Raw genomic sequence first — 55719 nt, forward strand, 5'->3', positions numbered from 1 at the left:
ACATCAAACACTTCCTGCGCCTGAGTCGGCAAGTGCAGCGGCTCAACGCCAGGCTGCAGCAGCGTCATGCCGTGTTCGGAGCGGGTAACCAGCAGCGCCGACAGCTCGAAATCCGCCACCAGCTTCATGCCGCGTTCCACCAGTTCCGCCTCATCCTTACAGTGGCCCACCACCGCTTCGAACTCGGACAGGTTCGGCGTCAGCAGCGTCGCGCCGCGATAGCGCTCGAAATCGGAGCCTTTCGGATCGATCAGCACCGGCACCTTGGCGGCGCGCGCCAGCTGGATCATGCCCTGCACCTGGCTGAGCGCCCCCTTGGCGTAATCGGACAGCACCAGCGCGCCGATCTGCGGCAACGCCTGCTGAATGCGCTCCAGCATCGGCTGCGGATCGACGTTGGAGAAGCCTTCTTCGAAGTCGAGACGGATCAGCTGCTGGTTGCGCGACAGCACGCGCAGCTTGGTGATGGTCGGATGGGTCGGCACCGAGACGAAGTCGCAGCGCACGTTGACTTCATTCAGTTTGGCGCTCAGCGCCCGCGCCGCATCGTCGATGCCGGTCAGACCCACCAGGCGGGAAGTGGCGCCCAGCGAAGCGATGTTCATCGCCACGTTAGCCGCGCCGCCGGGACGCTCTTCGATGGTATCGACCTTGACCACCGGCACCGGGGCTTCCGGTGAAATGCGGCTGGTCGGCCCATACCAATAGCGATCCAACATGACGTCACCGACCACCAGCACACCGGCGCGGCGAAAATCAGGCAGCGTAACTTTCATCCGATAACTCCAAAAAAGAACAAAATTTTAGTGGCGCAGATATTACCACAGACCGCCGGAATACCCGCAAAAAGGTATCAATCCAGCCATTTGGCCCAGCTGGCGCGCACCTGCTCGCGCTCGGCGGCAAACAGCTCGCTGTCGACCTTGCCGGAATGCTCCTGCAGCGCCAGGTGGTGGATCTCGTCGCGCATGGTGACATAAGCCTGGGTCAGCGCGCGCGCCTCCTCTTCCGGCATGATGTCGTAATTGGCCATCAGCTCGAAGATGCGCACATTGTCCGACCAACGCGTCAGGCGCGGTTCACCCGGCGCATAGCGTAAGACCAGATATTGGGCGATAAATTCGATGTCGGTAATGCCGCCCTCATCAGCTTTGATATCAAACAGATCGCGCTGCTTGTTGCCGAGATGGTTGCGCATCTTTTCGCGCATCTCGCGCACTTCGCGCTTCAGGGTCTCCGGATCGCGCGTTTTGCACAGGATCTCGCGCCGGATCGCGTCGAACTGCTGATGCAGCGCCGGGTCGCCATGCACGATACGCGCGCGCACCAGGGCCTGATGTTCCCAGGTCCAGGCTTCATTTTGCTGGTAGTCGGCGAACGCCTCGACGGTGCTGACCAGCATCCCCGCGGCGCCGGAAGGCCGCAGCCGCGCGTCCACCTCATACAGAATGCCGGAAGAGGTGCGGGTGCTGAACAGATGCATCACCCGCTGCGCCAGCCGCAGGTAGAACTGGCGGCCGTCGATGCAGCGATCGCCGTCGGTCATCACCTCCGGCGGGCAATCCAGCAGGAACACCAGATCGAGGTCGGAACTGTAACCCAGCTCCCAACCGCCCAGTTTGCCGTAGCCGATCACCGCAAAGCCGCGCCCCTCACGCTCCTGCAAATGGGTGGGCTGGCCGTAGCGCGCCACCATGTCGATCCAGGCCTGCTGCACCACCGCGTCGATGATCGCCTCAGCCAGATAAGTCAGGTGATCGCTCACTTTCATCACCGGCAGCGCGCCGGCGATATCCGCAGCGGCGATGCGCAGCTGCTGCGCCTGTTTGAACTGACGCAGCGCCTCCAGCTTTTGCTCTTCGTCGTCTTCCGGCACCCGCAGCAGATACTGCCGCAGCTCGCTGCGGTAGGCGTCCAGCGCCACAGGCTGATACAGCGTGGCCGGATCCAGCAGTTCGTCCAGCAACAGCGGGTAACGCGACAGCTGGTTGGCGACCATCGGCGACGCGGCGCACAGGCGGATCAGATGACTGAGCGCCGCGTGGTACTCCACCAGCAGCTCGAGGTAGGTGGTGCGAGTGACGATGCTGAGCAGCAGCTGCGCCAGCCGCACCAGCGCGGTCGGCGCGTCCTGACGCGGGCACACCTCCGCCAGCAGGCGCGGCATCAGCTGATCGAGCACGTCGCGGCCGCGCGGGCCGATGGTGCGTTTGTCGACGTCGTGGCGGAAATCGGCGATGGTGCGCAGCATCTGTCGACGCGCCTCTTCGTCGAGGTGCGGCGTCAGCGGCGCCAGCTCGTTCTCCTCCAGCGCGTCCTGCCACAGGCTGTGGTAGTGCTGGTAGTCGGGATCTTCACCGACATCCGGGCTATCGTCGCCGATCAGGTCGTCGAACACCGCGCGCACCGCCTGCATGTGCGCGTCCAGCGCCGCCATCAGCGCCGGCCAATCCGCCAATCCCATGCCGTAGGCCAACCGCGCCTGATCGAGCGCCTCCTGCGGCAGCGTCTGGGTTTGCTGATCGCCGATCGCCTGCAACAGGTTCTCCAGCCGCCGCAGGAACAGGTAGGCGGCGCTCAGCGCCCGCACCTGCTCGGCCTCCAACAGCCCCAGCTCGCCCACTGCCTGCAGCGTCGGCAGCAGCGAACGCCCCTGCAGCGCCGGCTCGCGGCCGCCGCGGATCAGCTGGAATACCTGAGTGATGAATTCGATTTCTCGAATGCCGCCGGCGCCCAGCTTGATGTTGTCCTTCAGACCGCGCCGCCGCACTTCACGGGCGATCATGCCCTTCATGTTGCGCAAAGATTGGATGACGCTGAAATCGATGTAGCGGCGGAACACGAACGGCCGCAGGGTTTTGCGCAGCTCCTGGCTATAGGCGTCTTCCGCCCCGCCCATCAGGCGCGCCTTCACCATCGCATAGCGCTCCCAATCGCGCCCCTGCTCCTGATAATAATCTTCCAGCGCCGCGAAGCTCATCACCAACGGGCCGCTGTCGCCGAACGGCCGCAGCCGCATGTCCACGCGATAGACGAAGCCGTCGATGGTTTGCTGATCCAGCGCCTTGATCAACCGCTGGCCTAGGCGGGTGAAGAACTGGGCATTGTCCAGCTCGCGCCGTCCGCCCTGGGTCTGGCCGTTCTCCGGGTAGGCGAAGATCAGATCGATATCCGACGAGAAATTCAACTCGCCGCCGCCCAACTTGCCCATGCCGAGGATCAACAGCGGCTGCGGCTCGCCTGCGGCGTTGCACGGCGTGCCCCATTCGCGGCAGCAGGTTTGGTACAGCCAGTCGCGCGCGCTGACGATCAGCGTTTCCGCCAGTCCGCTCAGCTGCAGCAGCGTTTCTTCGGTCGAACACAGCCCCTGAGCCTGCGCCCAGGCGATGCGCACCAGCGTTTCACGGCGAAACAGACGCAGCGTGCGCATCAGCTGCGCCTCCTCGCGGACCTCTTCCAGCTCGTCCTGCAGCCAGGCGGCATAGTGTTGCCACTCGCCGGGCGCCGGCGGCTGTTCGCGCAGCGTCGCCAGCCAGGCAGGCTGAGCGAGCAGCGCGTCGCTGACGAAATCGCTCGACGCCAGCACCCACTGTTCCTGCTCGCTAAAGGCGCAGTCCGCGCCGTGAACTTCCTGAAAACGCTGCACAATCTGCTGTGCCTGAGACTGTAACGCGGCTGAAAGTGGCGACATAGTGTATGACCCGTTCTGCGGCCCACGGCTGGCGGGCCGGCTTGATTAACGAAGCGCGCCGTTTAACCAGAATGGCGCATGCGATAAGGCCTGTTTGCGGCTGGCTTCATACCAGCCCTGACGGCGCTCGCTCAGCGCCGCCTGCAGCTCGCGCCAGGCCTCAATATAAGGCCCGGTCTGCTCGTCGGGATAAGCGCCCGACAGCAGGACCAGCGCCGAAATCTGACGCGTCAGGCGCGGCAATTGTTCCTGATATTCATCTTCGTTCAGCGTACGGCTGAAGGCCTCTTTCAGCTCTGCGCCGCTGCGCCCCAGCATGATGTCGCTGAAGCGTTTGAAAGAACCATCCAGCTTGGCCTGTGCTTTGGCGTCGATAAACGGTCGCCAGGCGCCGCTCACCAGCCATGATGTGAGCGCCAACTTACATTGCAGGTAGACCGCGCTGTAGCACAGGGTCTCTGGTTGCGCGGTTTTGTCCGCCAACAGCGGTTCGAGCTCGGTCAGGCGGGCGCGCATATCGGCGCTGGCCTTGCGCGGCACCAGGCCGCCGAAGATCACCAGCGCCTGGCGGATCGTTCCGACCGCCTCAATCACCGAAGCGCGCGCCTGCGCGTCGCCGCGCAGCCACAGCTCTTCATGGTACTGCCAGTGGCTGAGCGCCAGCTCGAAGGCGGCGATCATCCCCTGCTCTACGGTCGCCTTCGCCGCCGGCTTCAGCACCCGCAGCGGACGCACCTCACGCGGCGGATTGCCCTGCGCCAGGTGGTAACCGCGCGCCGCCTTGCTCAGGCTGCCCTGACGCAGCCCGTCGTGCGCCGCCAGCTCACCGGCCAACGCCAGCAGATCGGCGGTATTGCCTTTCAGCAACTCCAGTTCTATCTCACTCAGGGCTTCGCTGAGATCACCGGCGCGCACCTCACCCTGATCCAAGCCAATCTCTATCTCGCTTTGGCCGTAAGTAACCACCCACTTCTCACGCACGAAATCAGTACGGAACAGCGGTTGCAACGCCTGCTGCAGCGCCGCGATATCGCAATCCTGCGGCCAGATGTCGGCAGGGAACTGCGCCAACGCCAGCTGCGGCTCGGCGATAGCGACATTGTATTCCGGGCGCTGGTGCAGGCCGCCCACCACTTTACCGGCGGTTTTGATGGTCATCTCAAAGCGATCGTCGAAACCGCGAATGCGCAGCCCCATGTCGTGACGGCGCAGGAAGTTGTCGGCCGTTTCGAAGTAAATGTTGGTCAGCTTTTGCGGCGCGGAATGCTGATGCGGCCAGGCGGCGAGCCAGTGTGGCAGAGCGGCCACCGCTTGCGGCGCGGCGATGAATTTCAGTTCAATTTCAACGGTCATAATTCTTTAACACCAATAAGTTACGCATTCGCGTCGGTTTCAGCGCGGCGCGCTCGGCCCACCGTATGCTGCCCACTGACGCACAGTTGTCATTATCTTACCGCGATTCCCGGCGCCTTAACCCTGCTAACTGTAGAAAAAACCTGTTACGTTATAAAACGCTGCGCAACTCACAGAATCAGCCACAGTAAGATAGTTCTCATTCCGGTTTTGGCGTTGCGTCGTCAGACTGAACCCTCTACTATCGTTCCATAAATTCACCCAGAAACGATGAACTAATGCAGAAATTACGCCTGATTTTCCTTGCCGCGCTGAGCTTCAGCATCACTTGGGCCGCACATGCCGAAGATAAACGCTATATCTCCGATGAGTTAAGCACTTACGTCCATAGCGGCCCAGGTAATCAGTACCGTATTGTCGGCACTCTGAACGCCGGTGAAGAAGTGACCTTGCTGAGCGTCAACGACAGCACCAATTACGGCCAGATCCGCGATCCGAAAGGCCGCACCACCTGGATCCCGCTCGATCAGCTCAGCCAGACGCCAAGCCTGCGCACCCGCGTGCCGGAGCTGGAACAGCAGGTGAAAACCCTGACCGACAAACTGGCCAACATCGATAACACCTGGAACCAGCGTACCTCGGAAATGCAGGAAAAAGTCGCGGGCAGCGACAGCACCATCAGCAGCCTGCAGAAGGAAAACCAGGATCTGAAAAACCAGCTGGTGGTCGCGCAGAAGAAGGTCAACGCCGTTAACCTGCAGCTCGACGACAAGCAGCGCACCATTATCCTGCAGTGGTTCATGTACGGCGGCGGCGTTGCCGGCGTCGGTTTGCTGTTGGGCCTGCTGTTGCCGCACCTGATCCCGCGTCGCAAGAACAACAATCGCTGGATGAACTGATTTCAGTATCGTTCAGTTTGAGTATGGGCGCCTGCGGGCGCCTTTTTCATTGGCGCCGACATCCCGCGGCCAATTCATGTAATCTGATAGACAGGGCCTTACACGATATTCAGGAGTCAACAGTGCAGATTTATCTGGTCGGCGGTGCCGTTCGCGACAGCCTGCTCAACATTCCGGTGGTCGATCATGATTGGGTGGTGGTGGGCGCCACGCCGGCGGAGTTGCTGGCGTTGGGCTACCAGCAGGTCGGCAAAGATTTTCCGGTGTTCCTCAATCCCGATACCCACGAGGAGTATGCGCTGGCGCGCACCGAGCGCAAATCCGGCCAGGGGTACACCGGTTTTACCTGCTATGCCGCGCCGGACGTGACGCTGGAAGACGATCTGCTGCGGCGCGATCTGACCATCAACGCCATCGCCCGTTCCGCCGAAGGGGAACTGATTGACCCTTACGGCGGCGTGGCCGATCTGCAGGCGCGCGTGCTGCGCCACGTTTCCGACGCGTTCGGCGAAGATCCGCTGCGCGTGCTGCGCGTGGCGCGATTCAATGCTCGCTTCGCTCATCTGGGTTTTCGCATCGCCGACGAAACGCTGGCCCTGATGCGCCGGATGGCGCACAGCGGTGAACTGGCCGCGCTGACCGCCGAACGCGTCTGGAAAGAAACTGAAAAAGCGCTGCAAAGCCAGAGCCCGCAGGTCTATTTTCAGGTGCTGCGCGACTGCGATGCGCTGGCGGTGCTGTTCCCGGAAATCGACGCGCTGTTCGGCGTACCGGCCCCCGCCAAGTGGCACCCGGAGATCGACACCGGCGTACACACGCTGATGGCGCTGGCGATGGCCGCCCGCCTCACGCCGGAGGTGGACGTGCGCTTCGCCACGCTGTGCCACGATCTTGGCAAAGGGTTGACGCCGAAAGCGTTCTGGCCGCATCACCACGGCCACGGCCCGGCGGGCGTACGGCTGGTCGAGGCGCTGTGCCAGCGGCTGCGGGTGCCCAACCCGGTGCGCGATCTGAGCAAGCTGGTGGCCGAGTACCATGATTTGATCCACACCGTGAACAAGCTGCGGCCGGAGACCCTGCTGAAGCTGTTCGACGCCATCGACGTCTGGCGCAAGCCCCAAAGGCTGGAGCAGATGATCCTGACCAGCGAAGCGGACGCGCGCGGCCGCACCGGCTTTGAGGAGAATCCTTATCCGCAGGGCGACTATCTGCGCCAGGCGTATCAGGTGGCGAACGCGGTATCGATTAAAGAGGTGGTAGCCAGCGGGCTGCAGGGCACCGCGATCCGCGATGAGCTCAAACGCCGTCGCCAGCAGGCGCTGGCCGACTGGAAGCTCAACCAAACCATCCTCAACGATCAGGCATAAAAAAACCCCGCAGAGCGGGGTTTTTTACTTGCCATCGTGCTTACAGGAATACCATGTAAACCACGGCCGCCACGATAAAGCGGTAGATGGCGAACGGCACGAACGAGATGCGTTTGATCAGCGACAGGAAGGTCTTGATCGCAATCAGCGCCACCACGAAGGCAGTAACGAAACCGACGGCGAACATCGGCAGATCGCTCCAGGTCAAGAAGTGCAGGCTCTTGTACAGATCCAGACCGCTGGCGCCAATCATCATCGGCACCGCCAGGATGAAGGAGAACTCGGACGCCGCATAACGGTTTACGCCCACCAGCATACCGCCGGCGATAGTGGAACCCGAACGGGAGAAACCCGGCCACAGCGCCAGGCACTGGAAGCAGCCAATCATGAACGCCTGGCGGTAGGTGATGTCATCCAGCCCTTCCGCTCTCGGTTTCTTCGGCTTCAGCCATTCCGCCGCCAGCAACAGCAGGCCGCCGACGACCAACGCGTACATCACGTTTTTCGGCGCGAACAGCGATTTAATTACATCGTGGAATACCAGACCCAGCACCACCGCCGGGATCATCGCCAGCAGGATATGCCCCAGCTTCAGTTGGCCGCTGGTTTTGCCCTCGTGCTCCACTGGCTTGCCGCCGAAATGGATGCCGATCAGGCCGAACAACCGGCGCCAGAACATCACCACCACGGCCAGGATCGACCCCAGTTGGATGATGACTTCAAAGGTTTTGGCTTTGTCGCCGGTAAAACCCAGCCACTCGCCAACGATAATCATATGCCCGGTGGAAGACACCGGCAGAAATTCGGTTAACCCTTCGACAACCCCAAGAACAAACGCAATAAACAGTGAATGCATGTCAGCCATGTGCTTCGCTCACCCCATAAAATAACGGCCATCACATAAAAAAGCGGCAGTGCTTAAAAGACAATGCCGCTAAAACAATTCTCAGGATTAAGACCAGTTTAACGGTCTTTCGTTGCAAGCAGATGACATAAAATCATGCGGGACGAGTGCCGCGCTCAATGATCACGCCGACCCGATTGGCATGTGCTACAGCGCCCGGTTTGCTGACCTTAATACGGACCCACGGGGAATTGAAGCGCTGAAGCAAAATTTCGGATATTTCCTCCGCCACGCGCTCCACCAGCGCGAAGCGGTTCGACTCAACATGCTGGATCACGGCGTCGCTGACATCGGCATAGCTCAGACAGTCATTTACATCGTCGCTGGCGGCGGCCGGCCGGTTATCCCAGCCCATTTCGATATCGAACACCAGCTTCTGACGAATGCCCTGTTCCCACTCATAAACGCCAATGGTGGTAATTACGGTAAGCTCTTCAATAAATACGATATCCATCACGTCATTCTCTGTTTTTGGCCTTGCCGGATACCACTTCCAGCGGAATGTGCGTATTATCCATAGATGTTGCGAGTAAAACGACCATTATTAAACGGAACCGCGTTATGAGTGCTACCGCGCTTGGCATGATTATCTTCGCGTATCTGTGCGGCTCGATTTCCAGCGCGATCCTGGTTTGCCGGATCGCCAGGCTGCCGGATCCGCGTGAACATGGCTCAGGAAACCCCGGGGCGACCAACGTCCTGCGCATCGGCGGCCGGCTGGCGGCGGCGGCGGTGCTGGTGTTCGATATTCTGAAAGGGATGCTGCCGGTCTGGCTGGCCTACAAACTCGATGTGCCGCCGCTGTATCTCGGCCTGACGGCGATCGCCGCCTGCCTGGGGCACATCTATCCGGTGTTCTTCCACTTCCGCGGCGGTAAAGGCGTGGCGACGGCGTTTGGCGCCATCGCGCCTATCGGCTGGGATCTGACCGGCCTGATGACCGGCACCTGGCTGTTGACGGTGCTGCTCAGCGGCTACTCTTCGCTCGGCGCCATCGTCAGCGCGTTGATCGCCCCGTTCTACGTCTGGTGGTTCAAACCGCAGTTCACCTTCCCGGTAGCGATGCTCTCCTGCCTGATCCTGATGCGGCATCACGACAATATTCAGCGCCTGTGGCGCGGCCAGGAAGGCAAGATCTGGGGCAAGTTCCGCAAGAAGAAAAACGACGCGGATAACGGTGACCAGCCGAGAGAAGAATAACAGAAGGGCCGGATAATCCGGCCCTTTGTTTTATACCGCAGGCAGTTCCGCCAGCGGCCAGCGCGGCCGCACGGAAACGCTCAGCGCCGGGTTGGCGCCGCTCTTCAGGCGCACCATGCCGGCATAGGCGATCATCGCGCCGTTGTCGGTGCAAAATTCCGGGCGGGCATAGAACACTTCCCCGCCGCGCTTGTGCATCATCTCCGCCAGTTTGGCGCGCAGCGTGCGGTTGGCGCTCACGCCACCGGCCATCACCAGGCGTTTGAAGCCGGTCTGCTCCAACGCGCGTTTGCATTTGATCGCCAGCGTATCCACCACCGCATCCTCGAAGGCGCGGGCGATGTCGGCACGCGTCTGATCGTCGTTGCCGTTGGAGCGAATGGTGTTGGCGGCAAAGGTTTTCAGCCCGGAGAAGCTGAAGTCCAACCCCGGACGATCGGTCATCGGCCGCGGAAAGGTAAAACGCCCCGCCGTGCCCTGCTGCGCCATCTTCGACAGCATCGGCCCGCCGGGATAATCCAGGCCGAGCAGCTTGGCGGTTTTGTCGAACGCTTCGCCGGCGGCATCGTCGATCGACTCGCCCAGCAGTTCATATTCACCGATGCCGGTGACGCTGATCAGCTGAGTGTGGCCGCCGGAGACCAGCAGCGCGACGAACGGGAACGCCGGCGGGTTATCTTCCAGCATCGGCGCCAGCAGGTGGCCTTCCATGTGGTGCACCGGCACCGCCGGCACGTTCCAGGCGAACGCCAGCGCACGCCCCACGGTAGCGCCGACCAGCAGCGCCCCCACCAGGCCCGGCCCGGCGGTGTAAGCCACGCCGTCGATATCGGCCGGGGTCAGATTGGCCTCTTTCAGCGCCGCCTGAATCAGCGGCACGGTTTTGCGCACGTGATCGCGGGAGGCCAGTTCCGGCACCACGCCGCCGTAGTCGGCGTGCAGCTTCACCTGGCTGTATAATTGGTTGGCCAACAAACCGGTTTGATCGTCATACACTGCAATTCCGGTTTCATCGCAGGACGTTTCTATACCCAGTACTCGCATTACATTTCCCATCATTCACGTGCGGCCGCCAGTCTACCACATTCCGCCGCATTTACCGCCGATGCGGCGCATCTTGTCACCGGCTTGCGCCTATGTCGATGATTCATCCAGAAAATGCCCGAGCGATTAAACACGAGCATTTTTTTCTGATTAGTCTATAATCAGCGCCCGGTGCAAAATTGCGCACGTTGCGGCAGAGCGACGCGGGTTTCAATTTGCTGTGATGCTTTACAAAGCAGCATCCATTGGAGTAAAATTCCGCACCATTTTGAAAAGGCTGGCGCTTGGCCAGCAGCAAACCGAATTTTATTGAGGTGAGAGGCACATGCCGGTAATTAAAGTACGTGAAAACGAGCCATTTGACGTTGCTCTGCGTCGTTTCAAACGCTCTTGCGAAAAAGCGGGTGTTTTAGCTGAAGTTCGTCGTCGTGAGTTTTATGAAAAACCAACTACCGAACGTAAACGCGCTAAAGCTTCTGCTGTGAAACGTCACGCGAAGAAACTGGCTCGCGAAAACGCACGCCGCACTCGTCTGTATTAATTCTTCGGGGGCAACCCCACCGCGTGAATTTCTGATTTTCAAAATCGCGCAGACCGAGTAGTTGCATACGAAGGCCGTGCTTTCCGAAAGGAATGCGCGGCTTGTTCTCGTTTATAGGCTAATGAAGTAAGGGCTTATGGCTGGACGAATTCCGCGCGTATTTATCAATGACTTGCTGGCTCGCACCGACATCGTCGATTTGATCGACGCCCGCGTGAAGCTCAAGAAGCAAGGCAAGAACTATCACGCGTGCTGTCCGTTCCACCACGAAAAGACGCCTTCCTTTACCGTTAATGGCGAAAAGCAGTTTTATCACTGTTTTGGGTGTGGTGCGCACGGCAACGCCGTCGACTTTTTGATGAATTACGACCGACTCGAGTTTGTCGAAACCATCGAAGAACTGGCGACCATGCACGGGCTGGAAGTGCCTTACGAAGCGGGCACCGGGCCAACCCAGATCGAGCGCCATCAGCGCCAGAGCCTGTACCAACTGATGGAACAGCTCAGCGCGTTCTATCAACAGTCACTGCAGCAGTCCTCCGGGGCGCCGGCGCGCAGCTATTTGCAGCAGCGCGGATTGAGTGACGACGTTATTCGCCATTTCGCCATCGGCTTCGCGCCGGCGGGATGGGACAACGCCCTGAAGCGTTTCGGCCGCGACGCCGACTCGCGCCGCGCATTGAACGATGCCGGCATGCTGGTGACTAACGATCAGGGGCGTTCGTACGACCGTTTCCGCGAACGGGTGATGTTCCCCATCCGCGACAAGCGCGGGCGCGTGATCGCCTTCGGCGGCCGCGTCCTGGGCGACGGTATGCCGAAGTACCTGAACTCGCCGGAAACCGAAGTTTTCCATAAGGGCCGCCAGCTGTACGGCCTGTATGAAGCACAGCAGAACCACCCTAACCTGCAGCGGCTGCTGGTGGTGGAAGGGTATATGGACGTGGTGGCGTTGGCGCAATTCGGCATCGACTATGCCGTCGCCTCGCTCGGCACCTCGACGACGGCGGAACACATTCAGCTGTTGTTCCGCGCCACCGACAACGTCGTCTGCTGTTACGACGGCGACCGCGCCGGCCGCGAAGCGGCCTGGCGGGCGCTGGAAACCGCGCTGCCATACCTGAATGACGGGCGCCAGCTGCGGTTCATGTTTTTGCCCGACGGCGAAGACCCGGACACGCTGGTGCGCAAGGAAGGCAAAGAAGCCTTCGAACAACGAATGGAGCAGGCGCAGCCGCTGTCCACGTTCCTGTTCGAAAGCCTGCTGCCGCAGGTGGATCTGAGCAGCCCGGACGGGCGCGCCAAGCTGAGCACGCTGGCGCTGCCGCTGATTACTCAGGTGCCGGGCGAAACGTTGCGCTTGTACCTGCGCCAGGAGCTCGGCAACAAGCTGGGGCTGCTGGACGACAGCCAGCTCGACAAGCTGATGCCCAAGCAGGCTGAAAATGCGAATCCTTATCAGGCGCCCCAGCTAAAACGCACAACCATGCGTATACTGATAGGGTTACTGGTGCAAAATCCGCAGTTGGCTACACTTATCCCTTCGCTGGAAGGGTTGGAGCAGACCAAACAGGCGGGATTGCCGCTGTTCGTCGAACTGGTGCAGACCTGTTTGGCGCAGCCGGGCCTGACGACCGGGCAATTGCTGGAGCTGTATCGCGACAACAAATTCAGCCAGCAGCTTGAAACCTTGGCGACCTGGAACCATATGATCGTTGAGGACATGGTCGAACAGACCTTTTTGGATACATTGGCCAGCCTGTACGACTCGGTGCTCGAGCAACGGCTGGAAACGCTGATCGCGCAGGCCAGAACGCGCGGCCTGAGCCCGGAGGAACGTGAAGAAGTCCGTTCCCTCAACCAGGTTTTAGCGAAGAAAAACTGAATACCAAACGGCTTAAGTGCCGATAATTGCGAGGGCAGAGCCCTGCACAGTGCCGCCATAGTGGGCCGCGGCGATAACGAAAACGCCCCAAATGCTATTGTTGGCGGTTTCGCCGACCGACACCAACCTAAATACTCTGAAGTGTGGATACCGTCTTATGGAGCAAAACCCGCAGTCACAGCTGAAGCTACTTGTCACCCGTGGTAAGGAGCAAGGCTATCTGACCTATGCTGAGGTCAATGACCATCTGCCGGAAGATATCGTCGACTCCGATCAGATCGAAGACATCATCCAGATGATTAACGACATGGGCATCCAGGTGATGGAAGAAGCACCGGACGCCGATGACCTGCTGCTCGCCGAAAACTCGAACAGCACGGACGAAGATGCGGAAGAAGCCGCCGCACAGGTTCTGTCCAGCGTGGAATCCGAAATCGGCCGCACCACCGACCCGGTGCGCATGTACATGCGCGAAATGGGCACCGTCGAACTGCTGACGCGCGAAGGCGAAATCGACATCGCCAAGCGCATCGAAGACGGCATCAACCAGGTACAGTGCTCGGTTGCCGAATACCCGGAAGCCATCACCTACCTGCTTGAGCAGTACGATCGCGTCGAAGCGGGTGAAGCGCGCCTGTCCGATCTGATCACCGGCTTCGTCGATCCTAACGCGGAAGAGGACATCGCCCCCACCGCGACCCACATCGGTTCTGAACTGTCGAGCGAAGAGCAAGACGACGACGAAGAAGATGAAGACGACGAAGACGACGACACCGAAGACGATAACAGCATCGATCCTGAGCTGGCGCGTCAGAAGTTCGCCGAGTTGCGCGATCAGTATGAAGCGACGCGTTTGGTGATCAAGAAAAACGGCCGCAGCCACGCTAGCGCCGCGGACGAGATCCTGAAGCTGTCTGAAGTGTTCAAGCAGTTCCGCCTGGTGCCGAAACAGTTCGACTTCCTGGTCAACAGCATGCGCACCATGATGGACCGCGTTCGCACCCAGGAACGCATCATCATGAAGCTGTGCGTTGAACAGTGCAAAATGCCGAAGAAAAACTTCGTCACCCTGTTCGCCGGCAACGAAACCAGCGATTCCTGGTTTGAAGCCGCGCTGGCGATGGCCAAGCCATGGTCGGAAAAGCTGAAAGACGTTGCTGAAGACGTGCAGCGCAGCCTGCAGAAACTGCGTCAGATCGAAGAAGAAACCGGCCTGACCATCGAGCAGGTCAAAGACATCAACCGTCGCATGTCGATCGGTGAAGCGAAAGCCCGCCGCGCGAAGAAAGAGATGGTTGAGGCCAACCTGCGTCTGGTTATTTCTATCGCCAAGAAATACACCAACCGCGGCCTGCAGTTCCTGGATCTGATCCAGGAAGGCAACATCGGCCTGATGAAAGCGGTAGACAAGTTCGAATACCGCCGCGGCTACAAGTTCTCGACGTACGCCACCTGGTGGATCCGTCAGGCTATCACCCGCTCCATCGCCGACCAGGCGCGCACCATCCGTATTCCGGTGCATATGATTGAGACCATCAACAAGCTCAACCGTATTTCGCGCCAGATGCTGCAAGAGATGGGCCGCGAGCCGACGCCGGAAGAGCTGGCCGAGCGCATGCTGATGCCGGAAGACAAGATCCGCAAAGTGCTGAAGATCGCCAAAGAGCCAATCTCGATGGAAACGCCGATCGGCGACGACGAAGATTCGCATCTGGGCGACTTCATCGAGGATACCACCCTCGAGCTGCCGCTGGATTCCGCGACCTCGGAAAGCCTGCGTTCCGCCACCCACGACGTGCTGGCCGGCCTGACCGCGCGCGAAGCGAAAGTGCTGCGCATGCGTTTCGGCATCGACATGAACACCGACCACACGCTGGAAGAGGTAGGCAAGCAGTTTGACGTTACCCGTGAGCGTATTCGTCAGATCGAAGCCAAGGCGCTGCGCAAGCTGCGTCACCCAAGCCGCTCCGAAGTGCTGCGCAGCTTCCTGGACGACTAAGTCCGGCTGCCGCACCCAAAACAAAAACCCCGGCCTGCCGGGGTTTTTTTATGCCTCAGAACATGCCGTTGCCGCTGGCAGTTTTCTCCGGCACCGGCTGCGTCACGTCCCAGTGTTCAACGATCTTTCCGGCGCTGTCCAGACGGAAGATATCGACGATCGCCGCGGTTTTACCGGCCTCGCGCCCGCTGACTTCCACATGCAAAATCACGAAGTCACCGTCGACGAACGCCTGCTTCACTTCACTGTGCGAGTTGGGGTAGCGCGTTTTCAGCAGCTCGACAAATTGACGAAAACCCGCCACGCCGTCTTTGGCATTGGGGTTATGCTGTTTGTATTGTTCGCCCAAAAACGGCCGCGCCGCCGCAAAATCCTTGTTGTTCAGCCCCTGCCGATAAAACTCCAGCACGTTCTGCTTGTTGCGCGCTTCCTGCGGCGAATGCCCCGCCTGTGCGGCGCCGGTCACCAACAGCAACGCCATCAAACAGCCTTTCATCATCGATGTCATCGCACACTCCCCTTATCTCATTGCAGCGCCAGGAACAGCTCGCGATAGCTGGCGGTCAGTTGCTCCAGCGTGGCGCGATTCAATCCGCTGGGGTTGGGCAATACCCACACCTCGGTTTGCCCCAGCATCATCGCCTGCTTGCCCCAGGGCGCGTTTTTCACCCCGAAGGCGGTGGTGAATGCCTGTTTGCCCAAGATCGCCAGCGCGCGCGGCTGATAGCGCAGGATCTTCTCTTGCAGCGCCTCACCGCCGCTGCGCAACTCGTCGCGCGACAGCTCGCTGGCCGCCACCGTCGGGCGCGCCACCAGCGCGGTAATGCCGCAGCCGTTGTCCTTCAGCTGCTGCCACTGCTCCGGCGCCAGCTGGCGCTCGGTAAAGCCGGCCTGATGGATCACCTTCCAGAAACGGTTGCTGCCGTTGGCAAAAGGATAGCCCTGATGGGCGGAAGAAAGGCCGGGGTTGATGCCGCAAAACACCACCCGCAGATTGGGCGCCAGAAGTTCCATGAGTGTCGTGAGTCCATTGCAGGGATTTACTGCGGTTATCGCAAAATCCGCCAGCAATTACAACAGGCTAGAACTGCGCAGAAAAGCAACATACGGGCGGGTAACAGTAGACCGATGCTTAAGGATTCCCTATAATCTCGCGGCTTGGCCCCTTAGCTCAGTGGTTAGAGCAGGCGACTCATAATCGCTTGGTCGTTGGTTCAAACCCAACAGGGGCCACCAAATTATCAAGGGGTTACGTTAACAGCGTAGCCCCTTTAGTTTTTTCTGCGGCGCAACCAGGCGTTCGCCTCTTTTGCAACAGAACGCAAATTTCATTCGCCCCCCTGCCGCCTCTAGCGTGAATTAACATCCTCACCGGCCTCGCTATTTTGCGCGTCGAATGCAGTTCTCGCCGCATCAATATCGGCAATATGTTCATTCGCCCAGGTTCCCAGCGCGATGACGGGTACGGTCAATGAGCAACCGAGCGGCGTCAATTCATATTCGACGTGCGGCGGCATGACGGCAATAACTGTCCGCTTGACTAACCCATCTCGTTCCATATTGCGCAGGCACAGCGTCAGCATCCGCTGAGATATTCCATTGATTGTACGCTTTATTTCAGTGAATCGGCGTGGCCCGTTCGCCAAGAGCATAATGATCAGGACACTCCACTTCTCACCAACGCGCGCCAATACCTGGCTGATCTTTTGGCAGTCGGCATGTCTTAAATCTCGAGGTTGATCAGTCACATTCATGATACCGGGTTCTCCTAATGTGCCTTATTGTCTGCCATTTTAGGGCATGGTTATATTGTTATCCCTGGTTACCATTTTATACCTAAGGATTTCACCATGACACTGCTTCATATCGATTCCAGCATTCTCAACGAACAGTCGGTAAGCCGCCAGCTCACGGCGGCGATCGTCAAACACCTTTCTGTTGCCGAGCCGGACGCCAGGATCATCCACACCGATCTCGCCGCCGACCCGATTAACCACCTTTCCAGCGCCGAATTTTTGGCTCTGCAGGGCGTGGAGCCGCAAGACGAGCACGTCAAACAGGCCGTTGCCCGCAACGCCAAACTCGTCGACGACTTCCTTGCCGCCGATGTCATTATCGTCGGTGCGCCTATGTATAACTTTACGTTGCCCACTCAGCTGCGCGCCTGGCTTGACCGACTTGCAGTGCCAGGCAGAACTTTCCGCTATACGGAAAACGGCGCTGAAGGCCTCGCCAAGGGGAAACGCGTTATCGTTGCTTCCACCCGCGGTGGCCTGTACGGCGAAGGCACGCCACTGGCCTTCCTGGACCATCAGGAAACCTATCTGCGCAGTTTCTTCGGCTTCCTTGGCATTACGGACATCACCTTCATTCGAGCAGAGGGACTGGCACTCAGCCCGGAAAACCGCACTGTCGCCATCGATGCGGCGGCGGCTCAGATTGACGGCCTGACCGCTTAATCGAGCCTGTTCGGCACAACGATAACAGGATCGCGGCCAGTCCCTTTTTTGGGCTGGCCACCGGCGATGCAATACCGCTCAATCCTATGCCTGTGCCGCGTACCCCGGAATTCGTTCGCGCCGGATTTGTAAACTGGAGATTCAATCATGAACACCACGTTGACCTCGCCACTCGCGCCCAACCCGCGGCGTATTACACAACGCACCCGAGGCCAAAGCCACGGCCCGATCACCCGGCTGATGAGCCCTTCCGATCTGGGTCAAGTGCTTAAACCCTTCGTATTCCTCGATCTGTTCGATGCGGATCAGCGCACCATGGCAATGCTGGCCAACATGCCGCTGCATCCGCATTCAGGCATAGCCACCGTGACCGTACCGCTCGAAGGCGCTTTTCATTACGAAGATCCCGCCGGCGGCGCTGTCGGGACGCTCGGCTATGGCGCGGTGGAATGGGCGCGGGCGGGCGGCGGCATGTGGCACGGCAAGGAATTGTCCGCCACGGATACGCCGCGCATCCAGGGATTCCAGCTCTGGTTGGCCTTGCCCGCCGAACTGGAAAACGGTGAACAGGAAAGCCGTTATATCGAAGCCCAGAACATGCGCCAAATCGGGCCGGCGCATGTCATCATTGGCAACCATGAAGGCGTGCAAAGCCCGGTGCCCGCGCAGGAAGGCATCAATTACTTGCTCGTCACACTCAAACCGGGCGAACGCTGGACTTATCGGCCGCCAGCGCATCATTCTGTCGGCTGGCTCGCACTGGCCAAAGGCCGTCTCAGCGCCGGCGCTCCTGTCGACGCGGGCGAAATGGTGGTCTTCGAACCGGGGGAAATGCCCATTGCACTTGAAGCATCCGGCAATGAAGATGCCGTATTCGTTCTCGGCTCAGCCGTGCCTCACCCGCACCCGCTGCACCTCGGCGCCTATTCGGTACATACCTCAGCACCCGCGTTGGAAGCCGGTGAACGCCGCATCGCCGAACTGGGGCGCAGACTTGAAGAGGCCGGCGAGCGACGGACGGCTTCAGGCACGATCCCCGTCTTTCGATGACGTTGACGGTGCGGTCGCCATCTGTGGCGATAAATCCAGGATGCGCCAATCACGCATGCCGGCATGTCCGGCCGCTCACTGACGATGCAACGTGATATTATTCCCCATCACTTCTCTGCCATCAGATAAGGCCCCTGCATGATCGTCAACTGCGACCACGACAACCTCGACGCCTGGCTGGCGCTGCGCTCAGCGCTGTGGCCCACTTGTCCGTTGGAAGAGCACCGCGCGGAGATGCGCGAAATATTGGCTTCGCCGCATCACACCGCGTTTATGGCGCGGGGGCTGGACGGCGCTTTCGTTGGCTTTGCCGAGGTCGCGCTGCGCCACGATTACGTCAACGGCTGCGAATCGTCGCCGGTGGCGTTTTTGGAAGGGATTTACACCGTCGAATGCGCCCGTCGCCAGGGCTGGGCCGCGCACCTGATCGCGCAGGTGCAGGAGTGGGCGAAGCAACAGGGGTGCAGCGAGCTGGCGTCGGATACCGATATCGCCAATCTGGACTCCCAACGCCTGCATGCAGCGCTGGGCTTTGCCGAAACGGAACGGGTGGTGTTTTACCGCAAAACGCTGGGCTGATCAGGCAATCTTGCTTTGCCGCTGATGCGCCAGTTGCTCGGCGCGCAGCAGGATCTCCTGCAGATCGTCCTCGTCGATATCGAACAGATCCCCCTCCATCAGCGCCTCGTGCAGATCGGCGCGGGTAATGGAAACGGCATCGATCGGCAGATTGGCCGGTTTGGCCTCCGCCGGCGCCAGCGCGTGCGGGTAGCGCCGCCCGGCCAGGTTATTGAACAGAATGGCCAGCGCCGCCAGCAGCACCGAGTTCAGCAGCACCGGGTACAACACAAAGTGGTAGCCCATCTGGTGAATGCCGGGGCCGCCGAGGATGGCGGTCAGCGCCACCGCGCCGCCGGGTGGATGCAGGCAGCGCAGCTTGAACATCAGGCCGATGGCCACTGCCGCCGCCGCGCCGCAGGCCAGGCCGGGATCGGGGATCAGCAGACCGGCGCTGACGCCCACCGTCGCCGCCAGCGTATTGCCGCCGACGATCGACCAGGGCTGCGCCAACGGGCTGTTGGGCACGCCGAACAGCAGCACCGCCGAAGCGCCCATCGGCGCGATAAACCACAGGTTCACCTCGCCCAAAATAAAGTGGCTGATCCAGCCGGCGAGCATCAGCCCCAAACCGGCGCCGACGCTGGAAATCAGCATCTCTCGTTTGCCCACCGCCAGCGGGTGCGGCCACAGGCGCGCGCATCCCACTTTCACCCGTTCTATCCACTGCGTCTTCATGTTACCCAATACGGCTCAATTCACGTGTTGGCAACAAATATATCACATCATCCTGAAGGAACTCACGGCGCCGTAAACCGCGCCGCCCAAGAACTTTTAGGCTAACAGATTGATTTTTAGCCTCCCCTCAACAATGATGAATGTTCCCCCCTTAACCCCGAGGAACCGCCGATGTCTCAACCGATCACCGAGCTTTATACCGATAGTGAATTTTTCAGCCCGTACGCCATGTCCGCCTTTGTCGTGCTGACGGAAAAAGGCATTCCGTTCACCGTGAAACCGGTGGATCTGGCGAAAGAAGAGAACAAAGAGGCGGCCTACGCGGCGCTGTCGCTCACTCGCCGGGTGCCGACGCTGGCGATCGGCGAGTTCCAGCTGTCGGAGTCTTCGGCGATCGCCGAATACCTGGAAGACATCCACCCGGCCCACGCCGTGTATCCGCGCGACGTGAAGCTGCGCGCCAAGGCACGCGAGATCCAGGCCTGGCTGCGCAGCGATCTGCTGCCGATCCGCGCCGAGCGTTCGACCGAAGTGGTGTTCAACAACGGCAAGTTCCCGCCGCTGTCCGAAGCCGCGCAGGAGGCCGCGCGCAAGCTGATCGCCGCCGTGGAAAAGCTGCTGAGCCACGGGCAGGATAATCTGTTCAGGGAGTGGTGCATCGCCGACACCGATCTGGCGCTGATGCTCAACCGGCTGGTGATGCACGGCGATCCGGTGCCGGAGCGCGTGCGCCACTATGCGCACAAGCAGTGGCAGCGCCCGTCGGTGCAGGCCTGGTTGGCGTTGTCGGAAAAACGGCGCGCCTGAGAAAAAAATCGGCGGCCACGACGCCGCCGTTCTCAATGCCGAGAAACAACATCACTGCTTGAGGGAAGGCAAATCACCATCCAGAGGGCAGATAGCCTAACAATGAAGCGATGGCGTACACCGCGCTGGCCAGGTACAGCAACACAATGCTGACCTGCAGCAGCGGGTGCGTGATCCAGTTGCACTGCCAGCGCGGGGTCTGGTCACCGTGTTTGCGCGCGCCGCGCAAGATCAGCATCGGCATGATCGACAGGATCACCCCGCTGAACACTCCAGCGAAGTAGAGCGCGTTGACGAACGACACCAGCCCGCTGTAAGCCAGCGCGAACGGCGGCACCACCACCAGCAGCAGCACGCCGAAACGGCGCAGCGGCAGCTCGTCGTTGCCCAGCCTAAACTTGTCGAAAATATTGGTCAGAAAACTGCCGCCCAACCCCCAGTACGAGGTCAGCATCGCGCACAGCGCGAAGATGTTGGCGGAGAAGAACGCCCACTGCCCCAGCGCCTGGCCCCAGGAAATGGTGGCCACATCGGAGATGTCATCCAGCCCACTGAGCGCAATCACCGACATCGGCACCGCCGCCAGCAAAATGAAGGTCACGACCATGCCGACGATGATCGCCTTCGGCAGTTGTTCCGGCTTGTCGGCGAAGCCGCGCGCCATCTCCGGCACGATGTACTGCGCCGAGAAGCAGAACACCACCACGTTGAACACCGGCACCATATAGCGCCAGTCGCCGTCCAGCAGGTTGCGCATCTGGGTGGTGTCTTTCAGCAGCGTCGCCGCCACCAGCGCGGTCAACATCACCACCATGCCGATGCTGATGAACTTCTCGCCGCGGCCGATCGCTTTCAAACCGAGGTACAGCACGCCGGCGGCGGGCACGAAGAACAGCAGGCTGCCCAGCGCCGGCGAGATGCCAAACAGCGATTGCAGCAGCTTACCGCTGCCGGTCATGTAGGCGGTAAGCGCCCCGACGCTGTTGACGCACACCGAAGCGAACATCAGCCAGGCGCCCAGGCCGCCGACGTAGCGCTTCGCCAGTCCGCTCAGTTGCAGATGCGCGCGGGTGCGCAACGTAGATTCGGCAACGTACAGCATGGTGATGGTGGTCAGGCTCCCCACCAGCACCAGCCAAAACAGCAGCGGCAGAAAGCCGGCCTTGCTGGAGGCATAGGCGATGGAGAGCACCCCGGCGCCGATGTTGGTGCCGACGATCATCGCCACCCCTTCGAGGAAACTTAACGATTTGGCGGGTGCAGGTGCTCGCACCCCGGCGGCAAGCGCCGGAGAAACAGAGATATTATCAGACATGCATCATCCTTTATCGCCCGGCGACGCTGGCCGCCGGGATGGGTTAACGTCCTGACGCTCAACGGCTCACATCGATACACAGGTATTTCAGCTCCAGATATTCTTCTATCCCGTAGCGCGATCCTTCACGCCCGAGCCCTGACTGTTTCACGCCGCCGAACGGCGCCACTTCGTTGGAAATCAGCCCGGTGTTGATGCCGACCATGCCGTACTCCAGCGCTTCCGGCACGCGCCACTGGCGCGCGGCGTTCTGCGTGAACAGGTAGGCGGCCAGGCCGAATTCGGTGTCGTTGGCCATGGCGATGGCTTCCGCCTCGTCATGGAAGCGGAACAGCGGCGCCACCGGCCCGAAGGTCTCTTCTTTGGCGAAGCGCATCTTCTGCGTTACGCCGGTCACCACCGTCGGCTGGAAGAAGGTGCCGCCCAGCGCGTGCGGCTGGCCGCCGGTGGCGATCTGCGCCCCTTTGATCAGCGCGTCGTCGATATGGCTCTGCACCTTCGCTACCGCATCGCTGTCGATCAGCGGCCCCTGGGTGGTGCCTTCCTGGCTGCCGTCGCCGACGTTCAACTGCTCGACCGCCGCCACCAGTTTCTCCGCCAGCCGCTCGTAGATGCCGTCCTGCACGTAGATGCGGTTGGCGCACACGCAGGTCTGGCCGCTGTTGCGGAACTTGGAGGCCATGATGCCCGCCACCGCCGCGTCCAGATTGGCGTCGTCGAACACGATGACCGGCGCGTTACCGCCCAGCTCCAGCGACAGTTTCTTGATGCTCGGCGCGCACTGCGCCATCAGGATGCGGCCGACCTCGGTCGAGCCGGTAAAGCTCAGCTTGCGCACCACCGGGCTGTCGCACAGCACCTTGCCCACCTGCGCCGCTTCGCCAGTCACCACTTGCAGGACGCCGGCGGGAATGCCGGCGTCCTGCGCCAGTTTGGCCAGCGCCAGCGCGGTCAGCGGCGTTTGCTCGGCCGGTTTGACGATGATGGCGCAACCGGCCGCCAGCGCCGGCGCCACCTTGCGGGTGATCATCGCCGCCGGGAAATTCCACGGGGTGATGGCCGCGCACACGCCGATCGGCTGCTTCACCACCACTAGGCGCTGCGAAGCCTGCGGCGCCTGCAATACCGCGCCGTCCACCCGCTTGGCCTCTTCGGCGAACCAGGTGATGAACGACGCGGCGTAGGCCACTTCGCCGCGCGCTTCCGCCAGCGATTTGCCCTGCTCGGCGGTCATCAGCTGCGCCAGATCTTCCTGCGCGGCCAGCACCTTGTCGGCCCAGGCCAACAGCAGCGCGGAACGCTGCTTGGCGGTCAGCTGTTTCCAGTCGTTTTGCGCCCGCTGCGCCGCCGCGATCGCCTGCTGGGTTTCCTCTTCGCTGACCAGCGGAATGCTGGCCAGCTCGGCGCCGGTGGCCGGGTTGGTCACCGCTTCGCGCTTGCCGCTCAGGGCATCGCACCATTCGCCGTTGATCAGACACTGGCTGCGCAACAGCTCGGGATTGTTCAATTTCATGCCGTTCGCTCCTTAGTGGGCCAGCGCGCGGGACAGGATGCCCATCGCCTTGGTGAACTGATCGTCCGGAATGGTCAGCGGGTAGAGGAAGCGGATCACGTTGCCGTTCACGCCGCAGCTCAGCAGCAGCAGCCCTTCCTCCATCGCCTTCTGCTGCACCTGACGGGTGATCTCCGCCGAAGGCTTGCCGGTAGCCGGATCGTTGAACTCCACCGCCACCATCGATCCCTGCGCGCGCACATCGGCGATCGCCGGGCTGGTTTTGCGCGCCTGCTGCAACACTTCCACCAGGTGCTGCCCCAAGCGCTCGGCGCGCTGGCACAGCTGCTCTTCTTCGATCACGTCCAGCACCGCGTGCGCGGCGGCCACCGCCAGCGGGTTACCGGCATAGGTGCCGCCCAGCCCGCCCGGCGCCGGCGCGTCCATCACCTCGGCGCGGCCCGCCACCGCCGACAGCGGCATGCCGCCCGCCAGGCTTTTCGCCATGGTGATCAAATCGGGCTTAACGCTGTAGTGCTCCATGGCGAACAGCTTGCCGGTACGGGCGAAGCCGGTCTGCACTTCGTCGGCGATCAGCAGGATGCCGTGCTGGTCGCACAGCGCGCGCAGCGCCTGCATGAAATCGGCCGGCGCCACGTTGAAACCGCCCTCGCCCTGCACCGGCTCCAGCACAATGGCCGCCACCTGCTTGGGATCGATATCCGCTTTAAACAGGCGATCCAGGCTGTTCATCGCGTCTTCGGTGGTCACGCCGTACAGCGCGTTCGGGTACTGGCCGTGGAACACCGAGCCGGGGAATGGGCCAAAGCCCAGTTTGTAAGGCGCCACTTTGCCGGTCAGCGCCATGGTCATATAGGTGCGGCCGTGGAAGCCGCCGCCGAAGGTGATCAAGCCCGGACGGCCGGTGTAAGCGCGGGCAATCTTCACCGCGTTTTCCACCGCTTCCGCGCCGGTGGTGAAGAAAGCGGTTTTACACGGACCGGCGATCGGCGCGCGTTGGTTGATGCGCTCCGCCAACGAGACATAGCTTTCGTAAGGAACGATCTGATAGGCGGTGTGGGTGAAGGCCTGCAGCTGCTTTTCAATTGCGGCGATCACTTTCGGGTGGCGATGGCCGGTGTTCAGCACGGCGATCCCCGAGGCGAAGTCGATCACTTCCTTGCCTTCCACATCCCACAGCGTAGCGTTCTCTGCGCGCTCGGCGTAAAAACCACACATCACGCCCACTCCGCGCGGGGTGGCGTCCTGACGGCGTTGGTTCAATTCTGCGTTTTTCATGCTGTTCTCTCCGGTCGGTGCCAGTTACACGTTTCGTTCACATTCGTGAAACAATGACGTTTATTTACACAGGATGTGGCCCTATAATCGAGTGCCAGTTACGAATAATTGAGGGATCCAATTGCGCTCATTGAGTGGTGATCTGTTGCTGCAGCGCCTCGGCGAACAGCCCGATGACAAGCTGCACAAGCGGCTTTACAACGCGATCCGCACCAGCATTCTCGACGGTAGCCTGCCGCCTTCCAGCCGCCTGCCCGCCTCGCGCGATCTGGCGCAGGAGCTCAGCCTGTCACGCAACACCGTGTTAACCGTTTATGAACAACTGCTGGCGGAAGGCTACGTGTCGGCGCGCGCCGGCAGCGGCACCTTCGTCGCCGACACGGTGCCGGACAGCTGCCTGTCCACCGGCGGCGCTCCGGCGGACGGCAACGGGCAACCGCGGCGCGTCGAACTGTCGGAGCGCGGCGCCACGCTGCTGCACCACGCCAGCGCCAGCCCCAAACAGTGGGGGGCGTTCATTCCGGGCGTCCCCGACGTCAACGCCTTTCCTCATCAGCTGTTCAGCAAGATCCAGGCGCGCCTCAGCCGCCGCCCGACGCCGCAGCGGCTGACCTACAGCAATCAGGGCGGCAGCCCGGAGCTGCAGCATGCGTTGGTGGAGTATTTACGGGTGGCGCGCTCGGTGCGCTGCTCGCCGGAACAGATCCTGATCACTGAAGGCATCCATCAGGCGATCGATCTGGTGACGCGCATGTTGTGCAATCCGGGGGATGACGCCTGGATCGAAGAGCCGGGCTATTGGGGGATCCGCAATATCCTGCGCATCAATGCGCTGAACATCTGCCCGCTGACGGTGGACGAGGCCGGGCTGGTGCCGCCGGAGCAGCCAACGACGCCGCCCCGCCTGATTTTCGTCACCCCGTCGCACCAATATCCGCTCGGCTCGGTGATGAGCCTGGCGCGCCGCCAACGGCTGCTGGCGCTGGCGCGGAACGCCGGCGGCTGGATCGTCGAGGACGATTACGACAGCGAATTCCGCTTTTCCGGCCAACCGATCCCGGCGCTGCAGGGGCTGGAAGCCGATGCGCCGGTGATCTACATCGGCACCTTCAGCAAAACGCTCTACCCGGCGCTGCGTCTCGGCTATGTGGTGTTGCCGCCGCCGCTGGTGCAGGCGCTGAAAACCGCCCACGCCGAGCTGTACCGCGGCGGGCACCTGCTGATCCAGAGCGCGCTGGCGGAGTTTATTCAGGCGGGGCACTACACGGCGCATATCCGTCGCATGCGGCTGCTGTACGCCCGGCGGCGCGCCTTCCTGACCGGATTGATCGAACAGCACCTCGGCAAACAGGCGCTCAGCGAGTTCAACAGCAACGCCGGATTGCACCTGATCCTCAACCTGCCGGACGAGGCCGACGACGTGGCGATCGCCGCCGCCGCCGGCGCGCAAGGGGTGCTGGTGAGGCCGCTGTCGCGCTACTACATGCTGCCCAACCGCCGGCGCGGCCTGCTGATGGGCTTTGCCTGCGTGCCGGAAGAGCAAATGGCCGCCGCCTTCACCCAACTGCTGGCGTGCATCAACGCCCCGCACTAAGTCAGCGCGCCGCCCGCCTGCCTCACCAGGCCTGAAACCGCCAGCCGTTCGCCTGTCGGTGCAGGCGGTGCGTGGGCCGCAACGCCTGCAGGAAGTCTTCGTCGTGCGACACCACCAGCATCGCGCCGGGGAAATCCGCCAGCGCGGTTTCGATCGCCAGCGACGACGCCAGATCCAGGTGGTTGGTCGGCTCGTCGAGCAACAGCAGCTGCGCCGGTTGTCGCCGCCAGAGCGCACAGGCCAGCGCCGCCTTCAGCCGTTCTCCGCCGCTCAGCGAGCCCAGCGGCAACGCGATGCGATCCGCGCCAAGCTGCAGCTGCGCCAGCCGGGTGCGCAACGCCCCTTCCGCCAACGGCGAATCCTGCATCCCCAGATGTTCCATTACTGACAGGCCCGGATCGAGCTGCGACAGGGTTTGATCGAGGTAGGCCGTCGACAGCGGGCAATGACAATGGCCGGAAAGCGCCGCCAACTGACCGAGAACGGTCTTCAGCAAGGTGGATTTGCCGCAGCCGTTGGGGCCGGTCAACGCCACGCGCATCGGACCATCGATCCGCAAATCCAGCGGCGGCGCGCTGACGAACGGCAACTGCAGCCGCTCGAGCACCAGCACCTGCTTGTTTGCGTTCACTTCACTGCCGGGCAGCGCCAGCAACACCGGCTGTTCCTCTTCTACCCGCTGATAGGCTTCGCGCACTGCCGCATCGAGGCTGTCGCGCCGATCCTGATGCTGTTTGCGCAGCGTGCCGAGGCTCTCCTTCGCCGCCGACTTGTAGGCCACCCGTTCGAAAGAGGCGATATTCAGCGTATCGACGACGCGCAGCGTTTGCGCCGAGCGCCGCTGGCTCATGTCGTGCTCTTTCTGTTGGCGGGCGCGGGTGCGGCGGCGCTCCTCGCGCGCATGTTCCAGATCGGCGCGCGCCGCCTGCTGCTCCGTATCGCGCTGGCGCCGGTAGTCATCATAGTTGCCGCCGTAGCTGCGCAGCGCGCCGGGCGTCAGTTCGACGATGCGCTCCATGCGCGCCAGCAGCTGCCGGTCATGGCTGGCGATCAGCAACCCGCCCCGCCACTGATCCAGCTGTTGATACAGCCAGGCGCGCCCGGCGCTGTCGAGGTGGTTGGTCGGTTCATCCAGCAGCAGAAAATCCGCCTCGCCCAGCAAGGCGCCGCACAGGGCCGCGCGCATCCGCTCGCCGCCGCTCAGCGAACTGGCGGATCGCAACGGATCGAAGGCCGGCAGCCCGGCGGCGGCGAAGGCGTTTTGCAGGCGATCGTGGAGATCCCAGCGCCCTTCCAGACGATCGATATCGTCCGCCAGCGGCCGCCCCTGCTCGAGACGCGCCAGCGCGGCGAACGCCTCGCCATAGCCCAACAGCTGGGCCAGCGTGGTGTGCGGCGCGATCTCCGGTTGCTGTGCAACGTAAGCTACTGCGGCATGAGATTCGATGTGCCCGTTGCCCGGTTGATCCAGCCCGGCGATCAGGCGCAGCAGCTGGGTTTTGCCGACGCCGTTGCGCCCCACCAGGCCGCAGCGCTGCCGGTCGAAAGCAAGATCCAGCGGGCCGAACAGCGTTTCGCCGTCAGCAAATTGGCAGGTCAGTTGATGTAAAACGAAATAAGGGGACTGCGCTAAATGAGCCATAAGCACTCCTGAATGAGATCAAAACATCCCCACAGGGCGCGAGAGCGCACAGCGTGGGACACGATATCAACAGGTGTGGGTGTTCATTTTCGGTAATGGCTCCGCAGAGAGAAGGAATTTACAACGCGTAAAGGCTAACCGATCTTTTGTTCGTTATGCAAACAGAGTCTGAGATTCATGACATCTATCACATTCGGCGCAACGCAGATTCCCAAGCGGCGCGACAACGGCTAGATTTATCTCATCCGACCACTTGTGTTCACATAATAATAACAGATGCTCATCCCCAATCGCTTTCAACCTGCAGCTAGGCGGCAAGTTCGGGCGTTCCCAGGAGCTTACTCAAGTAAGTGACTGGGGCGAGCGAACGCAGGCAACAACGCTGCAGGTTGAAAGAGGCGGGGGATGAACGATGGAGAGTGCAATGAGCAATTACCCTCACCTGCTGGCGCCGCTGGATCTCGGCTTCACCACCCTGAAAAACCGGGTGCTGATGGGATCGATGCATACCGGCCTGGAAGAGCTGCCCGACGGCCCGCAGCGCCTGGCCGCGTTCTATGCCGAGCGCGCCGCCGCCGGCGTGGCGCTGATCGTCACCGGCGGCATTGCCCCGAACGAACAGGGCGTGGTGTTTCGCGGCGGTTCGATCCTCAACAGCGAAGCGCAATTGCCTCACCACCGCCCGGTAACCGAGGCCGTCCACCGGGCGGGCGGCAAAATTGCGCTGCAGATCCTGCACACCGGCCGCTACAGCTATCAACCCAAGCTGGTGGCCCCTTCCGCGCTGCAGGCGCCAATCAACCCGTTTACGCCGAGCGCCCTGAGTGAAGCGGAGATCGCGCAGACCATCGCCGACTTCGCCCGCTGCGCGGCGCTGGCGCAGCAGGCCGGCTACGACGGCGTTGAAGTGATGGGTTCCGAAGGCTACCTGATCAACCAATTCTTGACGACGCGCACCAACCAGCGCGACGACCAATGGGGCGGCAGCTTCACCAACCGCATGCGGTTCGCCGTCGAGACCGTCAGGGCGGTACGCCAGGCCGTGGGCCCGGAATTCATTCTGATCTACCGGCTGTCGATGCTTGATCTGGTGGAAGACGGCTCCAGTTGGGAGGAGATCGAGCAGCTGGCGCTGGCGATCGAACAGGCGGGTGCCACGATCATCAATACCGGCATCGGCTGGCACGAAGCACGTATTCCGACCATCGCCACCATGGTGCCGCGCGCCGGATTCAGCTGGGTGACCCGCAAGCTGATGGGCAAGGTCAGCATCCCGCTGATCACCACCAACCGCATCAACGATCCGGCGGTGGCCGAGCAGGTGCTGGCGGACGGCTGCGCCGATATGGTGTCGATGGCGCGCCCGTTCCTCGCCGACGCCGCCTTTGTGCAGAAAGCCGCCGAGGGGCGCGCCGACGAGATCAATACCTGCATCGGTTGCAACCAGGCCTGTCTCGACCAGATCTTTGAAGGCAAGCTGACTTCCTGTCTGGTCAACCCGCGCGCCTGCCGTGAAACCGAAATGCCGCTGACGATGGCGGAAAAACCGAAAAAACTGGCGGTGGTCGGCGCCGGCCCCGCCGGGCTGGCGTTTGCCACCACCGCCGCCAGCCGCGGCCATCGGGTGACGCTGTTCGACGCCGCCGAGCAGATCGGCGGCCAGTTCAACATCGCCAAGCAGATCCCCGGCAAGGAAGAATTCCATGAAACCCTGCGTTACTTCCGCCGCCAGCTGGCGCTGCGTGAAGTGACGGTCAGGCTGGGCGTCAAGGTCGAAGCGGCGGATTTAAGCGAATTCGATGAGGTGATCCTCGCCTGCGGCATCGTGCCGCGCACCCCGGATATTCCCGGCATCGGGCACGCCAAGGTACTGAGCTATCTGGACGTGCTGCGCGATAAAAAACCGGTCGGCCAGCGGGTGGCGATCGTCGGCGCCGGCGGCATCGGCTTCGATACCGCCGAGTACCTCAGCCAGCACGGCGTGTCCAGCAGCCTGGATCAGGCGGAATTCAATCGCGAATGGGGCATCGACGGGCGCCTTGAGCAGCGCGGCGGGCTGGCGGAGCAAGGGCCGCAGGCGCCGCGCGCCGCCCGGCAGATCTACCTGTTGCAACGCAAAACCAGCAAAGTGGGCGAAGGCCTGGGGAAAACCACCGGTTGGATCCACCGCGCCAGCCTGGCGATGCGCGGCGTGAAAATGCTCAACAGCGTCAGCTATCGGCTGATCGACGACGAAGGGCTGCACATCACCCGCGCCGAGCAAGACAGCTGCCTGCCGGTGGACACGGTGGTCATTTGCGCCGGGCAGGAACCGCGCCGCGAACTGCAGCAGCCGCTGCTGGCGATGGGGAAAACCGTGCACCTGATCGGCGGCGCCGACGTGGCCGCCGAGCTGGACGCCCGCCGCGCGATCGATCAGGGCACGCGGTTGGCGATGACGCTATAAAAAAGGGGCGCCCGGCGCCCCTTGTTATTCACGCTCAGCGACGCGCGCCGGATTTCACCGCTCGAAGGATCACGAACTTCTTGTTCGAGGCCACCAGCGTGCAGTTGCCGAACAGGCGCTTGAGTTTCTGATGGTAGTCGAGGTGACGGTTGCCGACGATGCGCAATTCGCCGCCCACCTGCAGGCAGCGCTTGGCGTCGCAGAACATCTGCCAGGCGGTGTGATCGGTAATGGCGTGTTGCTGGTGGAACGGCGGGTTGCAGAGCACCGCCTGCACGCTTTCGCGCTCGATGCCCGCCAGCGCGTTGTTCACCTCAAACTGACAGCGATCCAGCTCTTGCGGCAGGTTGTGCTCCACGTTCAGCTCGCTGGAGGCCACCGCCATGTAAGATTCATCGACAAAGGTCACCTGCGCTTCCGGGTTTTGCGCCAGCGCCGTCAAACCAATCACGCCGTTGCCGCAGCCCAGATCGACGATATGGCCGTTCAGGCCGCGCGGCAGATGCTCCATAAACAGGCGCGCACCGATATCCAGGCTGCCGCGCGAGAAGACGTTGGCGTGGTTGTGGATCAGCCAATCGGTGCCGTCCAGCGTCCAGTTGGTGGTTTCCGCTGCCGCCGGCGGAACGATGTCCGCCGCCTGGCAGAAGATCAGGCGCGCCTTCTTCCACGCCAGGCTGGTGCGCGTTGGGCCCAGCACTTTTTCAAACAGCTGCATCGTCGAGGTGTGCACGTCGCGCGCTTTGGCGCCGGCAACGATCAGCGTGTCTTCGGTCACGACGTGGCGCAGCGCGCGCAGCTGCTGTTCCAGCAGCGCCAGCGCTTTCGGCACGCGAATCAGCACCACCGCCGGCGCCGCCGGCAGCTCGGCCAGGCTGTCCAGCAGCGTGACCTGCTCGGGATCCAGACCGTTGAGCTTGAGGTTGTGGCGCGTCGCCAGCTGGCTCATGTACGAATCGCTGACGCTGTAAGGGCGATGCGCGTGCAACGCACAGGCCAGGGTGCCGAAGTTATCGTTGAAAATCAGCACCGGGCGGCCGCCGATATCTACGTTTTCAAGCTGTTGCAGCAGATATTCGTCCGCCGCTTCCCACGCCTGCAGTTGGGTGGATTCTTCCTGTTGGGGATAACGCTCCAGCTCAAGTTGCTGTGTTCCCAGATCGAGTTGGCTCATTGCCCCTCCTGACTGATAAAATTTGGGCTGTTTATCCCCTAAAAACGCCCGTCAGTAAAATGTTTTTTCGGATAAATTGCGTATGTCAGGATTTGAGCGAAAAAACAGCATAGAATGACCGGCTGAATGGCCGTTGATACGGAACAAGAATGTCTGAATTGACCTACCTGCAAGGCTACCCAACGCATCTGCAAAGCCAGGTGCAGCAACTGATCCATCAGAATCGGCTGGGGGACGTGCTGCTGCAGCGCTATCCGCAGGTGCACGACTGCACCACCGACAAATCGCTGTATCAGTTTACCGTCGATCTGAAAAACCAGTATCTGCGCAACGCCCAGCCGCTGAGCAAGGTGGCCTACGACAGCAAGATCCACGTCATGAAACATGCGCTGGGCCTGCACACCGCCATCTCGCGCGTGCAGGGCGGCAAGCTGAAGGCCAAGGCGGAAATCCGCGTGGCGACGGTGTTCAAGGTCGCGCCCGAGCCGTTCCTGCGCATGATCGTGGTGCATGAGCTGGCGCATCTGAAAGAGAAAGATCATAACAAGGCGTTCTACAGCCTGTGCTGCCATATGGAGCCGGATTACCACCAGCTGGAGTTCGATACCCGGCTGTATCTGACGCACCTTTCGCTGTTCGGCGAGCTGTATGCATAGCGAGTGAGGGCGTGATAATCTGCGGTTTTAGGCTGGACCGGAGCTCGCTATGATTCGCTTTGCCGTTGTCGGCACCAACTGGATTACGGAACGTTTTATCGATGCCGCCCATGAAAGCGGCAAACTCAAGTTGAGCGCCGTGTATTCACGCTCCCTGGAACAGGCGCAGGCGTTTGGCGCCAACTATCAGGTCACGCAGTTTTTCGACTCGCTCGAGACCATGGCCCAGTCCGATGCCATAGACGCGGTGTATATCGCCAGCCCCAACTCCCTGCACTGCCCGCAATCGCTGCTGTTCCTGCGCCATAAAAAGCATGTGATCTGCGAAAAACCGCTGGCCTCCAACCAGCGCGAAGCGGAACAGGTGGTAGCCTGCGCGCGGGAAAACCAGGTGGTGCTGTTCGAGGCGTTCAAAAGCGCCTATCTGCCGAATTTTCTGGCGCTGCAACAGGCATTGCCGAAAATCGGCCGGCTGCGCAAAGCCTTCATCAACTATTGCCAATACTCTTCGCGCTACCCGCGCTACCTGGCCGGCGAGAACCCCAACACGTTTAATCCGCAGTTCTCCAACGGCTCGATCATGGACATCGGCTACTACTGCCTGGCCAGCGCGGTGGCGCTGTTCGGCGCGCCGCAGTCGGTGCTCGCCAGCGCCACGCTGCTCGATACCGGTGTGGACGCCCACGGCACCGTCTGCCTGAACTACGGCGATTTCGACGTCACGCTTTCCCATTCCAAGGTCAGCGACTCGGCGATCCCCAGCGAGATCCAGGGAGAAGAAGGCACGCTGATTATCGACAAAATCTCCGAGTGCCAGGGCGTGGCGCTGACTCCGCGCGGCGGCAACCGCCAGGATCTGAGCCAGCCGCAGCACATCAACACCATGCTGTATGAGGCGCTGGCCTTCGCCGAGTTGGTTGAGAAGCGTCAGGTGGAACATCCGGGGCTGGAGAATTCGCTGATCGTCGCCCGCCTGCTGACCGATATCCGCCGCCAGACCGGCGTCGTCTTCCCCGCCGACGGAGAATGAGATGAAACCGCTGCTCGTGATGCAAACCGGCGACGCGCCGCAGGCCATTCGTCAGGAATTGGCAAATTTTGAAGGCATGTTCCTGCAACAGGGCAATATCGACGCCGAACGCGCGCACATCGTGCATCTGCCCGCCGGCGAACGGCCGTTGCCGCCGGCCGCCTATTGCGGCGTGGTCATCACCGGCTCGCCGGCGATGGTGACCGAACGGCTGCCGTGGAGCGAGGAGGCCGCCGAATGGCTGCGTCAGGCGATGGCGATCAAACTGCCGCTGTTCGGCGTCTGCTACGGCCATCAGCTGTTGGCCTACGCGCTCGGCGGCGAAGTGGGTTACCACCCGCAGGGCATGGAAGTCGGCACGCTGGAGATCGAACTGCTGCCCGCCGCGGCCGACGATCGGCGGCTCACCCTGCTGCCGCCGCGCTTCAAAGCCAACCTGATCCACTCGCAGAGCGTGCTGACGCCGCCCGCCGGCGCGCAGACGCTGGCGCGTTCGCAGCAGGACGCGCACCAGATCCTGCGCTATGGCGATCATGCCCTGACCACCCAGTTCCACCCGGAATTCAACGGCGCGGTGATGAGCCAGTATCTGCAGTGGCTCGGCCAGCTGCATCCCGAGCAGCAAGCCCGCTACCACCAGCAACAACAACAGGTTAGCGACACGCCGTTCAGCCGCCTGCTGCTGCAGGGATTCGTCGTCAGCCTCGGTGCGCAAAAAGCGATGGCCGGCTAACGCGATTCACGTTGACCGCCGACACATTTTGCATTACTTTCTGCTCTGCAAAGGGGAGTAACTTCATTGCCGGTCAATCGTCATTACGATGCGCAAGCATCCGGTTACCGGGCAACCTGATGTCAAAGGTGTAACCACCTTCATCAACGTTGTAAGTGAGACCTTGCCGGAAGGCGAGGTTTGCTTGCAGCGTTCACAGAGCGGCTGGCGTCTTCCGACGTTGGCCGTTTTTGTTTTTGAAGGATACCTCTGATGATGAATTCCGTTGGCACACCGTGGTTATGGGGCAGCTTCGCCGCCGTCATAGTCGTGATGCTCGCAATCGATCTCCTGTTGCAGGGCCGTAAAGGCGCGCACACCATGACTATGAAGCAGGCCGCCAGTTGGTCGCTGGTGTGGGTCAGCCTCTCCCTGCTGTTCAACTTCGGTTTCTGGTACTACCTGAATGAAACCGCCGGGCGCGCCGTCGCCGATACCCAGGCGCTGGCCTTCCTGACCGGTTACCTGATCGAAAAAGCGCTGGCGGTGGATAATGTGTTCGTCTGGCTGATGCTGTTCAGCTACTTCGCCGTGCCGGCCAACCTGCAGCGGCGGGTGCTGATCTACGGCGTGCTGGGCGCAATCGTGCTGCGCACCATCATGGTCTTCGCCGGCAGCTGGCTGGTCAGCCAGTTCCAGTGGCTGCTGTATCTGTTCGGCGCTTTCCTGCTGTTCACCGGTATTAAAATGGCGCTGGCGAAGGAAGATGACTCGGCGATCGGCGACAAACCGCTGGTGAAATGGCTGCGCAGCCGCTTGCGCATGACCGACAGCCTGGAAGGCGAGCGTTTCTTCGTGCGCCGCAACGGCATCCTGTTCGCCACCCCGCTGGTGCTGGTGCTGATCCTGGTGGAACTGAGCGACGTGATTTTCGCAGTGGACAGCATCCCGGCGATCTTCGCCGTGACCACCGATCCGTTCATCGTCCTGACCTCTAACCTGTTCGCCATCATGGGTCTGCGCGCCATGTACTTCCTGCTGGCCAACGTGGCGGAACGTTTCTCGATGCTGAAATACGGCCTGTCGGTGATCCTGGTGTTTATCGGTATCAAGATGCTGATTATCGACTTCTTCCACATCCCGATCGGCATATCGCTCGGCGTGGTGGCGGGCATCCTGACGCTCACCTTGCTGATCAACGCCTGGGTCAATCGCCGCAACGATCGCCTGGCGAAGAAATAACCATAATCTGTTATCCGGGGCGCTAGCCGCCCCGCGATTGTTTGGCAATTCCCCCAAAACGCCAAACGTTATTGCGATCACACAAATGTAACCAGTATGTTATCAAGTGTTGATCCGCGCTCAGAATTTCACCCTCGCCTCTTTCCAACCTCATTCGATTGCTGAATACTGATTCGGCAAACACACTTAGTTACAGAATCATATAAAGCTGCCCGGCGTCGTTCCCGCCGCGGCGGCCAGATAACATCAGGAAGAGAAGCACTATGCAAAAACTACTACAAAGGATGACTCAGGGCAGCCTGGTTAAACAAATCATGGTCGGCCTGGTGGCCGGCATTCTGGTGGCGCTGGTTTCGCCGGCGGCCGCGGCGGCCGTCGGCCTGCTCGGCACCCTGTTCGTCGGCGCGCTGAAGGCGGTAGCGCCACTGCTGGTGCTGATACTGGTGATGGCCTCGATCGCCAACCATAAACAGGGGCAGAAAACCAACATTCGCCCCATCCTGTTCCTCTACCTGCTGGGCACCTTCGCTGCGGCGCTGGTGGCGGTCGTCGTCAGCTTTATCTTCCCTTCCACGCTGGCGCTGACCACCGGCGCAACCGACATCACCCCGCCAGGCGGCATCGTGGACGTGATGAAGGGCCTGTTGATGAGCGTGGTGGCCAACCCGTTCCATGCGCTGATTAACGCCAACTACATCGGCATTCTGGCGTGGGCCGTCGGGCTGGGGCTGGCGCTGCGCCACGCTTCCGAAACCACCAAGGGGCTGATCAACGACATGTCCCATGCGGTCACGCTGGTGGTGCGCGCGGTGATCCGCTGTGCGCCGCTCGGCATCTTCGGCCTGGTGGCCTCCACGCTGGCGGAAACCGGCTTCGGCGCGCTGTGGGGCTATGCGCAACTGCTGATGGTGTTAATCGGCTGCATGCTGCTGGTAGCGCTGGTGCTCAACCCGCTGATCGTGTACTGGAAGATCCGCCGCAACCCGTATCCGCTGGTGTTCGCCTGCCTGCGCGAGAGCGGCGTGACCGCCTTCTTCACCCGCAGCTCGGCCGCCAACATCCCGGTAAACATGGAGCTGTGCAAGAAGCTGAACCTGAATGAGGACACCTACTCGGTTTCCATTCCGCTGGGCGCCACCATCAACATGGCCGGCGCGGCGATCACCATCACCGTGCTGACGCTGGCGGCGGTAAACACGCTGGGTATCGCGGTAGACGTCCCGACCGCCCTGTTGCTGAGCGTGGTGGCCGCCCTCTGCGCCTGCGGCGCCTCCGGCGTGGCCGGCGGCTCGCTGCTGCTGATCCCGCTGGCGTGCAACATGTTCGGCATTCCGAACGACGTGGCGATGCAGGTGGTGGCGGTCGGCTTTATCATCGGCGTGCTGCAGGATTCGGCGGAAACCGCCCTCAACTCCTCCACCGACGTGCTGTTCACCGCCGCGGCCTGCCAGGCGGAAGACCAGCGGCTGGCGAACGAAGACCCGCTGAAGGTGCGTTAACCCCGCCTTGCTTCATCAAAAAGGCGCTCCCTCGAGCGCCTTTTTTATCAGCCTTACAGCGTCACCCCGCTTTTAAATATCGCCAGCTCGCGGAAGTCGTTGGTTTCATTACGCGCCGGACGCCCGTTGGCGATCTCGACAATCAGGTCGATGAAGCGGCTGAGCAACGTCTCCATCGCCACGCCGTGAACCAGGCCGCCGGCGTCGAAATCGATCCAGTGCGGTTTCTTCGCCGCCAGCTCGCTGTTGGTCGCCAGCTTCACCGTCGGCACAAAGCCGCCGTACGGCGTGCCGCGCCCGGTGCTGAACAGCACCATATGACAGCCGGCGCCGGCCAGCGCGCTGGTCGCCACCGCATCGTTGCCCGGCGCGCTGAGCAGATTCAGCCCCGGCACGCGCAGCCGCTCGCCGTATTTCAACACGTCCACCACCTGGCTTAGCCCCGCCTTTTGGGTGCAGCCAAGCGACTTCTCCTCCAGCGTGGTGATGCCACCGGCCTTGTTGCCCGGCGACGGATTCTCATAAATCGGCTGCTGATGGGCAATGAAATAGCGTTTGAAATCGTTGATCATGTCGACGGTTTTGCCGAAGGTCTCCCCATCGCGACAGCGGCTCATCAGAATGCGCTCGGCGCCGAACATCTCCGGCACTTCGGTCAGCACCGTGGTGCCGCCGTTGGCGATCGCATAATCGGAGAACCGCCCCAGCAGCGGGTTGGCGGTGATACCCGACAATCCGTCCGAACCGCCGCACTCCAGGCCGAACTTCAGCTCGCTCAGGCGGCCCGGCTCGCGGCGATCGTGGCGCATCTCCCGGTACAGCTCGTGCAACAGCGCCAGCCCGACTTCCACTTCGTCGTCCTGTTGTTGGCACACCATAAAGCGCAGCCGCCGCTCGTCCTCTATCCCCAACGTGGCGCGAAAGGCATCCACCTGATTGTTCTCGCAACCCAGCCCGATCACCAGCACCGCGCCGGCGTTGGGATGGCGCGCCAGATTTTGCAGCATGATGCGAGTATTGGCATGATCCTGCCCCAGCTGCGAGCAGCCGAACGGATGGCTGAACAGGTGAACGCCGTCGATCCCGTCCGCCTGCGTTTGCTGCAAAAAGCGCTGTTGGATCTGACGGGCGATGCCGTTGACGCAGCCGACGGTCGGCACGATCCACAGCTCGTTGCGGATCCCCACTTCGCCGCCGGCCCGGCGGTACAGCTGCACCTCGCGATCCGCCGCCTGCGGCGGCAACGTCGGGAACTGCGGCTGGTAACGGTAGCTGTCCAGATCGCTCAGGTTGGTTTTGACGTTTTGCGAATGAATGTGCTCCCCAGGCGCAATGGCCGCGAGCGCATGGCCGATCGGCTGGCCGTATTTGATGATGTCTTCGCCCTCGGCGATCGGGCCGAGCGCAAATTTGTGCCCGCGCGCCACCGGCTGCGCCAGTTGGATGACCGCGCCTTCCAGCTCAACGCACTCTCCGGCAGCCAGATCGCGCAGCGCCACCGCCACGTTATCCTGCTCATGAATCTTTATCGTACTTTGCATAAACCGGTCCCGGATAACGGCTACGCCAGTTCAATGGCGAAATAGTCTTTGGCGTTGTCGAAGCAGATGTTTTTCACCATCTCGCCCAGCAGCGCGATATCCGCCGGCGCTTCGCCGTCCGCCACCCAACGACCGATCATCTGGCAAAGGATGCGGCGGAAGTATTCATGGCGCGTATACGACAGGAAGCTGCGACTGTCGGTCAGCATGCCGACGAAGCGGCTCAGCAGCCCGAGCTGCGCCAGCTGCGTCATTTGGCGCTGCATGCCGTCCTTCTGATCGTTGAACCACCAGCCGGAGCCGAACTGCATCTTGCCCGGCGTGCCTTCCCCCTGGAAATTGCCGATCATGGTGCCGATCACTTCGTTATCGCGCGGGTTGAGGCAGTAGAGAATGGTTTTCGGCAGGCCCCCCTGCCGCGCCTGGGCATCCAGCAGCCGCGACAGCGGTTCCGCCAGCGGCCGATCGTTGATCGAGTCGAAGCCGATATCCGGCCCGACGGCGGCCAGCATGCGGCTGTTGTTATTGCGCAGCGCGCCGATGTGATACTGCTGCACCCAGCCGCGGCGCCGGTATTCGCCGGCCAGGAACAGCAGCACCGCGCTTTTGAACTGGGCGCTCTGTTCCGGCGTCGGCAGCTCGCCGTTCAGGCGGCGCAGCAGGATCGCATCCAACGTCGCTTCATCGGCCTCGCCGAACACCACCACGTCCAGCGCATGATCGGCCACCTTGCAACCGTGGGCGGCGAAGTGATCCATGCGCTTGTACAGCGCGTCGCACAGCGTGCTGAAGCGGCCGATGGCGGTGTCCGCCGCCGCCTCCAACTGCCGCAGATAGTCGTTGAAGCCGGGCGCATCGATGGTGAAAGCCTTGTCCGGCCGCCAGCTCGGCAATACCTTGATATCGAAGCCAAGATCGTCGGCGATCGCCCGATGGTGGCGCAGATCGTCGATCGGATCGTCGGTGGTGCCGACCATTTTCACGTTCATCTGCCGCATGATGCCGCGCGCGCGAAACGCATCCTGCGCCAATAGCGCATTACCGCGCTGCCAGATCTCATCCGCCGTGGCCGGCGACAGCAGCGTGCCGGTGATGCCGAACGGCCGACGCAGCTCCAGATGCGTCCAGTGATAGAGCGGGTTGCCGATGGTGTGCGGCACCGTGGCGGCCCAGGCGTCGAATTTCTCGCGATCGCCCGCATCGCCGGTGCATAACCGCTCCGCCACGCCGTTAGTGCGCATCGCCCGCCATTTGTAGTGATCGCCCCGCAGCCAGATATCGTACAGGTTGCTGAAGCGGGTATTCTCCGCGATCTGCTGCGGCGGCAAATGGCAGTGATAATCGAAAATCGGCTGCGGCGCCGCATAATCGTGATACAAGCGCCGGGCAAATTCGCTGTCCAGCAGGAAATCTTCGCTCAAAAACGTCGCCATCTCGGGCTCCTTACTTGCCGTGCGGCACGGGGTTCGAATCACAAAAGTTATCACACCAATTTTAACTAGCGTCCAGCAGATTTTTCCCGATGTCTGCCGTTCATCCTCTCTCCACGCCCTTTTTCGCTCAATTTACCGGCAAAAATGCCCTATTTCACCGGCCACAGTATCGCTCAGGCGAATAATTCCTTTTGTGATATCACTCAACTTTTAAACCTGTATGACAGGTTATTGTCTCGCCAGCCGCATCGACGGCCACACCTTCAAACGGGGAGACATTTCGGATGCGTAAAATTAAAGGGTTACGCTGGTACATGATCGGACTGGTGACCATCGGCACCGTGCTGGGCTACCTGACCCGCAACGCCATCGCCGTCGCGGCGCCGACGCTGGAAGATACGCTGCACATCACCACCCAACAGTATTCCTATATCGTCGCCGCCTATTCCGCCTGCTACACCGTGATGCAACCGGTGGCGGGCTACGTGCTGGACGTGCTGGGCACCAAGGTCGGTTACGCCATGTTCGCCATTCTGTGGGCGCTGTTCTGCATGGGCACCGCGCTGGCCAACAGCTGGGGCGGCCTGGCGCTGGCGCGCGGCGCGGTCGGCATGGCCGAGGCGGCGATGATCCCCGCCGGACTGAAGGCCAGCAGCGAGTGGTTTCCGGCCAAAGAGCGTTCGATCGCCGTCGGTTATTTCAACGTGGGGTCATCGATCGGCGGCATGATCGCCCCACCGCTGGTGGTATGGGCCATCGTGGCGCACAGCTGGGAAATGGCGTTCATCATCACCGGCGTGCTGAGCCTGATCTGGGCCATTTGTTGGCTGCTGTTCTACAAACACCCGAAAGATCAGAAGAAACTGAGCCAGGAAGAGCGCCGTTACATCCTCGAAGGCCAGGAAGCGCAGCACCAGACCTCTAACGCCAAAAAGATGTCCGCCTGGCAGATCGTGCGCAACCGCCAGTTCTGGGGCATCGCGCTGCCGCGCTTTCTGGCGGAACCGGCCTGGGGCACCTTCAACGCCTGGATCCCGCTGTTCATGTTCAAGGCCTACGGTTTTAATCTGAAAGAGATTGCCATGTTCGCCTGGATGCCGATGCTGTTCGCCGATCTCGGCTGCATCGTCGGCGGCTACCTGCCGCCGCTGTTCCAGAAGTATTTCAAGGTTAATCTGATCGTTTCACGCAAGCTGGTGGTGACGATGGGAGCGGTGTTGATGATCGGCCCCGGCATGATCGGCCTGTTCACCAGCCCTTACGCGGCTATCGCGCTGCTGTGCGTCGGCGGCTTCGCCCATCAGGCGCTGTCCGGCGCGTTGATTACCCTCTCTTCCGACGTATTCGGCCGCAATGAGGTGGCGACCGCCAACGGGTTGACCGGCATGGCGGCCTGGACAGCCAGCACGCTGTTCGCCCTGGTGGTCGGCGCCCTGGCGGACACCCTCGGCTTCAGCCCGCTGTTCGCCGCGCTGTCGGTCTTCGACATTCTCGGCGCCATCGTCATCTGGACGGTGTTGCAAAACCGCCCGGCCGCCGAAACGCAGCCGGCCACGCTGCAGCCTGCCCCGGCGCGCAGCTGATCCCGCCGCCCGGCCGCTGCGCGCCGGGCCTCTTGCTCCTCTGGCAGCGGTGCCGAATAAGTGGTATAACAAATCCGATGGCCACGCGCCCCTTCCCACCGCACCGTATAGAGCATTCACTATGGAATTCACCGAAACCAGACGCCTGTATCAGCAACTGGCCGCCGAGCTCAAGCAACGCATCGAAAGCGGCCGCTACCCGGTAGGCGACAAGCTGCCGGCCGAGCGATACATCGCCGAAGAGATGAATGTCAGCCGCACCGTGGTGCGCGAAGCGATCATCATGCTGGAGGTGGAAGGCTATGTGGACGTGCGCAAAGGATCCGGGATCCACGTGGTGTCCAACCAGCAAAAGCACCTGGTGGTGCCGGGCGACAGCATCGAGTTCGCCACCGCCGGCCCGTTTGAGCTGCTGCAGGCGCGCCAGCTGATAGAAAGCAACATCGCCGAATTCGCCGCCACCCAGGTGACCAAACAAGATATCGTGCAGTTGATGGAGATCCAGGAGCACGCCCGTAAAGAGGATCGCTTCCGCGACTCGCAGTGGGATCTGAAGTTCCACGTGCAGGTGGCGCTGGCCACCCAGAACACCGCCATGGCCACCATCGTGGAAAAAATGTGGGTGCAGCGGGTCAACAACCCTTACTGGAAAAAACTGCATGAACATATCGACGAACGCTCGATCGCCAGCTGGTGCGACGATCACGATCAGATCCTCAAAGCGCTGATGCGCAAAGACCCTTACGCCGCCAAACTGGCGATGTGGCAGCACCTGGAAAACACCAAACAGATGCTGTTCAACGCCACCAGCGATGACTTCGAATACAACGCCGATCGCTACCTGTTCGCCGAGAATCCGGTGGTGCATCTGGATGGCGTGAACCACGAGCCGAAATAGCCACGGCGGTCAAAAACCGTCGGCTTATGTCAGGTAATGTAAAATCCGCTGAATCGATGCCGGAACCGCCGTTTGCCGTGTACTATTTCACCGTCGGCAACGTAGATTTCCCTGTTGCCAATCGTGCTATTTTGGTAGAGTTAGCCCACTTTTTTACCCATTGCTGCGGGGGCGGGACGCGAATAAATGCGCTGGTTGTTTGCCATGCTGATTGCTGTTTTCTGCTGGACCGGTTCGGTCTCCGGCCAACAGCTATGCGTGGCGTCACCCAAGCCAACCCCCAGCGCGCTGAGCAGCCTGCCGCTGCTGGCGGAGCCGGCGCTTTCCCCCTATGATCATGTGTATCGGGCGCCGGCCGAAGCGCGCCGCAAAGCCCCCGGTAAGTTGCCGCTGCTGCTGCCCAGAGCGCACTCTTTCTCCGGTTCGCTGCTCGCATCCTCCCTGCCGGCGCCGGTCTATACCCTGGCCGCAGAGCCGGGTTACCGAATTCGCTTCCCCCGCCAGGACACCCCGGCCCCCAACCGGCTTGCCCAGGTCGACTGGATGCTGGACGCTTCCAGGCAACAGAGTCGCCAGGCCGGTTGGAAAGAAAGCAACATGCAGTACCGTGGCACGCTGACTTACCACCTATGACCGGTGTCGCACCGCTTAGAAACCTTAAAGCAACGCCGTTTCATCGTTATCAGCACTCAGGATCGCCGCGCGCTTTCAGCTCACGCCCGCTCCGCCGCTGAGATAAAAATAAACAATGACGTTTTAGGAACACCGGATGGACATCATTAAAGAACTGATACATGCCTTATGGCAGCAGGATTTTGAGACGCTGGCGAACCCTTCGTTGGTGTGGACCCTCTACATCCTGCTGTTCATGATCCTGTTTTTGGAGAACGGCCTGCTGCCGGCCGCTTTCCTGCCGGGTGACAGCCTGCTGATCCTGGTCGGCGTCCTGATCGCCAAAGGCACCATGGGCTTCCCATTGACCATCGTTATCCTGACCGTCGCCGCCAGCCTGGGGTGCTGGGTCAGTTATATACAAGGCCGGTGGCTCGGCAATACGCGAACGGTGCAAGGCTGGCTTTCGCATCTGCCGGCTCACTACCATCAACGCGCTCACAACCTGTTCCACCGCCACGGCCTTTCCGCCCTGCTGGTCGGCCGCTTCCTGGCCTTCGTGCGCACCCTGCTGCCAACCATCGCCGGCCTGTCCGGCCTGAGCAACGCGCGCTTCCAGTTCTTCAACTGGATGAGCGGCCTGCTGTGGGTCTTGATCTTGACGACGCTGGGCTTCGCCCTGGGGAAAACTCCGGTGTTCCGCAAGTATGAAGATCAGCTGATGTTCTGCCTGATGATGTTACCGCTGGTATTGCTGGTGGTCGGGCTGGTCGGCTCGTTGATCGTGTTGTGGCGCAAGAAGCGCGCCAACAGCCAGAACCCGGGGAAAGGGGCGTGACAGCAAAGCGCCCGCGCTGGCAATACGTCCTGATGATCGCGCTCGCCCTGCTGGCGTTGGCGACGCTGTTGGTGCCCTGTATGGTACGCACCGAGAGCGAGCTGCGCATCCGCGCCAGCCAGCAAGGGCTGTCGCTGCCCGACGGCTTTTATGTCTACCAGCGCCTGGATGAACGCGGCATCCGCATCAAAAGCATTACGCCGGAAGGCGATGGCCTGGTCATCCGTCTGGATTCGCCAGAGCAGCAATTGCTGGCGCGCGAAGCGTTGCAAACCATTCTGCCGCCCGGTTACCACATCGCATTGAGCGAGTCCCCCGTGCCGTCGCATTGGGTGCGCGAATTTGCGCGTTCCCCACTCAATCTGGGATAATCCCCCTTCATATGAAGGGGTTTCCTTTCATTGCCATTATCTTCATTTTCATTCGCATCGATTAGCTCAAGAATTAATCAGTCAGCACTGGGTCACGGCTGATTCTTTGGGGGCTCGCCGGTTTCATGACTATGCTGAAGGGTAACTTCAGCCGGCGATGAACGCCCTCCTCTCGTGCTGCCGCCTTCGGCAGCCAGGAAAGCGGATGCCTGTTCAGGCATCTCATGAAAAGGAACTGAAAGATGAAATTACGCCACTCACTGTTACTGCTGTTGCCACTCTGCACGCTGCCGGCGCTCGCTTCGGCCGCTGAGGGCGGCTGCGCCGCCAAAGCGCAAGACATCCAGCAGCAAATTGACTACGCCACCCAACACGGCAACACCCGCCGCGTGGAAGGGCTGAAAAAAGCGCTGAGCGAAGTGCAGACCCACTGCACCGAAGCCGGCCTGCAGGCCGAACGCCAGAAAAACATCGCAGAGAAACAGCGCAAGGTCGACGAGCGCCGGCAGGAGCTGAAAGAAGCGCAGCAAACCGGCAAGCTGGACAAGGTCGCCAAGAAACAGCAAAAGCTGACGGAAGCGCAGGCTGAGCTGAAACGCGCCCAGGCGGAATAATTTTTATACCAGCGGATTTGTCGATGAGAGCCCCATCGTACGGGATTTCTTAAGCATATGGAATTGATGTCTGGTGTTATCTGCTGACCATCACCCCTTTGCTCCGGCGAAAAAATCCGCTATGTTAAAAGTCTGTCGAAATAAACGTTAAGGAATAATCACATGGCACATGATTCAAATGCAGAAAACTTACGCGCTGAACTGAAGTCCTTAGCCGATACGCTGGAGGAAGTGCTGAACTCCTCCACCGACAAGCCGAAAGCCGAGTTGGAGAAGCTGCGTTCGAAAGCGGAAGGCGCGCTGAAAGAGACCCGCGCTCGCCTGAGCGACGCCGGTGACAAGCTGGCTTCGCAAACCAAACAGATCGCCGGCCAGGCCGACGACTACGTGCGCGACAACCCGTGGACCGGCATCGGTATCGGCGCGGCGGTCGGCGTGGTGTTGGGCGTGCTGCTCGCGCGTCGTTAATCATGGCTGAACAACCGCAAGTTCGCGCGCAGGGCCCCGCCAAAGGGGTCCTGGATATCGGTCAGCGCATCATCACGATCCTGGTCGGCATGGTGGAAACCCGTGTCCGGCTGGCGGTAGTCGAGCTGGAAGAGGAGAAAGCCAACCTCATCCAGCTGCTGATCATGGCCGGCATGACGCTGCTGTTCACCGCCTTCGGTTTGATGAGCCTGCTGATCCTGATCTTCTGGGCCATCGATCCGGTCTACCGGCTGGTGGCGCTGGGCGCAACAACCGGCGTGCTGCTGTTCCTGGCCGTGGTCGGTACCATCTGGACGCTGGTCAAGGCTCGTCGCACCACGCTGCTGGGCGCCACGCGCAAGCAGTTGGAACTCGACCGCGCCGAACTGGAGCGCGAACCATGAGCCGCCGCCGCTACCTGGAATGGAAAAAAGAGAGACTGATTCGCCAGATCCAGCAACAGCGTCTGGATCTGGCCGAACACAAGTCTTTGTGGCTGGAAAAGACCGAACGCATTGACCGCGGCTGGCAGACAGTGTTTGGCCTGCGCCGCTATCTGGTACTCGGTTCCAGCGTCATGGCGCTGTACGGCATCCGCCACCCCAGCAAGATGATCCGCTGGTCGCGTCGTGCTTTCGGCGCCTGGAGCGCTATTCGACTGTTTAAAAAGACGTTTTCCTCCAAGTAAGCCACTTAGCCTTTCCTTCAAACCTCCTGTTGCTCTGCCCGCATTTTCTCCCTTGATACAACGCGTCTAACCCCGGGGCCGGGCAACCTGCTGATCGGCGGTATTTTATTAGCACGCTAAAGATTCAGATTTTTTGAAAAATTACGACAGTTTTACTTGCTAACAACCTGAGCACTTCCCGCTTAACATTCACTCCATCAATACGATACGGAGCGGACAGGGTCAGAGACCCGCTACGCCGCCCGTTGATATGACTACCGCCGAACAGGCACACAAAAACACTTTGGAGTAGATGATGAAAAAATTAGAAGATGCAGGTTTGCTGGTTGCTCGTATCCTGATGCCAATCCTGTTTATCGTGGCAGGCTACGGCAAAATGGGTGACGCTTACGCCGGAACTCAACAGTACATGCAATCGATGGGCGTGCCTGGCTTCTTGCTGCCGCTGACCATTCTGCTGGAGTTTGGCGGCGGTCTGGCGATCCTGTTCGGCTTCCTGACCCGCACCGTGGCGCTGTTCACTGCCGGTTTCACCATCCTGACCGCGCTGCTGTTCCACACTGATTTTGCGGAAGGCGTAAACCAGCTGATGTTCATGAAAAACCTGACCATCGCCGGCGGCTTCATCGTGTTGGCGGTCGCAGGCCCGGGCGGCTTCAGCATCGACCGTCTTCTGAACAAGAAATGGTAATCTAAACTGTCATTCAGGGCCCGGCATGCCGGGCCCTGTCGTTTTTCACTCGGACACCAAGGAGATTCCCATGGGACAACTCGTCGATGGCGTTTGGCAAGACATCTGGTATGACACGAAATCTACCGGCGGCCGTTTCAAACGTTCAACCGCTCAGTTTCGCAATTGGGTGACCGCCGACGGTCAGGCCGGCGAACACGGCGCAGGCGGCTTCCAGGCCGAAGCGGGCCGTTATCACCTGTACGTTTCTCTCGCCTGCCCCTGGGCGCACCGCACGCTGCTGATGCGCAAATTGAAAGGGCTGGAGCAGATCATTCCGGTCTCGGTGGTGCACCCGCTGATGCTGGAAAACGGCTGGACCTTCGGCCAGGATTTTCCTGAAACCACCGGCGATCCGCTGTATCACGCCGACTTCCTGTACCAGATCTACCTGCGGGCAGACCCGCACTACAGCGGGCGCGTGACCGTGCCGGTGCTGTGGGATAAACAGCGGCAAACCATCGTCAGTAACGAATCCGCCGACATCATCCGCATGTTCAACAGCGCGTTTGACGGCGTCGGCGCTCGGGCTGGGGACTACTACCCGACCGATCTGCGCGGCAAGATCGATGAGCTGAACGGCTGGATTTACGATCAAGTGAACAACGGCGTGTACAAGGCCGGTTTCGCCACCAGCCAGGAAGCCTATGACGAAGCGGTCAACGGGGTATTCAACGCGCTGGAGCGCCTTGAGCAGATCCTGGGGCAACATCGCTACCTGACCGGCGATCGGCTGACCGAAGCCGACCTGCGTCTGTGGACCACGCTGGTGCGTTTCGATCCGGTGTACGTCACCCACTTCAAGTGCGACAAACACCGCATCAGCGACTATCTGAACCTGTACGGCTTCCTGCGCGACATCTATCAGATGCCGGGCATCGCCGAGACGGTCAGCCTGCCGCACATTCGCAACCACTACTACCGCAGCCACGCCACCATCAACCCGCACGGCATCATTTCCATCGGGCCGGCGCAGGATCTGGACGAGCCGCACGGCCGCGACCAGCGCTTCGGTTAAGGCGAAAAAAATCCCCTTGCCGCCCGGCAAGGGGATGTCATCCCACCGATGTTAACGTTGCGCGAACAGGCGCGGGATTTCGCGCAGGAACCAAGCCTTCGCCTCCCCCATGCTGTCGCGCCGCCAGGCCATGATGATGTCGGCTTCGCGGCTGTATTCCGGCCCCACCACGCGCAGCCGGCCGGCTTCGATATCTTTCTCCACCATCGGATACGGCATGGTCGCCACCCCCAACCCGGCCAGCAGCGCCAGACGTTTGTCTTCAATGGTGCTCACCGTCAGGCGCTGTTGCTTGTCCAGCAGCTGTACGGTCAACACCGGGCGCTCGCGAGCGGTATCCGCCACCGCGATGCCGCGGTATTTCACGCGGGTCACCTCGGACAACGGCTCCGGCTCCTGGTGGATAGGATGATCCGGCGCGGCGACATAAACGCTCATGACCTTGTACAGTTTGCGGGTGTTGATCTCCGACGACGCGCGAAAATGCATGTCCGGCGCGATCACAATGTCGGCGCGCCCCTGTTCCAGCCGCTCCCAGGCGCCCGCCAGCACTTCGGTGAAAATCGACACCTGGGTGTTGGCCTTCAGCGCCAGCTTGTCCACCAGCGGGAACAGCAGGCTTGGCGGCGACAGCGCTTCACTGACGATGGTCAGGTGGGTTTCCCAACCGCGCGCCAGCGCCTCGGCGTCGGTGGTCAGCTTATCGGCCGCCTCCAGCAGCACCCGCCCGCGCTCCAGCAACATGCGCCCGACGTTGGTGAACTTGGTGCGGTGGCCCGAACGGTCGAACAGCACCACGTCCAATTCTTCTTCCAATTTTTGCATGGTGTAGCTGAGCGCCGACGGCACCCGGCCCAATTCGTCGGCGGCCGCGGCGAAACTGCCACGCCGGTCGATCGCATCCATCACTCTCAGCGCCTCAAGCGTGAGCGCCCGATCTCTGGCCATCACATCCCTCTGTCAGGAAATTTGAATATGCCGACCAGATTAACTGGCTAACAATCCGACGTCCAGATGCTTACCATTTGGATAATGAATTTAGAGAGCCGATTGCCATGATTACATGCAGAACAGCACAACAATGCGGGCAAGCTGACTTTGGTTGGCTGCAGGCTCGCTACACCTTTTCCTTTGGTCACTACTTCGATCCCAAACTGATGGGCTACGCGTCGCTGCGGGTGTTGAATCAGGAGGTGCTGGCACCGGGCGCGTCGTTCCAGCCGCGCACCTATCCCAGCGTGGATATCCTGAACCTGATCCTGCAGGGCGAGGCGGAATACCGCGACAGCGACGGCAACACCGCGCGCGCCAAAGCCGGCGAGGCGCTGCTGTTGGCCACCCAGCCGGGCCTGAGTTACAGCGAACAGAACGTCAGCAGCGATACGCCGCTGACCCGCCTGCAGCTGTGGCTGGACGCCTGCCCGGAACGCAACAACGAGCGGGTGCAGCGCCTGGCGCTGCCGGCGGCAGGCAACCTGCTGCTGGCCTCGCCGGACGGCGCGCAGGGCAGCCTGCAGCTGCGCCAGCAGGTTTGGATCCACCATCTCGATCTGCAGTCGGGCGAAGAACAAACGCTGACGATTAACGGGCCGCGCGCCTATTTGCAGTCGATTCACGGCACCATCGCCGCCACCGGCGAGCGCCACGAGGAACAGCGTCTGACCTGCGGCGACGGCGCCTTCGTGCGTGAGGAGAATCGCCTGACGATCCGCGCCGAGACGCCGCTGCGCGCGCTGCTGATTGACCTGCCGGTGTAAGCCGGCCGAAAAACGAAAAACCCCGCGCAACTGGCGTTGCGCGGGGTTTTCTTTTGTCGAGGGAGTTGACCGGTAAGCCGGGTTCTGTCGTGGACAGTCATTCCTCTAGGCCAGCAATCGCTCACTGGCTCAAGCAGCCTACCCGGGTTCAGTACGGGCCGTACCATGTGAACCCCTATTTGGCCTTGCTCCGGGTGGAGTTTACCGTGCCACGAACTGTTGCCAGCCGCGCGGTGCGCTCTTACCGCACCCTTTCACCCTTACCTGATCCCGCTTGCGCGGGCCATCGGCGGTTTGCTCTCTGTTGCACTAGTCGTAGGCTTGCGCCTCCCAGGCGTTACCTGGCACCCTGCCCTATGGAGCCCGGACTTTCCTCCCCTCCATCTGTCTCCCCGAAGAGGACGGCAATGAAGCGGCGACTGTCTGGTCAACTCCGGCGCGGATAGTAGCGTCGCGACGGCGGCAGGTCAACCGCTTTACGGCTGTTGTTGCTCCAGCGCGTGCTTATACAGCGCATTTTTCTTCACGCCGTGGATTTCCGCCGCCAGCGCCGCCGCCTTTTTCAGCGGCAGCTCTTTTTGCAGCAGCGCCAGCGTGCGCAGCGCCTCGAGCGGCAGCGCATCCTCCTGCGCCTTGTGGCCTTCGACGATCAGCACCATCTCACCGCGGCGGCGCACTTCATCTTCCTGCACCCACGCCAGCAGCTCGCCCACCGGCGCGCCGTGGATGGATTCCCAGGTTTTGGTCAGCTCACGCGCCAGCACCACATAGCGCTGCGGGCCCCAGACGGTGACCATGTCCTGCAGGCTTTCCAGCAGGCGATGGGTGGATTCGAAGAAAATCAGCGTGCGCGGTTCCTCCGCCAGCGCCATCAGCGTATCCTTGCGTCCCTTGGTTTTCGCCGGCAGGAAGCCTTCGTAGCAGAAACGGTCGGAAGCGACGCCCGCGGCGCACAGCGCGGTGGTGGCGGCGCAGGCGCCCGGCAGCGGCACCACGCGAATGCCGGCCTCACGGCAGCGGCGCACCAGGTGATAACCGGGATCGTTGATCAGCGGCGTGCCGGCGTCGGACACCAGCGCGATGCTCTGGCCTTCCTGCAGTTTCGCCAGCAGCTGATCGGCCTTTTGCTGTTCGTTGTGATCGTGCAGCGCGAACAGACGCGCGTTAATCGCGAAGTGTTGCAGCAGCAATCCGGTATGGCGCGTATCTTCCGCCGCGATCAGATCAACGCTTTTCAGTACCTCTAACGCACGGTGGGTGATATCGCCCAGATTGCCGATGGGGGTGGGCACCACATACAGCGTTGATGCAGAAATGACTGATTGTTGGTGTTGATTCATTGTTTCATCCGGGTTGCCGATTTAATATTGAGCATCTTGAAAAAAACATCACTGGATACAGTATGCTTTCCTCAACATTCGTTCGTACCAAAGCAGGGCGTTCCAAGCCTGTCCGACTTACCGCAGTCATCGCGGCCGCCCTTTTCCTGGCAGGCTGTCCAAGTCGGGCCCCGCAAACGCCGCCCGCCAATATACAGGACGAAGCGAGCGCCAGCTCCGATTACTACCTGCAGCAGTTGCAGCAAAGCAGCGATGATAACAAGGCTGACTGGCAATTACTTGCTATTCGCGCCTTGCTGCGTGAAGGAAAACTGCCGCAGGCCGGCGACCAGTTGAATCAGTTGCCGAAAAACCTCAACGGCGCACAGCAGACTGAACGCCAGTTGCTGACTGCCGAACTGCAGATCGCCAACAAGAGCTACGTCAGCGCCCGCAGCACGCTGGGCCACCTGGACAGCGGTGCGCTGTCGCCGAATCAGAAGGTGCGCTACTACCAGGCGCAGATCGCCGCCAACCAGGGCAAAGCGTCGCTGCCGCTGATCCGCGCCTATATCGCTCAGGAGCCGTTGCTGACCGGCAAGGCGCACCAGGACAACCTGGATCAAACCTGGCAGGCCCTGCTGCAACTGCCGCCGCAGGAGATGAACAGCCTGGTGATCAACGCCGACGAGAACGTGCTGCAAGGCTGGCTGGATCTGCTGCGCGTCTATCAGGACAACAAGCAGGATCCCGATCTGCTGAAGGCCGGCATCAAAGACTGGCAGAACCGTTATCCGAAGAACCCGGCGGCCAAAACGCTGCCGGCTCGCCTGAACCAGGTGCTGAACTTCACCCAGGCCTCCACCTCGAAAATCGCCCTGCTGCTGCCGTTGAACGGCCAGGCGAAAGTGTTCGCCGACGCCATCCAGCAAGGCTTCGAAGCGGCGAAAAACGGCGGCTCCATGCCGGCGCCGCAGCCTCAAGCCGCGCAACCGGCCAGCACGCCGGCTCAAACGGCGCCGGCCGATCAGGCCACTACGGGTGACATCAACGCCAACGGCGCTGTCAGCCCTTCGGCGCAAGAGAGCCAGCCCGCCGTGACCGCCGCGCAACCCGCTGCGCCGTCCAGCGCGCCGATAACGCCGCCGCAGGCCGCCAACGCGCAGGTCAAAGTGTACGATACCACCAGCCAGCCGCTGGCCGCCTTGCTGAGCCAGGCGCAGCAGGATGGCGCCACTCTGGTTGTCGGGCCGCTGCTGAAAGAGAACGTCGATCAGTTGTCCGCCAGCACCACCACGCTGAACGTGCTGGCGCTCAACCAGCCCGAAACGCCGAAGGACAATCTGAACATCTGTTACTTCGCCCTGTCGCCGGAAGATGAAGCGCGCGACGCCGCCCGCCACATCTGGGAACAGCAGAAGCGTCAACCGCTGCTGCTGGTGCCGCGCGGCGCCTTCGGCGATCGCGTCGCCAGGGCCTTTAACCAGGAATGGCAGAAGCAAGGCGGGCAAACCGTGTTGCGCCAGGACATCGGCTCGGCCGGCGAGCTGCGCCAGATGGTGAACAGCGGCGGCATCCGCATGACCGGCACGCCGATGTCGAGCGCCCCGGCGCCGCAGAGCGTCACCATCGCCGGGCTGACCATTCCTGCGCCGCCGAGCGACATGCCCGCCGCCACCGGCGGCAGCGTCGACGCGGTGTACATCGTCGCCACGCAGTCTCAGCTGACGCTGATCAAACCGATGATCGACATGGCCACCAGCTCGCGCGGCAAGCCGGCGATGTACGCCAGCTCGCGCAGCTACCAGGCCGGCGCCGGTCCGGACTTCCGTCTGGAAATGGAAGGCCTGCAGTTCAGCGACATCCCGCTGCTTGCCGGCTCAAACCCTCAACTGTTGCAGCAGGCCAGCGCGCGTTTCCGCAACGACTACTCGCTGGTGCGCCTGTATGCAATGGGGATGGATGCCTGGACATTGGCCAACCACTTTGCTGAAATGCGCCAGCTGCCGGGCTTCCAGGTTTCCGGCACCACCGGCACGCTGAGCGCGTCGCCGAACTGCGTGATCAACCGTAAGCTGCCTTGGCTGCAATACCGTCAGGGCACGGTCGTTCCAGTCTCTTGAACCCACGCGCCTCAGGGGCGGGCTATGAGTTACTGGCCCGCCGTCACCTGGAACACGCCGGGCTCACCTTCTGCGCCGCCAATGTCGCGGTGCGCGGCGGTGAGCTCGACCTCATCATGCGCGACGGCACCACCTGGGTGTTCGTCGAAGTGCGCTACCGCCGCAACGACGCCTTCGGCGGCGCGGCCGCCAGCGTCACCTTTCGCAAACAACAGCGGTTGCTGCACGCCGCCGCCGTCTGGCTGGTGGGGCGCGGAGCCAGTTTTGACACATCATCTTGCCGTTTTGATGTTTTGGCCATTACCGGTAGCCAGTTAGAATGGATACCCAACGCCTTCAATGCGGATTAATCGGGGTTTTACGGCGCAGACCGGCCCTTTGACTTAGTGGATTAATACAACGTGCTGGATAGAATTAAAGTCTGTTTCACCGAAAGCATCCAAACCCAGATCGCGGCGGCGGAAGCACTGCCGGACGCCATTTCCCGCGCTGCGATGACGCTGGTTCAATCCTTACTCAACGGCAACAAAATCCTGTGCTGCGGCAACGGCACCTCGGCAGCCAACGCGCAGCACTTCGCCGCCAGCATGATCAACCGTTTTGAAACCGAGCGCCCCAGCCTGCCGGCCATCGCTCTCAACGCCGACAACGTGGTGCTGACGGCAATCAGCAACGATCGGCTGCACGACGAAGTGTACGCCAAGCAGGTGCGTGCGCTCGGGCACACAGGCGACGTGCTGCTGGCGATTTCCACCCGCGGCAACAGCCGTGATATTGTGAAAGCGGTCGAGGCGGCCGTTACGCGCGATATGACCATCGTCGCGCTCACCGGCTACGACGGCGGCGAGCTGGCCGGGCTGCTCGGCCAGCAGGATGTCGAAATCCGCATCCCGTCGCACCGCAGCTCGCGCATTCAGGAAATGCATATGCTGACCGTAAACTGCCTGTGCGACCTGATAGACAATACGTTATTCCCCCACCAGGACGATTAAGGAACTGAGATGAAGCTAAAAGCCACATTTGCAGTGCTGTCCAGCGCCCTGCTGTTGCAAGGCTGTATCGCCGGCGTCGTCGTCGGCAGTGCGGCCGTCGCGACCAAAACCGCCACCGACCCGCGCAGCGTAGGGACCCAGGTGGATGACGGCACGCTGGAAGCCAGGGTCGAAAGCGCCCTGAGCAAAGACCAGCAGTTGAAGAAAGATGCCCGGGTGGTCGCCACCGCCTATCAGGGCAAGGTGCTGTTGACCGGCCAGTCGCCTAACGCCGATCTCACCGCGCGCGCCAAGCAGATCGCCATGGGCGTGGAAGGCACCACCGAAGTGTATAACGAAATCCGTCAGGGCACGCCGGTCAGCCTGAGCACCGCGTCCTCCGACACCTGGATCACCACCAAGGTGCGTTCGCAGCTGTTGACCAGCGATACGGTGAAATCGTCCAATGTGAAGGTCACCACCGAAAACGGCGAAGTGTTCTTGCTGGGCCTGGTCACGCAGCAGGAAGGGCAGTCGGCGGCGCAGATCGCCAGCCAGGTCAGCGGCGTGAAGCACGTCACCACCGCCTTTACCTACGTGAAATAATCCGCCTGGCGGGAGCGGCGCCGTGCCGTTCCCGCCCGTTTAATCCAGCTTGTTCTCGCGTAAAAACGCTTCCCCGCCCAGTTGCCGCATCTGCCGCATGATCCACTGTTGACGCTGCACCACATAGCCGGACGGCGCATCGGCCCTGAAGCGATGCGGATTCGGCAATACCGCCGCCAACAGCGCCGCTTCGGCCGCGCTCAGACGTTTGGCCGGCTTATGGAAAAAGCGCTGTGAAGCCTCTTCCACGCCGAACACCCCATCGCCGAACTCGACGATGTTCAGGTACACCGTCAGAATACGCCGCTTGGTCCACACCAATTCGATGCCCGACGTCAGCCCGGCCTCCAATCCTTTGCGCAGCCAGCTGCGGCCATCCCACAAAAACAGGTTCTTGGCGGTTTGCTGCGACAGCGTGGACGCGCCGCGGATGCGCGTCGGGCGCTTCTCGTTGTGGCTGAGCGCCTTTTCAATGGCCGCCACGTCGAAGCCCCAATGGTCTGGAAACTTCTGATCTTCCGCCGCCATCACCGCCAGCGCCATTTGCGGCGAGATGTCGTCCATCGACACCCAGTCCGAATGGGCGACATAGCCGAAGTCGCCGCTCAGCCAGGCGCTGACCTGCCGCTCCACCATCACGGCGGAAAACGGCACCGGCAGGAAGGCAAAGAGCACAATGCCCAACACCCACAGGCCGATAATCGCGATGACGCCGCGCTTCAGCCAGTACCACGGGCGCAGCCGCCGCCATCCGACGAGCGATTTTCTCATTCAGCCAGTTCCAGCACCCGCGCCACCAGCTTATCGATGCCCAGGGCCGCCTGCGCGATAGACGGCGCCAGCATATAGGCCGGCGTGGTCACGATCTTATGTTCGCGATCCACCACAATGTCGTCCACCGGGCAAATCACCGGTTCGCCGCCCATGGCGTCAATCACTTCCCCCAGATCCGGATCGTTGCCAATGGTGAGCCGCGCTTGTTGATCCAGCAGTTTCGGCAACAGCGCCGGCGCGATGCACATCAGGCCAATTGGTTTGTTGGCCTTATGCATCTCGCGCGTCAGGCGCGCCAAATCTTCATCGACCCAACATTCCGCGCCGGCTTCGGCGAAATTGCTGAGGTTCTTGGCGGCGCCAAAGCCGCCGGGCACGATCAGCGCATCCAGCTGCGCGGCCTCCGCCAGCGCCAGCGGCTGCACCGCACCGCGGGCAATGCGCGCCGATTCAATCAGAACATTGCGCGACTCCGCCGCCTCCTCACCAGATAAGTGATTAATAACATGGCGTTGTGGTTTGTCAGGCGCAAAGCACACCGCCTGGGCGCCGGCACGATCCAACGCCAGCAGCGTCAGCACCGCTTCATGGATCTCCGTACCGTCATAAACGCCGCTGCCGCTGAGGACTACACCCACCTTTTTCATCACTCTTACTCCTGTCGCTGCTGTCAACTGGTTCGTGCTCGGAGTTGACAAACACTAATCTACATCACACATTTTAATGAATCTTCTAACAAGAGCGCTTACATTTGCTATGTTGTTGGCTGTATGATGTTT

The 55719-nt window shown here is 61.4% G+C and carries 54 protein-coding genes, 1 tRNA gene and 1 other RNA gene (1 of these 56 running past the window's edge); 34 read left to right on the forward strand and 22 right to left on the reverse strand.

Annotation, left to right across the window (positions count from 1 at the left end):
- The 3 genes from hldE to ACJ8PL_RS18645 all read right to left on the reverse strand — a co-directional run.
- Positions 1–776, reverse strand: the 5' portion of a protein-coding gene (gene hldE / locus ACJ8PL_RS18635; protein ID WP_004937214.1) for a bifunctional D-glycero-beta-D-manno-heptose-7-phosphate kinase/D-glycero-beta-D-manno-heptose 1-phosphate adenylyltransferase HldE. 655 nt of this gene lie to the left of the window's left edge; 776 of the gene's 1431 nt are visible here — the first part of the coding sequence; its start codon is at positions 774–776; the stop codon falls past the left edge of the window.
- A 77-nt stretch (positions 777–853) separates the two neighbouring features.
- Complete coding sequence (glnE, locus tag ACJ8PL_RS18640) at positions 854–3691, reverse strand: bifunctional [glutamate--ammonia ligase]-adenylyl-L-tyrosine phosphorylase/[glutamate--ammonia-ligase] adenylyltransferase (protein WP_116403802.1); 2838 nt, start codon at positions 3689–3691, stop codon at positions 854–856.
- A 45-nt stretch (positions 3692–3736) separates the two neighbouring features.
- Positions 3737–5044, reverse strand: coding sequence for a CYTH domain-containing protein (locus ACJ8PL_RS18645; RefSeq protein WP_442531321.1), 1308 nt, complete (start codon positions 5042–5044; stop codon positions 3737–3739).
- A 278-nt stretch (positions 5045–5322) separates the two neighbouring features.
- On the opposite strand from ACJ8PL_RS18645, the gene ACJ8PL_RS18650 reads away from it, so the two are divergent.
- Both ACJ8PL_RS18650 and ACJ8PL_RS18655 read left to right on the forward strand, forming a co-directional pair.
- Entirely contained in the window at positions 5323–5943 is a 621-nt protein-coding gene (locus ACJ8PL_RS18650) for a TIGR04211 family SH3 domain-containing protein (protein WP_016930153.1), read from the forward strand.
- 122 nt (positions 5944–6065) lie between these two features.
- Positions 6066–7310 carry a multifunctional CCA addition/repair protein gene (locus tag ACJ8PL_RS18655; RefSeq protein WP_049299879.1) on the forward strand — a complete coding sequence of 415 codons (1245 nt, stop codon included), beginning with the start codon at positions 6066–6068 and terminating at the stop codon, positions 7308–7310.
- 40 nt (positions 7311–7350) lie between these two features.
- On the opposite strand, the gene bacA is transcribed toward ACJ8PL_RS18655, so the two are convergent.
- Both bacA and folB read right to left on the reverse strand, forming a co-directional pair.
- Positions 7351–8175, reverse strand: coding sequence for an undecaprenyl-diphosphate phosphatase (gene bacA / locus ACJ8PL_RS18660; RefSeq protein ID WP_016930155.1), 825 nt, complete (start codon positions 8173–8175; stop codon positions 7351–7353).
- A gap of 133 nt (positions 8176–8308) precedes the next feature.
- Positions 8309–8668: a bifunctional dihydroneopterin aldolase/7,8-dihydroneopterin epimerase gene (gene folB, locus ACJ8PL_RS18665; RefSeq protein ID WP_015379095.1), complete on the reverse strand. Its 360-nt coding sequence runs from the start codon at positions 8666–8668 to the stop codon at positions 8309–8311.
- 107 nt (positions 8669–8775) lie between these two features.
- On the opposite strand from folB, the gene plsY reads away from it, so the two are divergent.
- Positions 8776–9414 (forward strand): glycerol-3-phosphate 1-O-acyltransferase PlsY, encoded by a 639-nt coding sequence (gene plsY / locus ACJ8PL_RS18670; protein WP_004937201.1) that lies wholly within the window; start codon positions 8776–8778, stop codon positions 9412–9414.
- 30 nt (positions 9415–9444) lie between these two features.
- Here the strand turns inward: plsY and tsaD are convergent, their stop codons facing one another.
- Positions 9445–10458: a tRNA (adenosine(37)-N6)-threonylcarbamoyltransferase complex transferase subunit TsaD gene (tsaD, locus tag ACJ8PL_RS18675; protein ID WP_028127590.1), complete on the reverse strand. Its 1014-nt coding sequence runs from the start codon at positions 10456–10458 to the stop codon at positions 9445–9447.
- A 325-nt stretch (positions 10459–10783) separates the two neighbouring features.
- On the opposite strand from tsaD, the gene rpsU reads away from it, so the two are divergent.
- The 3 genes from rpsU (at position 10784) to rpoD (ending at position 14883) form a co-directional block, all read left to right on the forward strand.
- On the forward strand, positions 10784–10999 hold the full coding sequence (rpsU, locus tag ACJ8PL_RS18680; RefSeq protein ID WP_001144069.1) for a 30S ribosomal protein S21: 216 nt from the start codon (positions 10784–10786) through the stop codon (positions 10997–10999).
- Positions 11000–11135: 136 nt separating this feature from the next.
- Entirely contained in the window at positions 11136–12884 is a 1749-nt protein-coding gene (gene dnaG / locus ACJ8PL_RS18685) for a DNA primase (protein ID WP_079450151.1), read from the forward strand.
- Between the two features lie 157 nt (positions 12885–13041).
- A complete protein-coding gene (gene rpoD, locus ACJ8PL_RS18690) occupies positions 13042–14883 on the forward strand; it encodes an RNA polymerase sigma factor RpoD (RefSeq protein ID WP_004937194.1) in 1842 nt (613 codons plus the stop codon).
- Between the two features lie 55 nt (positions 14884–14938).
- Here the strand turns inward: rpoD and ACJ8PL_RS18695 are convergent, their stop codons facing one another.
- Positions 14939–15391, reverse strand: coding sequence for a nuclear transport factor 2 family protein (locus ACJ8PL_RS18695; RefSeq protein ID WP_079451628.1), 453 nt, complete (start codon positions 15389–15391; stop codon positions 14939–14941).
- Between the two features lie 17 nt (positions 15392–15408).
- Positions 15409–15897 (reverse strand): G/U mismatch-specific DNA glycosylase, encoded by a 489-nt coding sequence (mug, locus tag ACJ8PL_RS18700; RefSeq protein WP_117287290.1) that lies wholly within the window; start codon positions 15895–15897, stop codon positions 15409–15411.
- Positions 15898–16043: 146 nt separating this feature from the next.
- Between mug and ACJ8PL_RS18705 the strand changes: the two genes are divergently transcribed.
- Positions 16044–16119 (forward strand) — tRNA-Ile (locus ACJ8PL_RS18705).
- A gap of 113 nt (positions 16120–16232) precedes the next feature.
- Here ACJ8PL_RS18705 and ACJ8PL_RS18710 read toward each other — a convergent pair.
- Positions 16233–16637 carry a winged helix-turn-helix transcriptional regulator gene (locus ACJ8PL_RS18710; RefSeq protein ID WP_016930161.1) on the reverse strand — a complete coding sequence of 135 codons (405 nt, stop codon included), beginning with the start codon at positions 16635–16637 and terminating at the stop codon, positions 16233–16235.
- Positions 16638–16733: 96 nt separating this feature from the next.
- Here ACJ8PL_RS18710 and ACJ8PL_RS18715 point away from each other — a divergent pair, with 96 nt between their 5' ends.
- The 3 genes from ACJ8PL_RS18715 to ACJ8PL_RS18725 all read left to right on the forward strand — a co-directional run bounded on the left by ACJ8PL_RS18715 (position 16734) and on the right by ACJ8PL_RS18725 (position 18971).
- A complete protein-coding gene (locus ACJ8PL_RS18715) occupies positions 16734–17342 on the forward strand; it encodes an FMN-dependent NADH-azoreductase (protein ID WP_016930162.1) in 609 nt (202 codons plus the stop codon).
- Positions 17343–17489: 147 nt separating this feature from the next.
- Positions 17490–18392, forward strand: coding sequence for a pirin family protein (locus tag ACJ8PL_RS18720; RefSeq protein WP_306376962.1), 903 nt, complete (start codon positions 17490–17492; stop codon positions 18390–18392).
- Positions 18393–18530: 138 nt separating this feature from the next.
- Positions 18531–18971, forward strand: a complete 441-nt coding sequence (locus ACJ8PL_RS18725) for an aminoglycoside N-acetyltransferase AAC(6')-Ial (protein WP_016930164.1) — start codon at positions 18531–18533, stop codon at positions 18969–18971.
- Here the strand turns inward: ACJ8PL_RS18725 and ACJ8PL_RS18730 are convergent, their stop codons facing one another.
- Positions 18972–19688 (reverse strand): HPP family protein, encoded by a 717-nt coding sequence (locus ACJ8PL_RS18730; RefSeq protein ID WP_234214309.1) that lies wholly within the window; start codon positions 19686–19688, stop codon positions 18972–18974.
- A gap of 171 nt (positions 19689–19859) precedes the next feature.
- On the opposite strand from ACJ8PL_RS18730, the gene yfcF reads away from it, so the two are divergent.
- A complete protein-coding gene (yfcF, locus tag ACJ8PL_RS18735; protein ID WP_004937171.1) occupies positions 19860–20495 on the forward strand; it encodes a glutathione transferase in 636 nt (211 codons plus the stop codon).
- A gap of 73 nt (positions 20496–20568) precedes the next feature.
- Here yfcF and ACJ8PL_RS18740 read toward each other — a convergent pair whose 3' ends face one another.
- From ACJ8PL_RS18740 to ACJ8PL_RS18750, 3 genes are read right to left on the reverse strand one after another with little or no spacing between them, the layout of a single operon-like run.
- On the reverse strand, positions 20569–21810 hold the full coding sequence (locus ACJ8PL_RS18740) for an aromatic amino acid transport family protein (RefSeq protein WP_028127589.1): 1242 nt from the start codon (positions 21808–21810) through the stop codon (positions 20569–20571).
- Positions 21811–21868: 58 nt separating this feature from the next.
- Entirely contained in the window at positions 21869–23323 is a 1455-nt protein-coding gene (locus tag ACJ8PL_RS18745) for an NAD-dependent succinate-semialdehyde dehydrogenase (protein ID WP_016930168.1), read from the reverse strand.
- A gap of 12 nt (positions 23324–23335) precedes the next feature.
- Complete coding sequence (locus ACJ8PL_RS18750; protein ID WP_079451624.1) at positions 23336–24601, reverse strand: 4-aminobutyrate--2-oxoglutarate transaminase; 1266 nt, start codon at positions 24599–24601, stop codon at positions 23336–23338.
- A 121-nt stretch (positions 24602–24722) separates the two neighbouring features.
- On the opposite strand from ACJ8PL_RS18750, the gene pdxR reads away from it, so the two are divergent.
- Positions 24723–26195 (forward strand): MocR-like pyridoxine biosynthesis transcription factor PdxR, encoded by a 1473-nt coding sequence (pdxR, locus tag ACJ8PL_RS18755; RefSeq protein ID WP_442531322.1) that lies wholly within the window; start codon positions 24723–24725, stop codon positions 26193–26195.
- 22 nt (positions 26196–26217) lie between these two features.
- On the opposite strand, the gene ACJ8PL_RS18760 is transcribed toward pdxR, so the two are convergent.
- Entirely contained in the window at positions 26218–27837 is a 1620-nt protein-coding gene (locus ACJ8PL_RS18760) for an ABC-F family ATP-binding cassette domain-containing protein (RefSeq protein ID WP_442517323.1), read from the reverse strand.
- A 424-nt stretch (positions 27838–28261) separates the two neighbouring features.
- Between ACJ8PL_RS18760 and ACJ8PL_RS18765 the strand changes: the two genes are divergently transcribed.
- Positions 28262–30283: an oxidoreductase gene (locus ACJ8PL_RS18765; protein ID WP_033639320.1), complete on the forward strand. Its 2022-nt coding sequence runs from the start codon at positions 28262–28264 to the stop codon at positions 30281–30283.
- A gap of 34 nt (positions 30284–30317) precedes the next feature.
- Here ACJ8PL_RS18765 and rlmG read toward each other — a convergent pair whose 3' ends face one another.
- Complete coding sequence (gene rlmG / locus ACJ8PL_RS18770) at positions 30318–31457, reverse strand: 23S rRNA (guanine(1835)-N(2))-methyltransferase RlmG (RefSeq protein WP_016930173.1); 1140 nt, start codon at positions 31455–31457, stop codon at positions 30318–30320.
- Between the two features lie 149 nt (positions 31458–31606).
- Here rlmG and ACJ8PL_RS18775 point away from each other — a divergent pair, with 149 nt between their 5' ends.
- The 5 genes from ACJ8PL_RS18775 to sstT all read left to right on the forward strand — a co-directional run bounded on the left by ACJ8PL_RS18775 (position 31607) and on the right by sstT (position 36596).
- Positions 31607–32113, forward strand: coding sequence for a M48 metallopeptidase family protein (locus ACJ8PL_RS18775; protein WP_004937154.1), 507 nt, complete (start codon positions 31607–31609; stop codon positions 32111–32113).
- Between the two features lie 49 nt (positions 32114–32162).
- Positions 32163–33143, forward strand: a complete 981-nt coding sequence (locus tag ACJ8PL_RS18780) for a Gfo/Idh/MocA family protein (protein WP_123867914.1) — start codon at positions 32163–32165, stop codon at positions 33141–33143.
- 1 nt (position 33144) lies between these two features.
- Positions 33145–33876, forward strand: coding sequence for a glutamine amidotransferase (locus ACJ8PL_RS18785; protein WP_016930178.1), 732 nt, complete (start codon positions 33145–33147; stop codon positions 33874–33876).
- Between the two features lie 252 nt (positions 33877–34128).
- Positions 34129–35097, forward strand: a complete 969-nt coding sequence (locus ACJ8PL_RS18790) for a TerC family protein (protein ID WP_442531323.1) — start codon at positions 34129–34131, stop codon at positions 35095–35097.
- A gap of 263 nt (positions 35098–35360) precedes the next feature.
- Positions 35361–36596 (forward strand): serine/threonine transporter SstT, encoded by a 1236-nt coding sequence (sstT, locus tag ACJ8PL_RS18795; RefSeq protein ID WP_028128305.1) that lies wholly within the window; start codon positions 35361–35363, stop codon positions 36594–36596.
- Positions 36597–36649: 53 nt separating this feature from the next.
- On the opposite strand, the gene ACJ8PL_RS18800 is transcribed toward sstT, so the two are convergent.
- Together ACJ8PL_RS18800 and uxaC are read right to left on the reverse strand one after the other, a co-directional pair.
- A complete protein-coding gene (locus ACJ8PL_RS18800; RefSeq protein WP_261419950.1) occupies positions 36650–38137 on the reverse strand; it encodes a UxaA family hydrolase in 1488 nt (495 codons plus the stop codon).
- Between the two features lie 20 nt (positions 38138–38157).
- On the reverse strand, positions 38158–39570 hold the full coding sequence (gene uxaC / locus ACJ8PL_RS18805; RefSeq protein WP_079450142.1) for a glucuronate isomerase: 1413 nt from the start codon (positions 39568–39570) through the stop codon (positions 38158–38160).
- 284 nt (positions 39571–39854) lie between these two features.
- Here uxaC and ACJ8PL_RS18810 point away from each other — a divergent pair, with 284 nt between their 5' ends.
- The 11 genes from ACJ8PL_RS18810 to ACJ8PL_RS18860 all read left to right on the forward strand — a co-directional run bounded on the left by ACJ8PL_RS18810 (position 39855) and on the right by ACJ8PL_RS18860 (position 47390).
- Positions 39855–41153 (forward strand): MFS transporter, encoded by a 1299-nt coding sequence (locus ACJ8PL_RS18810; RefSeq protein WP_015379157.1) that lies wholly within the window; start codon positions 39855–39857, stop codon positions 41151–41153.
- A gap of 121 nt (positions 41154–41274) precedes the next feature.
- Positions 41275–42051: a transcriptional regulator ExuR gene (gene exuR, locus ACJ8PL_RS18815; RefSeq protein ID WP_004937137.1), complete on the forward strand. Its 777-nt coding sequence runs from the start codon at positions 41275–41277 to the stop codon at positions 42049–42051.
- A gap of 186 nt (positions 42052–42237) precedes the next feature.
- Positions 42238–42684: a hypothetical protein gene (locus tag ACJ8PL_RS18820; RefSeq protein ID WP_004937135.1), complete on the forward strand. Its 447-nt coding sequence runs from the start codon at positions 42238–42240 to the stop codon at positions 42682–42684.
- A gap of 136 nt (positions 42685–42820) precedes the next feature.
- A complete protein-coding gene (locus tag ACJ8PL_RS18825) occupies positions 42821–43501 on the forward strand; it encodes a DedA family protein (protein ID WP_004937132.1) in 681 nt (226 codons plus the stop codon).
- Positions 43498–43872, forward strand: coding sequence for an EnvZ/OmpR regulon moderator MzrA (mzrA, locus tag ACJ8PL_RS18830; RefSeq protein ID WP_004937130.1), 375 nt, complete (start codon positions 43498–43500; stop codon positions 43870–43872). The genes ACJ8PL_RS18825 and mzrA overlap by 4 nt, the downstream gene beginning before the upstream one ends.
- A gap of 242 nt (positions 43873–44114) precedes the next feature.
- Positions 44115–44486: a DUF1090 domain-containing protein gene (locus ACJ8PL_RS18835; RefSeq protein ID WP_048794645.1), complete on the forward strand. Its 372-nt coding sequence runs from the start codon at positions 44115–44117 to the stop codon at positions 44484–44486.
- Between the two features lie 162 nt (positions 44487–44648).
- Positions 44649–44954, forward strand: coding sequence for a DUF883 family protein (locus ACJ8PL_RS18840; RefSeq protein ID WP_004937125.1), 306 nt, complete (start codon positions 44649–44651; stop codon positions 44952–44954).
- Between the two features lie 2 nt (positions 44955–44956).
- Positions 44957–45358 (forward strand): phage holin family protein, encoded by a 402-nt coding sequence (locus tag ACJ8PL_RS18845; protein ID WP_015379160.1) that lies wholly within the window; start codon positions 44957–44959, stop codon positions 45356–45358.
- Positions 45355–45642 carry a YqjK-like family protein gene (locus ACJ8PL_RS18850; RefSeq protein WP_016930185.1) on the forward strand — a complete coding sequence of 96 codons (288 nt, stop codon included), beginning with the start codon at positions 45355–45357 and terminating at the stop codon, positions 45640–45642. The genes ACJ8PL_RS18845 and ACJ8PL_RS18850 overlap by 4 nt, the downstream gene beginning before the upstream one ends.
- Before the next feature lie 295 nt (positions 45643–45937).
- Positions 45938–46333, forward strand: a complete 396-nt coding sequence (locus ACJ8PL_RS18855; RefSeq protein ID WP_016930186.1) for a DoxX family protein — start codon at positions 45938–45940, stop codon at positions 46331–46333.
- A 70-nt stretch (positions 46334–46403) separates the two neighbouring features.
- Entirely contained in the window at positions 46404–47390 is a 987-nt protein-coding gene (locus ACJ8PL_RS18860) for a glutathione S-transferase family protein (RefSeq protein WP_284065610.1), read from the forward strand.
- Positions 47391–47441: 51 nt separating this feature from the next.
- Here ACJ8PL_RS18860 and ACJ8PL_RS18865 read toward each other — a convergent pair whose 3' ends face one another.
- Positions 47442–48338 carry a LysR family transcriptional regulator gene (locus ACJ8PL_RS18865; RefSeq protein ID WP_004937113.1) on the reverse strand — a complete coding sequence of 299 codons (897 nt, stop codon included), beginning with the start codon at positions 48336–48338 and terminating at the stop codon, positions 47442–47444.
- A gap of 107 nt (positions 48339–48445) precedes the next feature.
- Here ACJ8PL_RS18865 and ACJ8PL_RS18870 point away from each other — a divergent pair, with 107 nt between their 5' ends.
- Complete coding sequence (locus tag ACJ8PL_RS18870; protein WP_028128304.1) at positions 48446–49147, forward strand: pirin family protein; 702 nt, start codon at positions 48446–48448, stop codon at positions 49145–49147.
- 57 nt (positions 49148–49204) lie between these two features.
- Here ACJ8PL_RS18870 and rnpB read toward each other — a convergent pair.
- Both rnpB and rsmI read right to left on the reverse strand, forming a co-directional pair.
- Positions 49205–49582, reverse strand: an RNA gene (gene rnpB / locus ACJ8PL_RS18875) — RNase P RNA component class A.
- A gap of 41 nt (positions 49583–49623) precedes the next feature.
- On the reverse strand, positions 49624–50487 hold the full coding sequence (rsmI, locus tag ACJ8PL_RS18880; RefSeq protein ID WP_442531324.1) for a 16S rRNA (cytidine(1402)-2'-O)-methyltransferase: 864 nt from the start codon (positions 50485–50487) through the stop codon (positions 49624–49626).
- 62 nt (positions 50488–50549) lie between these two features.
- On the opposite strand from rsmI, the gene ACJ8PL_RS18885 reads away from it, so the two are divergent.
- Genes ACJ8PL_RS18885 through dolP form a run of 4 tightly spaced genes read left to right on the forward strand, consistent with a single transcriptional unit; the run spans position 50550 to position 54166 of the window.
- Positions 50550–52589 carry a penicillin-binding protein activator gene (locus tag ACJ8PL_RS18885; protein ID WP_442531325.1) on the forward strand — a complete coding sequence of 680 codons (2040 nt, stop codon included), beginning with the start codon at positions 50550–50552 and terminating at the stop codon, positions 52587–52589.
- Entirely contained in the window at positions 52586–52939 is a 354-nt protein-coding gene (locus ACJ8PL_RS18890; RefSeq protein WP_442531326.1) for a YraN family protein, read from the forward strand. The genes ACJ8PL_RS18885 and ACJ8PL_RS18890 overlap by 4 nt, the downstream gene beginning before the upstream one ends.
- Positions 52940–52990: 51 nt before the next feature.
- Positions 52991–53581, forward strand: a complete 591-nt coding sequence (diaA, locus tag ACJ8PL_RS18895) for a DnaA initiator-associating protein DiaA (protein ID WP_004937103.1) — start codon at positions 52991–52993, stop codon at positions 53579–53581.
- Positions 53582–53590: 9 nt separating this feature from the next.
- The gene (gene dolP, locus ACJ8PL_RS18900) at positions 53591–54166 is read left to right on the forward strand and encodes a division/outer membrane stress-associated lipid-binding lipoprotein (protein WP_004937101.1); all 576 of its coding nucleotides are present in this window, start codon (positions 53591–53593) and stop codon (positions 54164–54166) included.
- A 39-nt stretch (positions 54167–54205) separates the two neighbouring features.
- On the opposite strand, the gene mtgA is transcribed toward dolP, so the two are convergent.
- Both mtgA and elbB read right to left on the reverse strand, forming a co-directional pair.
- A complete protein-coding gene (gene mtgA, locus ACJ8PL_RS18905; protein ID WP_004937100.1) occupies positions 54206–54937 on the reverse strand; it encodes a monofunctional biosynthetic peptidoglycan transglycosylase in 732 nt (243 codons plus the stop codon).
- Complete coding sequence (gene elbB / locus ACJ8PL_RS18910; RefSeq protein WP_079450138.1) at positions 54934–55587, reverse strand: isoprenoid biosynthesis glyoxalase ElbB; 654 nt, start codon at positions 55585–55587, stop codon at positions 54934–54936. Before elbB ends, mtgA begins: the two co-directional genes overlap by 4 nt.
- Positions 55588–55719 lie beyond the last annotated feature (132 nt).

The sequence above is a fragment of the Serratia sp. CY83965 genome (assembly GCF_052166375.1).
Lineage (GTDB): Bacteria > Pseudomonadota > Gammaproteobacteria > Enterobacterales > Enterobacteriaceae > Serratia > Serratia marcescens.

Bases quoted from the DNA above. Each gene is read 5' to 3' on its own strand.
- glnE (WP_116403802.1), bottom strand. From the start codon at position 3,691: ATGTCGCCACTTTCAGCCGCGTTACAGTCTCAGGCACAGCAGATTGTG.
- ACJ8PL_RS18645 (WP_442531321.1), bottom strand. From the start codon at position 5,044: ATGACCGTTGAAATTGAACTGAAATTCATCGCCGCGCCGCAAGCGGTG.
- ACJ8PL_RS18650 (WP_016930153.1), top strand. From the start codon at position 5,323: ATGCAGAAATTACGCCTGATTTTCCTTGCCGCGCTGAGCTTCAGCATC.
- bacA (WP_016930155.1), bottom strand. From the start codon at position 8,175: ATGGCTGACATGCATTCACTGTTTATTGCGTTTGTTCTTGGGGTTGTC.
- folB (WP_015379095.1), bottom strand. From the start codon at position 8,668: ATGGATATCGTATTTATTGAAGAGCTTACCGTAATTACCACCATTGGC.
- plsY (WP_004937201.1), top strand. From the start codon at position 8,776: ATGAGTGCTACCGCGCTTGGCATGATTATCTTCGCGTATCTGTGCGGC.
- tsaD (WP_028127590.1), bottom strand. From the start codon at position 10,458: ATGCGAGTACTGGGTATAGAAACGTCCTGCGATGAAACCGGAATTGCA.
- rpsU (WP_001144069.1), top strand. From the start codon at position 10,784: ATGCCGGTAATTAAAGTACGTGAAAACGAGCCATTTGACGTTGCTCTG.
- dnaG (WP_079450151.1), top strand. From the start codon at position 11,136: ATGGCTGGACGAATTCCGCGCGTATTTATCAATGACTTGCTGGCTCGC.
- rpoD (WP_004937194.1), top strand. From the start codon at position 13,042: ATGGAGCAAAACCCGCAGTCACAGCTGAAGCTACTTGTCACCCGTGGT.
- ACJ8PL_RS18695 (WP_079451628.1), bottom strand. From the start codon at position 15,391: ATGACATCGATGATGAAAGGCTGTTTGATGGCGTTGCTGTTGGTGACC.
- mug (WP_117287290.1), bottom strand. From the start codon at position 15,897: ATGGAACTTCTGGCGCCCAATCTGCGGGTGGTGTTTTGCGGCATCAAC.
- ACJ8PL_RS18710 (WP_016930161.1), bottom strand. From the start codon at position 16,637: ATGAATGTGACTGATCAACCTCGAGATTTAAGACATGCCGACTGCCAA.
- ACJ8PL_RS18715 (WP_016930162.1), top strand. From the start codon at position 16,734: ATGACACTGCTTCATATCGATTCCAGCATTCTCAACGAACAGTCGGTA.
- ACJ8PL_RS18720 (WP_306376962.1), top strand. From the start codon at position 17,490: ATGAACACCACGTTGACCTCGCCACTCGCGCCCAACCCGCGGCGTATT.
- ACJ8PL_RS18725 (WP_016930164.1), top strand. From the start codon at position 18,531: ATGATCGTCAACTGCGACCACGACAACCTCGACGCCTGGCTGGCGCTG.
- ACJ8PL_RS18730 (WP_234214309.1), bottom strand. From the start codon at position 19,688: ATGAAGACGCAGTGGATAGAACGGGTGAAAGTGGGATGCGCGCGCCTG.
- yfcF (WP_004937171.1), top strand. From the start codon at position 19,860: ATGTCTCAACCGATCACCGAGCTTTATACCGATAGTGAATTTTTCAGC.
- ACJ8PL_RS18740 (WP_028127589.1), bottom strand. From the start codon at position 21,810: ATGTCTGATAATATCTCTGTTTCTCCGGCGCTTGCCGCCGGGGTGCGA.
- ACJ8PL_RS18745 (WP_016930168.1), bottom strand. From the start codon at position 23,323: ATGAAATTGAACAATCCCGAGCTGTTGCGCAGCCAGTGTCTGATCAAC.
- ACJ8PL_RS18750 (WP_079451624.1), bottom strand. From the start codon at position 24,601: ATGAAAAACGCAGAATTGAACCAACGCCGTCAGGACGCCACCCCGCGC.
- ACJ8PL_RS18760 (WP_442517323.1), bottom strand. From the start codon at position 27,837: ATGGCTCATTTAGCGCAGTCCCCTTATTTCGTTTTACATCAACTGACC.
- ACJ8PL_RS18765 (WP_033639320.1), top strand. From the start codon at position 28,262: ATGAGCAATTACCCTCACCTGCTGGCGCCGCTGGATCTCGGCTTCACC.
- rlmG (WP_016930173.1), bottom strand. From the start codon at position 31,457: ATGAGCCAACTCGATCTGGGAACACAGCAACTTGAGCTGGAGCGTTAT.
- ACJ8PL_RS18775 (WP_004937154.1), top strand. From the start codon at position 31,607: ATGTCTGAATTGACCTACCTGCAAGGCTACCCAACGCATCTGCAAAGC.
- ACJ8PL_RS18780 (WP_123867914.1), top strand. From the start codon at position 32,163: ATGATTCGCTTTGCCGTTGTCGGCACCAACTGGATTACGGAACGTTTT.
- ACJ8PL_RS18785 (WP_016930178.1), top strand. From the start codon at position 33,145: ATGAAACCGCTGCTCGTGATGCAAACCGGCGACGCGCCGCAGGCCATT.
- ACJ8PL_RS18790 (WP_442531323.1), top strand. From the start codon at position 34,129: ATGATGAATTCCGTTGGCACACCGTGGTTATGGGGCAGCTTCGCCGCC.
- sstT (WP_028128305.1), top strand. From the start codon at position 35,361: ATGCAAAAACTACTACAAAGGATGACTCAGGGCAGCCTGGTTAAACAA.
- ACJ8PL_RS18800 (WP_261419950.1), bottom strand. From the start codon at position 38,137: ATGCAAAGTACGATAAAGATTCATGAGCAGGATAACGTGGCGGTGGCG.
- uxaC (WP_079450142.1), bottom strand. From the start codon at position 39,570: ATGGCGACGTTTTTGAGCGAAGATTTCCTGCTGGACAGCGAATTTGCC.
- ACJ8PL_RS18810 (WP_015379157.1), top strand. From the start codon at position 39,855: ATGCGTAAAATTAAAGGGTTACGCTGGTACATGATCGGACTGGTGACC.
- exuR (WP_004937137.1), top strand. From the start codon at position 41,275: ATGGAATTCACCGAAACCAGACGCCTGTATCAGCAACTGGCCGCCGAG.
- ACJ8PL_RS18820 (WP_004937135.1), top strand. From the start codon at position 42,238: ATGCGCTGGTTGTTTGCCATGCTGATTGCTGTTTTCTGCTGGACCGGT.
- ACJ8PL_RS18825 (WP_004937132.1), top strand. From the start codon at position 42,821: ATGGACATCATTAAAGAACTGATACATGCCTTATGGCAGCAGGATTTT.
- ACJ8PL_RS18835 (WP_048794645.1), top strand. From the start codon at position 44,115: ATGAAATTACGCCACTCACTGTTACTGCTGTTGCCACTCTGCACGCTG.
- ACJ8PL_RS18840 (WP_004937125.1), top strand. From the start codon at position 44,649: ATGGCACATGATTCAAATGCAGAAAACTTACGCGCTGAACTGAAGTCC.
- ACJ8PL_RS18845 (WP_015379160.1), top strand. From the start codon at position 44,957: ATGGCTGAACAACCGCAAGTTCGCGCGCAGGGCCCCGCCAAAGGGGTC.
- ACJ8PL_RS18850 (WP_016930185.1), top strand. From the start codon at position 45,355: ATGAGCCGCCGCCGCTACCTGGAATGGAAAAAAGAGAGACTGATTCGC.
- ACJ8PL_RS18855 (WP_016930186.1), top strand. From the start codon at position 45,938: ATGAAAAAATTAGAAGATGCAGGTTTGCTGGTTGCTCGTATCCTGATG.
- ACJ8PL_RS18860 (WP_284065610.1), top strand. From the start codon at position 46,404: ATGGGACAACTCGTCGATGGCGTTTGGCAAGACATCTGGTATGACACG.
- ACJ8PL_RS18865 (WP_004937113.1), bottom strand. From the start codon at position 48,338: ATGGCCAGAGATCGGGCGCTCACGCTTGAGGCGCTGAGAGTGATGGAT.
- ACJ8PL_RS18870 (WP_028128304.1), top strand. From the start codon at position 48,446: ATGATTACATGCAGAACAGCACAACAATGCGGGCAAGCTGACTTTGGT.
- rsmI (WP_442531324.1), bottom strand. From the start codon at position 50,487: ATGAATCAACACCAACAATCAGTCATTTCTGCATCAACGCTGTATGTG.
- ACJ8PL_RS18885 (WP_442531325.1), top strand. From the start codon at position 50,550: ATGCTTTCCTCAACATTCGTTCGTACCAAAGCAGGGCGTTCCAAGCCT.
- dolP (WP_004937101.1), top strand. From the start codon at position 53,591: ATGAAGCTAAAAGCCACATTTGCAGTGCTGTCCAGCGCCCTGCTGTTG.
- mtgA (WP_004937100.1), bottom strand. From the start codon at position 54,937: ATGAGAAAATCGCTCGTCGGATGGCGGCGGCTGCGCCCGTGGTACTGG.
- elbB (WP_079450138.1), bottom strand. From the start codon at position 55,587: ATGAAAAAGGTGGGTGTAGTCCTCAGCGGCAGCGGCGTTTATGACGGT.